The sequence below is a fragment of the Oceanimonas sp. CAM02 genome (genome assembly GCF_032842915.1).
GTDB classification, from domain to species: Bacteria; Pseudomonadota; Gammaproteobacteria; order Enterobacterales; family Aeromonadaceae; genus Oceanimonas; species Oceanimonas smirnovii.
Window position 1 is genome coordinate 1 of record NZ_JAWJBK010000006.1, and the last position, 57,671, is coordinate 57,671.

Below are 57,671 nucleotides of genomic sequence, written 5' to 3' on the forward strand. Positions count from 1 at the left end.
GGCCCGAAGGTCCCCTGCTTTCCCCCGTAGGGCGTATGCGGTATTAGCCGTCGTTTCCAACGGTTATCCCCCTCGACCGGGCAGATCCCCAAGCATTACTCACCCGTCCGCCGCTCGTCAGCAAAAGTAGCAAGCTACTCTCCTGTTACCGCTCGACTTGCATGTGTTAGGCCTGCCGCCAGCGTTCAATCTGAGCCATGATCAAACTCTTCAATTAAAGATTTGATGCTCAATGAATATCTGAATTGCTGCTATTGCTAGTGCACTTCACAAATCATTGAAAAACAATATTTTTTGTTTCTCAATCGACTGCGAGTGCCCACACAGTTTGCTTGATAAATTGTTAAAGAGCGTTGACCGCTTTCGCTGGTCAGGGCTGCGTATTCTACGCAACTCTTGGTGTTCGTCAAGCGTTGATTTGAACTTTGTTTTGTTCGTTTTCAACGTTTGTGACCGTAGGCCGCTTGCCCCGTGTCAGTGGATGCGCATTATAGGGAGCCGCGATTTTTGCGCAAGGGCTTTTTTGACAAAAATATGGCTTTTAGCGCCGAACGCTCAAACCTTGAACAAAGCGTTTATATTTACAACTTTTCCTGCTCTTCTACCGCATCGGAGTGTCCTAAACGAGTCACTAACAGCTGATCTATCTTATAGCTGTCAATGTCCACCACTTCGAACTTGTAGCCTGCATGCAGTACAAAGTCGGTACGCTTGGGAATTTTACGCAACATATACATCATAAAGCCGGCAATGGTTTCGTAGTTTTCATCTTCCGGGAACTCATCAATATTCAGTACTCGCATCACATCTTCCAGTGGTGTCAGCCCTTCCACCAGCCAGGAGCTGGCATCACGGGACACTATCTGCTCTTCCTGATGTTGTACCAATTCCCCCATTACTATGCTCATTACGTCTTTAAGGGTAATGATGCCCACCACCAGCGCATATTCGTTCATAATGATGGCAAAGTCCTCGCCCGCCGTCTTGAAGTGCTCCAGCACCTCATACATGGACAGCGTATCGGGAATGATCAGCGGGATACGCAGTATTCCTTCCTTTTGCAGAGAAATAGGCTGCTGGTGTAATACCTGCATCAGAATGTCACGAGAGTCCACGTAACCCACGACCCTGTCCAGGGTATCTTCGCATACCAGAAACTTGGCGTGAGGATGCTCAGCAATCTTGGCCTTGATGTCTTCCTGATCTTCGTGAAGGTTGAAATAGATAAGGCTTTCCCGGGTAGTCATGGCCGAGGTGACAGTACGCGACTCCATTTCAAATACGTTTTCGATGAGATGATGCTCCTGCTCCTGCAGCACGCCGGCCTGTGCGCCGGCATCCATCATGGCAATGATGTCCTCGGGGGTAATTTCATCCTTACGCATGGTAGGTACATGAAACAGCCGGAACAACAGATTGGCCAGACCGTTGAACAGCCATACCAGCGGCCGGAACAGCACTATCATAAACCCCATGGGACGCACGACTGCCACTGCAATTTTCTCGGGAGCAATCATGGCCAGCCGCTTGGGTATCAGGTCCGCAAACAAAATGAACAAGGAAGTGACCATAAAGAAGGACCCGAAGAAAGCGGCCTTATCTACCCAGGAGCCGTCAAAAAACAGACCGAACAGACCTTTGGTGAAGGGAGTGAAGGCCGATTCTCCGATTATGCCACCCAGGATGGCTACAGCATTGAGCCCTATCTGTACTATGGTGAAAAAATTTCCGGGCTGCTCCTGTAATAACAGTACCTTTTCAGCATTGAGGTTACCGTCGCTGGCCATCAGCCGCAGTTTCATTTTACGTGCCGCCGCCAGGGCGATTTCGGAAACGGAAAAAAATGAGCTGATCGCTACCAGCAGCAGAATAATCAGCACTTGCTCAAAGGTTGTCATGGTCAGGTATTACCGTCTGGAGGAGTGTTCTGCCAACAAAAGACTGACAGAAGAAATAAAACGCATGAAATTTAACCCAATAACGATTTTTTTTCCATTAATCCTGCTATGCAAACCTGGTTCACACTCAGCCTGAGGAACTTTTTCAGCCTGGCGTGATTGTGCAGCTAAAAGGTACAAGAATGAAAGGGCAGCCCCAGACTATGGGCAAGACAACATAGTGTCGCAGTTGAGAGAAAGCGTGTAGAGCATCGTCACCGGCGATATGATATGTCATACAGGCTACAGAAAACGTATGGAGGGTTATGACTCTGTCAAGACTATCACTGTTCACCAGCTTACTGTTTGTATTGACGGTTTCCTGTTATGTAAAAGCCGAAAGCAAAGAATATTGGACCTATCAGGAATATATGAATGCCTTTCCTGAGCAACAACAGCGTGAGCAAACCTTTGCAGAGCGCGTGCGACAACCGGTTACAGAAAAATCCTCAAAGATAGCCACTCCCCTGAACATTGCCATGCTTACACCCGATGTGCAGGCATCAGACTACTGGTGGCGCAACCGTATCAGCATGGCACGCCGCCTGCAGGAGATGGGCATCCCTTTTTCACTGACCAGCTACTCATTCCAGCCGGCTACCACCATGCGCCAGCAGGAACAGTTGCTCGCTGATGCGCTGAAGAGCAATCCCGACTACCTGATTTTTACACTTAATGCACTGCGCCATAGAGTACTGGTAGAAAAGATTCTTGCCCGTGGTCATCCTAAGCTTATCCTGATGAACATCACCACCCCCCTTAAACACTGGCAGCATAATCAACCTTTCTTCTATGTTGGCTTTGATCACCGGGAGGGAACCCGACAGTTAAAGGAAGCCATAAAAAAAATGCTTGGGTCCGAGGCTAACTACCTGATGCTTTACGGAACACGGGGCTATATCAGTGAAGTAAGGGGTGATGAGTTTATTCGTCTTACTGCCACCAATCCCGGTTACCAGCTGCGTAATGCATTCTATACCGATGTAAAACCGGACATCGCCAGACAAGCAGTGTTACAGGCACTGAATGATGATAAAGACATTAACCTGATTTATGCCTGCACAACTGACATCGCCTTGGGGGCCGCCGATGCTGTAAAACAACTGGGCCTTCAGAACAGGGTTATTCTTAATGGCTGGGGTGGCGGTATAGCGGAGCTGGATGCGATTGCCAAAGGGGATCTCGATATCACTGTCATGCGCATGAACGACGATAATGGTATCGCCATGGCAGAAGCCATCCGCCTTGATCAGGAAAATAAACCCGAGCAAATTCCCTTAATCTACAGCGGTGACTTTGCCATTGTGGATCGACACACGCCAGCCGCAGAAATGGAGCAGCTAAAAGCGCATGCCTTCCGTTACTCTCAATAAAAAACCTGTTACTCCCTTGCTCAGAGTACTGTTAGGAGCACTGCTGCCGGCTTTTATGCTACTGGCTGCCGCCTTGCTGCTGCTGACCTATCGCAGCACCTCAACCATGGTCAATAACAGTATTCAGCAGCAACTGGAAAGTGCCAGTGCTCGCCTGCAGATCCTGATGAGCAGCTACCTCAACAGCCTGGATGGCGTTCTTTCGGCAACAGCAGAGCAACCGGAAATAGCGCAGGCATTAAAAACTGACAACACACAACTGGCACAAAAAAGGTTGCAAGATACACTGTATCACCGCAATGGAGAGCTGCTTGATTTACTGATGATCAGTAAAGGAGGACAGCACTGGATCAATATGAGCTCACCACTGTATATAACCCGCCACAGACTACATCAGTTAATTACTTCCCCACCACTGTACAACCAGTGGATCAGCGCCGAGCTGAAAGCTCCTTTAAATACATTATTTACACTAACGCAACGTTATCCTGTGATATCTCCTGACTCGGGCCGAGTAATAGGCAGCTTGCTGGGAGGTATTGTGCTTAACGATAACCTTACGCTACTGCGACAGCTCGGGCAGGGAGCTGAAAATCTCAGCATACAACTCATTCTGAACAACAAACCGGCGGGGTATGCTTATGTGAACAACAATAATATTGAGACGGATATAATAACAAAAATCCTCTCGCTCCAGCAGTCTTACGGGCAATATCAGGGGCACTATTTTAGTCTGCAACCAATTGAAATAAATGGTGAAGTCAATGAACTAAAATTGCTGTTAGTCACAGACAATACCATTGCCCAGCAACTGCAGGAGGCCTATGGCCATCACACACTGCTGGCCCTTATGCTGGTGTTAATTACTGCATTGCTGCTGTCTTTATATACCCTCAGACTGATCTCACTGCCTCTTGCTGACTTGACCCGCTTTGCTGAAAAAATACGCAGAGGCCAGCACGCTACCTTCTCACCGGATCGTATTCAGGAATTTAATTTCCTGGGTAACAGCCTGGAAAGTATGGTGTCAGCGCTGCAGCAAAAAGAGCAGCGACTCACTCATCTGTTTGACGCAGCCAACTCCGCGGCCATTATTATTGGCAACAACAATGAAATTCAGGCGATAAACCATGCCGCCGCAGCCTTGTTCAAAAGAAGCCGGGAGCAGCTCGCCGGTACCATGCTCTCTCATTATTTCACTCCTGAGCAACTGGCTCCCCTGCTACAAGCCATTCATCAGGCCAGAAAGGGTAACAAAGTAGATGGAGTTGAAACCCGGATGGGCTCTCTGCCTCACCGGCCCAGTTACCAGCTATGGACACTGGCACCCGTGTTTAATAACGGTCTGGTAACGGCTGTGCAGTTACAGGGGCAGGATATTACGCGCATTAAACAGGTAGAAGCTTCATTACAGCTGAACAATCTGGTAATGGCCAATATGCTGGAAGCGGTGATGATCTTTGATCAGCAACGCCGGCTGGTGTATGCCAATCCAGCCTATCATCACATTACCGGATATACCCTGGATGATAAGCTGGGGCAGCCTCCCCATCTGGCACTGCCGCTGGCAGCCACAAAAAGTGTCGATCCGTGGCAACATATTGATGAGCAAGGCCACTGGCAGGGGGAAATAAAATGTGAGCTGACTCCGGGTCACATCAGCGCCATCTGGCTGTCTATTCGAGGACTGAATAATGAACACGGAAACATCAGTCATTATGTAGTAGTGTTTTCTGAGCGATAAAAAAACCCGGGAAATCCCGGGTTTTCTGTTATTCAACCGTAACGCTTTTGGCTAAATTTCTGGGTTGATCCACATCGGTTCCTTTTATCAAGGCCACATAATAAGACAGCAGCTGCAGCGGCACAGTGTAAACAATGGGCGCAATCACTTCGTCTACGTGCTCCAATGACATTACCCGCATGGTGGCATCTCCTTTAAAGCCGGCCTGTTTGTCGGCAAATACATAGAGAATGCCGCCCCGGGCACGCACTTCTTCCACGTTGGATTTCAGTTTCTCCAGCAGCTCGTTGTTGGGTGCTACCACGATAATCGGCATATCAGCGTCGATCAGCGCCAGCGGGCCGTGCTTGAGCTCGCCGGCGGCATAGGCCTCGGCGTGAATATAGGAGATTTCCTTGAGCTTGAGCGCCCCTTCCATGGCGATGGGGTACTGCTCGCCCCGGCCCAGGAACAGGCTGTGGTACTTGTCGGCAAACTCTTCCGCCAGCAGCTCGATGTCGCCGGCCAGGGCCAGGGTACTGACAATGTGCGCCGGCAGCGAACGCAACGAGCGCACCAGCTCGGCCTCGGTCTGCTCGGTCATGTTGCCCCGGCAACGGCCCACCGCCGCCACCAGCATCAGCAGCGCCACCAGCTGGGTGGTAAAGGCCTTGGTAGAAGCCACGCCAATCTCGGCACCGGCCCGGGTCATAAAGGCCAGATCCGACTCCCGCACCAGAGAGGAGCCGGGCACGTTGCAGATGGTCAGGCTGCTCATGTAGCCGGACTCCTTGGCCAGCCGCAGCGCCGCCAGGGTGTCGGCGGTCTCGCCGCTCTGGGACAGGGTGATCAGCAGGCTGTTGGGGCGCACCACCGACTTGCGGTAGCGAAACTCGGAGGCGATTTCGATATCACAGGGCACGCCAGCCAGCGCTTCGAACCAGTAACGGGCCACCATGCCCGCATGGTAGGAAGTGCCGCAGGCGATCAGCTGAATGTGCTCCACTCGTTCAAAGATATCCCTGGCACCATTGCCAAAGGACTCCACCACCACGCCCTGCTCACTCAGCCGACTTTCAAGCGTGTCGGTAATGGCCTTGGGCTGCTCAAAGATTTCCTTCAGCATATGGTGACGGTATTCACCCTTATCGCCGGCGTCGTGGGTGACGTCCGACTCCTGCTCGGCCCGGGTCACCGGCTGGCCGTCGCTGTTGAAAATATGAATGTCACGGCGGGTCACCTCGGCTACGTCTCCTTCCTCCAGAAACAGGAAGCGGCGGGTCACCGGCAGCAGTGCCAGCTGATCGGAAGCGATAAAGTTCTCGCCTAACCCTAAGCCAATTACCAGGGGGGAACCGGAGCGGGCCACCACCAGGCGGGAAGGATCGTTCACGTCCATCAGCACGGTGCCGTAGGCACCGCGCAGTTCCTTGACCGTAACCTGCAGTGCCGCCAACAGGCTGTCGGTATGCTGACGATGCCAGTGCACCAGATGAGCGATCACCTCGGTGTCGGTATCGGACGCAAACTCGTAGCCTCTCTGCTGCAACTCGGCGCGCAGCTCTTCGTGGTTTTCGATGATGCCGTTATGCACCACGGCAATATTGCCGGACACATGAGGATGGGCGTTGCGTTCCGACGGCTCACCATGGGTGGCCCAGCGGGTGTGAGCAATGCCGGTGCCACCGGCCAGCGGCTGCTGCTCGAGCGCATCGGCCAGCGCCTGCACCTTACCCAGACGGCGCATTCGGCCCAGCTGGTTGTCGTGAATAATGGCCACCCCGGCAGAGTCGTAACCCCGGTATTCCAGACGGCGCAGGCCTTCCACCAGAATTTCTGCCACATCACGCTGGGCCACCGCCCCTACAATTCCACACATGCTCTACATCCTCGTTATTCGGGTGCTATCACCAAAGTGATGCCCTTTTGCTGTAACTGTTGTTGATCTGTCTCGCTGATGCCGCTGTCGGTAACCAGGGTATGAATACGGCTCCAGGGCAGCTCCAGATTGGGTATTCTGCGGCCCAGCTTGTCCGACTCCACCATCACCACCACTTCCCGGGCCACCTCGGCCATCACTCGCGACAGGCCGGTGAGTTCGTTAAAGGTGGTGGTGCCCCGTTCCAGATCGATGCCGTCGGCACCGATAAACAGCTGATCAAAGTCGTAGGAGCGCAGCACCTGTTCGGCCACCTGGCCCTGAAATGACTCGGAGGATGGATCCCAGGTGCCGCCGGTCATCAGCAAGGTCGGCTCGGGCTCCAGCTCGCGCACCGCGTTGGCAATAGCCAGGGAGTTGGTCATCACCACCAGGCCGTGTTTGTGGCCCAGCTCGCCCAGCAGTGCCGCCGTGGTGCTGCCGCTGTCGATAATGATACGGTTGTGATCGCGAATGCGCGCCGCCGCCGCCCGGGCCAGTGATTGCTTTCGTTTCGAAACCGGCTCGGCAGGGTTTTCCGCCACCATCTCGCTCGGCACCGGCACGGCCCCGCCATAACGCCGCAGCAGCAGGCCGTTTTTCTCAAGGGCCGTGAGATCCTTGCGAATGGTGACTTCCGATGTGTCGAAACGCCGGGCCAGCTCATCCACGGTCACTTCCCCCTGCTCGGCCAGCAGAGAGACGATGGTATGGCGGCGTTGTTGCGTATTACGTTTCGACATAATGGCTTAAGTTTCGGTTTGAAAGCAGAATGCTAACAGAACAAAACAAAACCGATCAACCAAAAGAAAGCTGTCAGCCGTAAGCTGTAAGTGATCAGCAGCCCGAGTTGCCGGATGAATACGGTGGAGAGATAACATTTTCAGGCGAATGCAGGATCAAAAAAAGCGCCTGTGAAATCACAGACGCGCTTATTTGTTTATCTTAAAGCTGACAGCTTATAGCTTCTTTTTAACGGGACGAGGCCAGTTTTTGATATGGCGCTGAGCCACACGGGTGATCACCAGCTCGGCTTCGGCCACGTCTTTGGTCACGGTACTGCCGGCCCCCAGAGTAGCATTCTTGCCGATGCGCACCGGGGCCACCAATTGGGTATCGGAGCCGACAAAGACGCCGTCTTCAATGATGGTCTGGAACTTGTTGACGCCGTCATAGTTGCAGGTGATGGTGCCGGCACCGATGTTCACCCCCGCACCTATCTCGGCATCGCCCAGATAGGTCAGGTGGCCCGCCTTGGAGCCCTTGCCCAGCCGGGCCTTTTTCATTTCCACAAAGTTGCCGACATGGGCGTCTTCACCCAGCACGGCACCAGGGCGCAGACGGGCAAAGGGGCCGGCGCTGCTGGCGCTGCCCAGCTCGGCGTTTTCGACGATGGAGTAGGGTTTCACCTCGGCATCGTCACCGATCACGCAGTTTTTGAGAATGACACCGGCGCCAATTTTGACTCTGTTGCCCAGGCGCACGTCACCCTCGATGATCACATTCACGTCGATCACCACTTCCTCGCCGGCAGTCAGACTGCCGCGCAGATCAAACCGGGCCGGATCCAGCAGGCTGACACCCTCACGCATCAGCCGCTCGGCCTGCATGTTCTGATAGGCCCGTTCCAGGCCCGCCAGCTGCACGCGATCGTTGGCACCTTCCACTTCAGCTGTGCTGGCCGGTTGTACGGTAGCAATATCACAGCCATCGCGGTGAGCCATGGCGAAAATGTCGGTGAGGTAATACTCCCCCTGAGCGTTATCGTTGTTAAGCTCGCCCAGCCAGGCCCTGAGCCGGCCGGCCTCGGCCACCAGCACGCCTGTGTTCACCTCGGTAATAGCCAGCTGTTCAGGGCTGGCGTCCTTCTGCTCAACAATACCGGTAACCTTGCCGTTTTCCCGCACGATGCGGCCATAACCGGTGGGGTTGGCAAGGCTCACAGTGAGCAGGCCCACGCCACCATTGGGCTGGGCGGCAATCAGCCGCTGCAGGGTCTCCGCCTGCAGCAGCGGTGTGTCGCCGTAGAGCACCAACACCTTGGCATCGTCGGCAATATCGGGCAGCGCCACCGCCACTGCATGGCCGGTGCCCAGTTGCTCGGCCTGATGGGTCCAGTGCAGCTCCGGCGCCTGAATGCGTGCTTTCAGCTGGTCGGCACCATGGCCGTAGACCAGATGAATGCCGTCCACCTCGCAGGCACGGGCGGCATCAATCACATGGGCCACCATGGGTTTGCCGGCCACTGAGTGCAGCACCTTGGGAAGAGAAGAGCGCATGCGGGTGCCCTTGCCCGCCGCCAGAATTACCGCCTGAATCGTCATGAACCTATATCCCGTTTGAAATGACCGTGAGGAGTGAGGAGGTAGAGGTAAGGAGTAAAACCCCGTTTGCAGAACGGTTGTTTCTCCTCACCCTTCACTCCTGACACCTCTCCGTTAATGCCGGTATTGTGATTTTTTTGCAAAAAAAAAGCGACCCTGAGGCCGCTTTTTCGAACGTTAGGCTTAACGAACGTTTTTCTTAACCAACTGCAGCACGCGCAGTTTCGCCATGGCCCGGGCCAGTTCGGCAGCTGCTTCTGCATAGTCCACATCATGTGAGGAGTTCTGCAGCTTGGCTTCTGCCGAGCGTTTGGCTTCTTCGGCCTTGGCTTTATCCAGATCTTCGGCGCGAATTGCAGTGTCGGCCAATACCATGACACTGCTGTTCTGCACTTCCAGCATGCCGCCGGAAACATACAGAACTTCCTGCTCACCAGCCTTGGTAACGTATTGCACCAGACCGGGACGGATTGCCGTCAGCAGGGGGGCGTGTCCGTAACGAACGCCCAATTCACCCTCAGAGCCGGAAACAGTCACCGCGGTCACAGAGCCGGAAAACAGACGCTTCTCGGCACTGACGATGTCCAGATGAAAGTTATACTCAGCCATCAGGCCCTCCTTAGAGGCTTACAGTTTCTTGGCTTTTTCGACCGCTTCGTCGATGGAGCCAACCATGTAGAACGCCTGCTCGGGCAGTGTGTCGTAGTCACCGTTCAGAATGCCCTGGAAGCCGGCAATGGTGTCTTTCAGAGACACATACTTGCCGGGGGCACCGGTGAATACTTCGGCCACGAAGAACGGCTGAGACAGGAAACGCTCAATTTTACGGGCGCGGGCCACAGTCAGCTTGTCATCTTCAGACAGTTCATCCATACCCAGAATGGCGATGATGTCCTTCAGCTCTTTATAGCGCTGCAGTACAGTCTGTACACCACGGGCAACAGAATAGTGCTCTTCACCAACTACCTGCGGATCCAGCTGACGGCTGGTGGAGTCCAGCGGGTCAACGGCCGGGTAGATACCCAGAGCAGCAATCTGACGGCTCAGTACCACGGTCGCATCCAGGTGAGCGAAGGTGGTGGCCGGAGACGGATCGGTCAAGTCATCCGCAGGCACGTATACGGCCTGTACAGAGGTGATGGAGCCGGTCTTGGTAGAGGTGATACGCTCCTGCAGAACGCCCATCTCTTCGGCCAGAGTCGGCTGGTAACCTACTGCAGAAGGCATACGGCCCAGCAGTGCGGATACTTCGGTACCGGCCAGGGTGTAACGGTAGATGTTGTCCACGAACAACAGTACGTCACGACCTTCTTCACGGAACTTCTCAGCCATGGTCAGACCGGTCAGGGCCACGCGCAGACGGTTGCCGGGCGGCTCGTTCATCTGACCGTATACCAGAGATACCTTGTCCAGTACGTTGGAGTCGGTCATTTCATGGTAGAAGTCGTTACCTTCACGGGTACGCTCACCTACACCGGCAAATACGGAGTAACCGCTGTGCTCGATGGCGATGTTACGGATCAGTTCCATCATGTTTACGGTTTTGCCTACACCGGCACCACCGAACAGACCAACCTTACCACCCTTGGCGAAGGGGCATACCAGGTCGATTACCTTGATGCCGGTTTCCAGCAGCTCGGCAGAGCTGGACTGCTCTTCGTAGCTGGGGGCTTCACGGTGAATGGACCAGCGCTCTTCTTCGCCGATGTCGCCTTTCTCATCAATGGGGTTACCCAGAACGTCCATGATGCGACCCAGGGTCTGTACACCTACCGGCACCTGAATGGGCTTGTTGGTGTTTTCGATTTCCAGACCACGGCGCAGGCCGTCGGAAGAACCCATGGCGATACAACGAACAACGCCGCCGCCGATTTGCTGCTGCACTTCCAGAACCAGACCCTGGCCCTGGCCTTCCGTCGTAATCTTCAGCGCATCGTAAACGTGGGGAACCGCATCTTGCGGGAATTCCACGTCAACAACGGCGCCGATGATTTGGACTATGATACCCTTACTCATGTCAAATCCTCTAAACCTTTGAATACCTTTGCCTTATACGGCACCGGCCCCGGCAACAATCTCACTCAGCTCCTGGGTAATGGCGGCCTGACGGGCCTTGTTATACACCAGTTGCAGATCGTTGATGAGGTTACCGGCGTTATCGGTGGCGGCTTTCATCGCTACCATCCGGGCCGCCTGTTCGCTGGCCAGGTTCTCGACTACACCCTGATAAACCTGGGATTCCACAAAACGTACCAGCAACGTGTCCAGCAGCGATTTGGGATCCGGTTCATAGAGGTAGTCCCAGCTGTGGCTGGCCACTTCTTCATCCGATGCAGGCAAAGGCAACAGTTGATCGACTGTCGGCTTTTGCACCATGGTGTTTTCAAACTTGTTGTACACCAGGTACAGCTTATCTATCTCGCCCTTGTCGTACGCTTCCAGCATGACGCTGACAGAGCCAATCAGGCTATCCAGTGAGGGGTTGTCGCCCAGACCAGAAGTCTGTGCCAGTACCTTGCCACCATAGCGGTTGAAAAAACTCACCGCTTTGCTGCCAACCAGGCACATGTCAACGCCCACACCCTTGTCGGTGTATGCTTTCATTTCGTTCATGGCGGCTTTGAACACGTTGATGTTCAGACCACCACAAAGGCCACGATCGGTGGAGACGATAATAAAGCCTACGCGCTTGACCTCACGGTCTTCCAGATAGGGGTGCTTGTATTCCAGGTTCCCCTGCGCGATGTGGCCGATCACCTTGCGTATGGTTTCAGCGTATGGGCGGCTGTGGTCCATGCGATCCTGCGCTTTGCGCATTTTCGAGGCGGCCACCATCTCCATAGCGCTGGTGATCTTCTGAGTGTTTTTCACACTCCCGATCTTGCTACGTATTTCTTTTGCGCCGGCCATGTCGCTTCTCCAATTCAGGTGGCAGCAATAAACGCTGCCACATGGTTACCAGGACTGGGTAGCCTTGAAGCTATCCAGCAACGCAGTCAGCTGAGCCACAACATCTTTGTTGTAGTCGGCTTTCTCGTTGATCTCCGCCATCAGGGCGGCATGTTCTGAATTGGCGTAAGCGATCAGGGCCTCTTCGAACGTAGTGATGAGCTTCAGCTCAACATCGTCCAGGTAGCCGTTTTCAGCAGCGAACAGAGACAGCGCCTGCTCAGCAACGGACATGGGGCGATATTGCTTCTGCTTCATCAGCTCGGTCACTTTCTGGCCGTGATTCAGCTGCTTGCGGGTCGCATCGTCCAGATCGGAGGAGAACTGGGCAAAGGCCGCCAGTTCACGATACTGAGCCAGGGCGGTACGGATACCACCAGACAGCTTCTTGATGATCTTGGTCTGGGCTGCACCACCTACCCGGGATACGGAGATACCCGGATCAACCGCCGGACGAATACCGGAGTTGAACAGTTCGGTGGTCAGGAAGATCTGACCGTCGGTGATGGAGATCACGTTGGTCGGTACGAACGCAGACACGTCACCGGCCTGAGTTTCAATGATCGGCAGCGCAGTCAGTGAGCCAGTCTGACCTTTCACTTCGCCATTGGTGAACTTCTCAACGTAGTCGGCAGACACACGAGAAGCACGCTCCAGCAGACGGGAGTGCAGGTAGAAAACGTCACCCGGGTAGGCTTCACGGCCCGGCGGACGACGCAGCAGCAGAGAGATCTGACGGTAAGCAACGGCCTGCTTGGACAGGTCATCGTACACGATCAGGGCATCTTCACCGCGGTCACGGAAGTATTCACCCATGGCACAACCAGCGTAAGGCGCCAGGTACTGCAGGGCAGCAGACTCGGACGCAGAAGCCACCACGACGATGGTGTTCTTCAGCGCGTCATGCTCTTCCAGCTTGCGAACCACGTTGGCAATGGTGGACGCTTTCTGGCCGATGGCCACGTACACACACTTAATGCCGGAGTCTTTCTGGTTGATGATGGCGTCAACAGCCAGAGCGGTTTTACCCACCTGACGGTCACCGATGATCAGCTCACGCTGACCACGGCCGATCGGAATCATGGCGTCAACAGCCTTGTAACCGGTCTGTACCGGCTGGTCTACTGACTGACGATCGATTACGCCGGGAGCGATCACTTCTACCGGAGAAGTAGTATCGGTCTCGATGGCGCCCTTACCGTCAATCGGCTCACCCAGAGTGTTAACCACACGACCCAGCAGGCTGCGGCCTACCGGAACTTCCAGGATACGACCAGTAGACTGAACCTTGGTGCCTTCGGCCAGGTCGGCGTAAGGACCCATCACCACGGCACCCACGGAGTCACGCTCCAGGTTCAGTGCCAGGGCATAACGTTTGCCCGGCAGTTCAATCATTTCACCTTGCATGATGTCAGCAAGGCCGTGAATACGAATGATGCCATCGCTTACAGAAACGATGGTACCTTCGTTTCGTGCTTCACTGACAACATTGAATTGCTCGATGCGCTGTTTGATCAGCTCGGCAATTTCAGTTGAATTCAGTTGCATGCTCTATTCCCCAATCAAGATTGCAGCGTTTCGGCCAAGCGGGACAGACGGCCCCGCACACTTCCGTCGATTACCATATCACCGGCGGTAATGATGATGCCGGCCATCAGGCTCTTGTCGACGCTGCAATTCAGGTTCACCTTGCGTCCCAGACGCTGTTCCAGTGAGGCCTGAATCTTGGCCACTTGTTGCTTGGTCAATTTGGCGGCCGATACCACATTGGCGTCAATCACCCGGTCCAGTTCCGCCTTCAATGCGGCGAACTCCTGTACCACTGCCGGCAACACACTCAAGCGTCCGTTTACGGCCATTACCCGAATCAGGTTCTGGCCTTGCTCGTCAAGCTGTTCGCCACAGACAGCCAAAAACACGTCGGCCATCTTTTCCGCGTTCAGATCGCTGCCAAGCACCTGGGCCATGCTGTCGTTTTGTGCCACTTCGGCAGCAAACGTCAGCATGGACAACCAGTTCTCGACCGCTTTTTTCTCAACGGCAAAATCGAAAGCTGCTTTGGCATAGGGGCGAGCAATGGTTTTCATTTCCATGGCTCTAGTTCCCTTACAGTTCAGCTACTACTTTCTCTACAATGTCGCTGTTGGCAGCGGCATCAATCTGACGCTCGAGGATTCTCTCTGCACCCACCAGGGCAAGAGCAGCAACCTGCTTACGCAGTTCCTCTTTGACACGATTGCGTTCGGCTTCAACTTCAGCCTGGGCTTGTGCCAGAATCTTTTCACGCTCGGCCTGGGCCTCACGCGTTGCATCCTCGATGATCTGGGCCTTACGCTTGTTAGCCAGCTCAATAATTTGAGCAGACTCCAGCTTGGCTTCCTTCAGCTGTTCGGTTGCATTAGTCTGCGCCAGGGCCAGGTCTTTCTTGGCACGCTCGGCCGAAGACAGACCGTCAGCAATTTCTTTCTGACGCTTTTCGATGGCATCCATAATAGGAGGCCATACATACTTCATGCAGAACCAAACGAAGATGATAAACGCGATCGTTTGACCGAGGATTGTTGCGTTCATGTTCATCGCAACTCTCCTTTAAAGTTGGTTAGCAGACTGATTAACGTACCGGGCCATTAAGCGGCAACGGCGAAGATCAGGTACAGAGCCATACCAACGGTGATCATCGGGATGGCGTCAACCAGACCTACCACGATGAAGAAGTTGCCGCGCAGGGCAGGCAGCATGTCAGGCTGGCGAGCAGCACTTTCCAGGAACTTGCCACCCAGCATAGAGATACCGATAGCACCACCGATAGAAGCCAGACCCAGCATGAGAGAGGCAGCGATGAAAATCATTTCCATTTTATTTCTCCAATTGTTAGCGGTTAGAACGACAGCTTGTTAAATTTTTGTTATCTTAAATTAATGTTCTTCATAGGCCATCGACAGATAGACGACGGTCAGGATCATGAAGATGAAAGCCTGCAGGGTGATAATCAGAATGTGGAATATCGCCCACGGCACATTAAGGACCCATTGAGACCACCACGGCAGCAGGCCAGCGATAAGGATGAAAATCATCTCACCGGCATACATGTTACCGAACAGTCGCAGACCCAGGGAGATGGGTTTAGCGATCAGGGCAACGGTCTCAAGCACCAGGTTAACGGGAATCATGGACCAGTGGTTCAGCGGTTGCATGGTCAGCTCTTTTACAAAGCCGGACACGCCTTTCATCTTGATGCTGTAGAAAATGATCAAGAAGAAAACACCAAACGCCATGGACATGGTGATGTTAACATCGGCGGAAGGAACAACCCTCAGGTAAGGAACGCCCAGCAATTGAGCACCGTAGGGCAGATAGTCGACCGGGAGAAGATCCATCAGGTTCATCAGGAATACCCAGACAAAAATAGTCAGCGCCAATGGGGCAACCAACGCACTTTTGCCATGGAAGACGTCCTTGACGGATTTATCCACGAATTCAACCAGCAGCTCAACGGCACATTGCCACTTGCCCGGAACTCCGGAAGTTGCACGGGATGCAACCTTGTTGAAGCTCCACAAGAACAGCGCACCCAGGACAACGGAAACAAGCAAAGAATCGATATTCAACGCCCAGAATCCCGAACCAACCTGCAGATGAGCCAGGTGGTGAGAGATATAACCCTGGGAAGTTAGGACATCTCCTGTTGCAGCCATGTGTTTTCCTAGTAACGGTTGTTGAGAGTGAATGAAAGAATCCACTGCATCAGCAATGCCAGGGCGTAAGCCGTGTACAGGGGCAAGATACTTACCTCCATGTACTTGAACACCACAATGAATAACAAAATGGTGCTGGCCAGCTTAATCCCTGCCCCGCTGTAAAAGCTCGCCACAATGCTTTGCGGCGTGGCGTCGCTGGTACTTTTGATCAGCACCACCACACTGAAAAGGCATTGGGGAACCCAGTAGATTCCGCCCCCCAAGAGAGCGGAACGAGCGGCGGCCTCGTTTTGTCCTAAACCGAACAAAGCGGTGACTGCCACCACCAGAAGTAACTGATAACTCAGAATTACCAGCGCCACTTGTCTGTCACTGAGGTGCCGGGTTTTCTGCTTCACAACCACTCCTGATACAGTTAGGGGCCTTCCCGATGCACTTCCACCGGTTAAGCCCCAAAAAAGCAGGTCAAATTATACCCGTGAACGCCACAAATGCAATTACACTAAATCCTTATTTTTCGCGGATTTCAGTGCTTTTTTTATGCATTTTCAGCACACTTGTGTTGACTGAAGGTTTACTACAATTTTTGCACAAACCTACTTGTCAGCGTCATCGCCAATGCCAAAGAAATGGCCAATTTTATCCAGCTCATTCAACGAGTTATAGGAAATAACCAGCTTACCTTTATCTTTACCCGATGACTTTATTTCTACTTTTATCCCTAATTTTTCACCAAACTCCTGCTCAAGCTGGGTCATGAACAGAGAACGAGGCTGCTCATTTTTCGGCTTTTGCGGCGAAAGTACCTGTTTCACCAATTTTTCGGTTTCGCGTACCGTCAGTCCTTTTTGCACCACGATATGAGCGGTTTGAGACTGAAGTTCAGCTTCCAGAGCCAGTAATGCACGAGCATGGCCCATTTCCAGTGAGCCGTGCTCAACCAGCTGCTTGACGTCATCGTTGAGCTGATTAAGACGCAGCAGGTTACTTACCGCACTGCGGCTTTTGCCCACGGCATCGGCCACCGTCTGGTGAGTGAATGCAAACTCTTCAATCAGCCGGGTCAGGGCACGGGCTTCTTCCATCACGTTGAGATCTTCGCGCTGAATGTTTTCAATCAGGCCAATGGCCAGCGCCTGCTTGTCAGACACCGGCTTGATCAGCACAGGCACCTTGCCAAGACCGGCCATACGTGCCGCCCGCCAGCGCCGCTCGCCCGCCAGAATTTCATAACCGCCGGCTTCAAGTGGCCGCACTACGATGGGCTGAATGATACCCTGCTGACGAATGGACTCGGCCAGTTCTTCCAGTGCCTGCTGTGACATGTCCCGGCGAGGCTGGTATTTACCCGGCTGCAGGGTATTGATGGCCAGATTTTGTAATTCGCCGCCGGCTCCTGCTTCAGAATGAGTATCGGCCTGTTCCCGGCGCAGATTGGCAGCTGAGCTGGTGCTGAGCAGAGCGTCCAGGCCTTTACCCAGTCCGCGACGTTTCATGTTCATGCTGTCTGTTCTACCTGTTCGGAGTTGGACTGTTCATCTTCAGCCCGGCGAAGAATTTCACCGGCCAGCGCCAGATAGGATTTGGCACCTACCGACGACTTGTCGTAATACATGGCGGGAGTGCCGTGGCTGGGGGCCTCGGCCAGACGGACATTACGCGGAATGACGGTACGATACACCTTGTCGCCGAAATAGCTTTTCAGCTGATCGGACACCTCATTGGACAGGCGGTTGCGGTGATCGTACATGGTGCGCAATATACCCTCGATTTTAAGCTCCGGATTCACCACCGCCGCCAGCTTACTGATGGTATCCACCAGCGCAGTCAGACCTTCCAGTGCAAAATATTCACACTGCATGGGTACCAGCACCGAATCGGCCGCCGACATGGCGTTCACCGTCAGCAGGTTAAGGGATGGCGGGCAATCGATGAAAATGTAGTCATAGTGCTCTCGCACCGGTGCCAGCGCATTACGCAGCCGCACTTCCCGGGCAAAAAATTCCATCAATTTAATCTCGGCGGCGGTCACGTCACCGTTGCCGGCGATCAGGTCATAGCCTCCGCTGGTATCGGTGACCACCACATCGGCTACCGGCAGCTCGTCAACCAACAGCTCATAAGCGGTATTGGCCACCTGGTATTTGTCGACACCGCTGGCCATGGTGGCGTTGCCCTGGGGATCGAGATCGATCACCAGCACATTGCGTTTGGTGGCCGCCATGGATGCGGCCAGATTCACACAAGTAGTAGTTTTACCTACCCCACCTTTCTGATTGGCAATAGCAATGACTTTTCCCACCGAAAACCTCTACTGGCTGGCTTGCGAAATGACCACCAGATGGCGGTCGCCTTCCTGCCCGGGAACGTGCAGCGGATAAACACCGGAGCAGCTCAGGTGGGCGGGCAGGGTTGTTAACTCCTGCGCCGGAATTTGTCCCTTAAGGGCAAGAAAACAACCGTCCGGTGCAGGCAAATGAGCGCACCAGCTTAGCATGTCGTCAAGGGAAGCAAAGGCCCGGCTCAGCACACCGTCGAACTTTTGCTCAGGCTGAAAGGCTTCCACCCGGCTCTGTACCGCTTCCACATTGGTCAGACCGAGCTGATGCACTACGGTGCGAATAAAGCGAATACGTTTACCCAGACTGTCGAGCAGCACAAACTGTTTATCCGGGTTAATAATGGCCAGAGGAAGGCCTGGCAGCCCCGGGCCTGTGCCCACATCGATAAAACGCTTGCCTTCAAGGTAAGGGCTCACTACCAGGCTGTCCATGATATGGCGCACCAGCATGGCTTGCGGATCCCGAACCGAGGTGAGGTTATAGGCTTTGTTCCACTTGTGCAGCAAACTCACCAGTGCGATCAGCTGCTCGGCCTGTGATTCACTTACGTCAAGACTGGTCTCGGCCAGCAGCGAGTTCAGTTGTTGCAGCATCATAAACCTCAGGCCGACTTACGCAGCAAACCGCGTTTTTTTAAGTGAACCAGCAAAATGGAAATGGCCGCCGGGGTCACACCGGAAATACGCGATGCCTGCCCCAGGGTTTCCGGGTGAGCCTGGTTGAGCTTGGCGATCACCTCGTTGGACAGGCCGGAGACCTCGGCATAGTCCAGATCCAACGGCAGTTTAGTGTGTTCGTTGCGCAGCTGCTTTTGAATTTCGTCCTTCTGGCGTTCAATGTAACCGGCGTATTTGGTCTGAATTTCTACCTGCTCGGCGGCCTGCTCATGGTCAATGCCAGGGCCGATGCCTTCAATGGCCATCAGGGTAGGGTAATCCAGCTCTGGGCGGCGCAGCAGCTCCTCCAGATTGTGTTCCCGGCTGAGGGGCGTTTTCAGTTTTTCATTCAGCGCCGGAGCGGCGGTGTGATTAGGGTTGATCCAGGTGCTGCGCAGACGCTGACCTTCCTGCTCGATGCGCTCCACCTTGTCGCAGAACAAGGCCCAGCGATGATCGTCCACCAGACCCAGTTTGCGGCCTTCCTCGGTCAGGCGCAGATCGGCATTATCTTCCCGCAGCAGCAGGCGATATTCCGCCCGGCTGGTAAACATGCGGTAGGGCTCCTGTGTACCCAGAGTGGACAGGTCGTCCATCATCACACCCAGATAGGCCTGATCCCGGCGCGGTGACCAGGCATCACGATCAGCGGCACGCAACGCAGCGTTGGTACCGGCCAACAACCCCTGAGCCCCCGCTTCTTCATAACCAGTGGTGCCATTAATCTGGCCGGCAAAGAACAGATTGTGAAGACACTTGTTTTCCATGTTGGATCGCAGATCCCGGGGATCGAAGTAATCGTACTCGATGGCGTAACCCGGTCGCATAATATGAGCCTGCTCAAAACCGCGGATCGAGCGCACTATCTGCAGCTGAACATCAAAGGGCAGACTGGTGGAAATGCCGTTGGGGTAGAGCTCAGTGCTGGTCAGGCCTTCCGGCTCTACAAAGATCTGGTGAGCATTCTTATCGGCAAAGCGCATGATCTTGTCTTCGATCGACGGACAGTAACGAGGCCCGATCCCTTCGATCACGCCGGCATACATGGGGCTGCGATCCAGGTTCTGGCGGATTACCTCATGGGTACGCTCATTGGTGTGGGTGATGTAGCAGGGCACCTGTTGTGGATGATCTGCCCGGCTGCCGATGAAGGAGAATACCGGAGTAGGATTGTCGCCGGGCTGAGCCTGCATTACCGAAAAATTCACGCTATTGGCGTCAATACGGGGCGGAGTGCCGGTTTTCAGGCGGTCGATACGCAGCGGCAGTTCCCGCAAGCGGCTGGCCAGAGCAATGGACGGCGGATCACCGGCACGACCGCCCTGATAGTTATCCATACCGATATGGATGCGGCCATTAAGAAAAGTCCCTACGGTCAACACCACGGTTTTGCCATGAAACCTGAGGCCGGTCTGAGTGATCACGCCGGTAACCGTATCGCCATCGAGGATCAGATCGTCACAGGCCTGCTGAAAGATCTTCAGGTTGGGCTGGTTTTCCAGCCGGGTTCTGACGGCCTGGCGATAAAGCTGACGATCTGCCTGAGCGCGAGTAGCACGAACTGCAGGGCCTTTTGAGGCATTCAGGGTACGAAACTGAATGCCTGCACTGTCTGCAGCCTGAGCCATGATGCCACCCAGGGCATCAATTTCTTTTACCAGATGTCCTTTGCCAATACCGCCGATGGCTGGATTACAGGACATTTGTCCGAGTGTATCGATATTGTGGGTCAGCAGCAGGGTATTGGCTCCCATACGGGCAGCGGCGGCGGCTGCCTCCGTTCCGGCATGACCACCACCTACAACGATGACATCAAATGACTCTTCATATTGCATATCGAACACTCTTGAAACACTCAGCTGAAAGGATCTTTCCCCTCTGTGCCGGCGTGTCGTTGCTACCGGTTTACTCAAGGGGTGCACATTTTAGCTGTTTTACCGAAGGGATGGAAACCGGATCTGGGCGATCCTGCCATCACTTAATAGATCTTAGATCTTTAGATCGATCTTCTGTTGGATCTATTATTAGTGCCGTCAGGATCTGTGAATAAGTGTTATTTGATCAGTCAGATCATTTACTTAAGTGAGATCATTCACTGTGGAAAACGTATCCTGAACCTCAGTATGGATGGTGGTTAACTTGGTGTTTTATCCACATATGCTGACGGGATGAAATTTAATTTATAGGATAACTATAGGTTTAACACCGGTTTGCAGCATACTTATCAACATCTGTGGTTTTTGTCTTGTAAAAAAGATGAATGATCCAATGGCCTGGATCTGTTGATAACTTGGTGGAAGAAAATGCAGATCGCTTTCTGCATTTATGTTAATGATGATCCCGGTCAGCGTGGTATCAGCTGATCCCTGCTTCATTCAGGCACTGATCAAGCCAGATCTGTGCCTTCTGTTCCAAAAGATCTTCCGTTCTTACGTCTATTTCAAGTCGATCGCCGATCCGTGTTCCGCCCAGCTGCGCCAGTTGTTGATCCAGTTTCTGTATGGCGTGGCAAAAGGTATCGTAGCTGCTGTCACCCAGGCCTACTGCGAGATAGTTCAGCTGCTGTAAATCTGGCTGCTGATGCTGCAGAACATCAAGCAAAGGCTGAATATTGTCGGGTAAATCCCCTGCACCATGAGTGGAGCACACCAGCAACAGATAATTATCGGGGGTGATCAAGATGTGATCAAGCTGGGGAGAAGTGTGGATAACCGTTGTATGATCGGCAGACTGCAGATGATCAGCCAGGTCATCTGCCAGATCTTCGGCATTACCAAGGGTGGATCCCACCAGCAGAGTAAAGTGACTCATTTGTGCTCCTGTTATCGTAAAAAGGCTATTCTAGTGCTTATGTTTTCTGCAGGCATAGATTTCGCTGATGGTTTGAAGGCTATGTTACCTGTTCGATTATTGTGCTATTGCTGATTAAGTTACTGTTAATAAAAAGTAAAAAATGTTGTTAAAGTGAACAGGAACTTCTTTTTTTGTTCTAAGAAAGCATAAATATTCTGCTTTTTAGTATATATATTTGGAAATTAGTCATTGACCCGAGAACGGTGCCATATTTCAATAGTATGGGGTCTCGTAAGGTGTATCCCCGATGAGGTTTAGAAACAATAACAAGGAAGACATCGTGACGTATATTCATGACACCATTGTCAAACTGCAGAAGACCAGTCCGGCACAAGCAGAATTTTACCAAGCCGTAGAGGAAGTGCTCGACTCCCTGCAGCCCATTCTCGAAACCAATGAGAAGTACCAGAAACACGCCATCATTGAGCGCATGGTTGAGCCAGAGCGCCAGATCATGTTCCGGGTTCCCTGGGTTGACGATCAGGGCAACGTGCAGGTTAACAAAGGTTACCGCATCGAGTTCAACTCGGCGCTTGGCCCGTACAAGGGCGGTCTGCGTTTCCACCCCAGCGTAAACGCCGGCATTATCAAGTTCCTGGGCTTTGAACAGATTTTCAAAAATGCCCTTACCGGCCTGCCTATCGGTGGTGGTAAAGGTGGTGCCAACTTTGATCCCAAGGGCAAATCCGACGGCGAAATCATGCGCTTCTGCCAGTCCTTCATCAATGAACTGTACCGCCACATCGGCCCGACCACTGACGTGCCCGCCGGCGATATCGGCGTGGGTGCCCGTGAAATTGGCTATATGTTCGGCCAGTACAAGCGCCTGACCGGCAACTACGACGGCGTGTTCACCGGCAAGAGCCTGCTGTGGGGCGGTTCTCTGGTGCGTAAGGAAGCCACCGGTTACGGTTGTGTGTACTTCGCTCAGTATATGCTCGAAGCCAAAGGCGACACTCTGGCCGGCAAGCGCTGTCTGGTGTCCGGTGCCGGTAACGTAGCCATTTACACCATTGAGAAGCTGTATCAGCTGGGTGCTGTTCCGGTGACTTGTTCAGACTCCAGTGGTACCGTATATCACGAAACCGGTATCAACCTGGATACGCTGAAAGAACTGAAGGAAGTACGCAAGGTTCGTCTGAACGAATACGTTGCTGCTCATCCGGAAGCCAAGTTCATTCCTGCCGCCGACTATCCGGCCGATGGTAATGCAGTATGGCGTATACCGGCTCAGCTGGCCTTCCCCTGTGCCACCCAGAACGAGCTGTCTGAAGCCGACGCCAAGGCACTGGTTGCCAACGGTGTGATTGGAGTATCTGAAGGCGCTAATATGCCATCCACTCAGGATGCGGTAGAAGTGTTCCTGGATGCTAAAATCAGCTACGGCCCGGGCAAAGCTGCCAACGCTGGTGGTGTGGCCACCAGTCAGCTGGAAATGGCGCAGAACGCCAGCATGCAGCGCTGGAGCTTTGAAGAAGTGGACGAGAAGCTGAAAGTGATCATGAAGAACATCTTCCTGAACGCCAGCGAAACGGCTGCTGAATTCGGTGAGCCCCACAACCTGGTGCTGGGTGCCAACATTGCCGGTTTCCGCAAGGTAGCCGATGCCATGATTGAGCAGGGCGTGGTGTAACACGACCCCCCTCACCAGCGTAACGTCTAAAGGCCCGGCAGACCGGGCTTTTATTTTTTCTAAGCTTACGACTCAGATTTCGGTAGCCACTACCGATATTTCCACCAGCAGCTCGGGGCGGGCCATGGCGGCTTCCACGCAGGCCCGGGCAGGTGCATGACCTTCCGGCACCCAGGCATCCCACACTGCGTTCATGCCGGCAAAGTCGGCCATGGTTTTTACATAAATAGTGGCAGAGAGCATATGTTCGCGGTCGGATCCGGCTTCTTTCAGCAGCTCGTCCACTTTTTCCAGCATGGTGGTTGTCTGGCCGGTAATATCCTGAGTGGCATCCTTGCATACCTGGCCGCACAGATAGATGATGCCGTTATGCTTAACGATGCGGCTCATGCGCTGGCCAACCTGCTGACGTTCAATAGTCATTTATACTTCCTTTCCAGTTCAGCTGAGTGTTAAAAACCAGACATTACCGTCTGTCTTGATTTTGTAAACCGCTTATTTTTGTTATTCCGAAATAATCCGGGCCGGATCACTCAGGTTTTTGCTACAACTGGCTTCGTCCACCAGATAGAGAATGGACTCGTAGTGAATGCCACTGTGATGGCTGAGGCCCAGCTCGCAGGTGCGGCTGTTGCTCACGCCCCGGCGGCAATCGGCGGGCACCTGGGCACGCAGCGGCTTCAGTGCCGCTGCGTTGAGATCGGGGGTGGTGAAGCCCTTGTCGCCGGCAAAGCCGCAGCATTCGATGTGCTCCGGCACCACCACCCGGGCGGCGCAGCGGTTGGCCAGGGTCAGCATGGCGTCGGCCAGTCCCATGCGCCGGCTGCTGCAGGTGATATGCAGCATCACGGTTTCTTCCACCGGAGTCATCGTCAGTCGCTCCAGGGCATGCTCCAGCACGAACTGTACCGGTTCAAACACCTTGAGCGGCAGGCGCTGAGTCTCCAGGCTGCGTTTGGCGCAGGGGCTGGTGTCCATCAGTACCGGCCAGCGGCCTTGTTCGCTGGCCTGCCACAACCGGGCCTCCAGATCGGCGGCCTTGTCGTTGGCCAGGGCCAGCATGCCCTTGCTCTGATAGGGCATGCCGCAGCACAGGTTGTTCAGATCACCCGGCAGCACAACCTCAAAGCCGGCTTTTTCCAGCACTGCCAGGGTGACTTCGGTAAGGGAGCGGGTGTCTTTCGCGCCCGGTGACTGCCCCAGCGTGCGGCTGGCGCAGGACGGAAAATACACCACCTTGTCCGGACCTGTGCCGCCGGCCCTGGGCCGGTGCGGGTTGGCGGCCGGGGTTTCCGGCAGCCACAGTGGCACCCGGTTTTTGCTCGCCTTGCGTAATCCGCTGTTCAGCCGGGTCAGGGTGTTTGCACCCAGCAGTTTGCGGCCCAGGCTGGCGGCGTTCAGCCCCAATGCCACGGCCTTGGTGGTAGCGGTGAAGTGATCCGCAGTCCAGCGGGCGATGGGCTCGAATCTTTGATAACGAACGGTGCGTAACTGACGCACCAGATCGCCGGTATTGATGCCCACCGGGCAGCGCTGGGCGCACAGGCCGGTGGCGGCGCAGGTGTCGGTGCCCTGTTTATCGAACACGGTTTGCAGGGTGTCGTCGGTGTGCTCGCCGGTGGCGGCCCGACGGCTCAGCTCGCGAAACAGCACGATGCGCTGGCGCGGGGTCAGGCTGAGATCCCGGGACGGACACACCGCCTCGCAAAAGCCGCATTCGATGCATTTGTCGACCAGCTCGTCGGCGGCGGGCAGCGGCTTGAGGTCTTTCAGGTGGGCCTGATGATCGTCGTTGAGGATAACGCCGGGATTGAGCAGTCCCTCCGGGTCGAACAGGGCCTTGATGCGTTGCATCAGGGCGTAGCCGTCGCGACCCCACTCCAGCTCCACGTAGGGGGCCATGTTGCGGCCGGTGCCGTGCTCGGCCTTGAGCGAGCCGCCATAGTCCACCGCCACCAGCTGGGCCACGGCATCCATAAAGCCGCCGTAACGATCCAGCTCGGCCTGGGAATCAAACCCCTGAGTGAACACAAAGTGCAGGTTGCCGGCCAGGGCATGGCCGAAAATAATGGCCTCATGGTAGCCGAAACGGTCGAACAGGGCGGTCAGCTTGCGCACCGCCGGCGCCAGCTCGGCCACCGGAAAGGCCACGTCCTCGATGATGACGGTGGTGCCGGTTTCGCGCACCGCGCCCACCGCCGGAAACATGCCCTTGCGCATGCCCCAGAGGGTGGCACAGGTGACCTTGTCCTGGGTGAAGGCGACTTCGTTGCAGCGTGCAAAGGGGGTGACCGCGGCCATGGCCTGCTCGCATTTGTCCAGCAGCTCCGCCTCGCTGGCGCCGTGCACCTCCACCAGCAGGGCGGCAGCTTCCCCATCCAGCTCGGCCACAAACCCGGGCATGCCCGGCTTGTCGGCGATGGAGGCCAGGGCCCGGCCGTCCATCAGCTCCACCGCCGCCACCTGGGTCTCGGCCAGGGCGGTCACCGCCCGGCAGGTGGTTTCGATGTCCGCATACACCAGCAGGCAGGAGGCTTTGAAGGGGTGATCGGGCACGGTGTGATAGCTGACCTCGGCCATAAAGCCGAGGGTGCCTTCCGAGCCAATCATCAGGTGGGCCAGCATGTCGAACGGGTCGTCAAAGTCGGTCAGGGCGTTCAGGCTGTAGCCGGTGGTGTTTTTCAGCCGGTACTTGTGGCGAATGCGCTCGCTCAGCTCAGGGTTGGCCTTCACCTCCTCGCTCAGCTGCTTGAGGCCGGCCAGCAGCTCGGGTTTCTGCTCGGCAAAGCGGGCCCGGCTGTCGGCGTTCACGGTATCCAGTTGCGTGCCGTCGGCCAGTATCAGCTTAAGGCCGTGCAGGGTGCGGTAGGAGTTCTGGGCGGTACCGCAGCACATGCCGGAGGCATTGTTGGCGGCGATGCCGCCGATCTTGCAGCTGTTGATGGAGGCCGGATCCGGGCCGATTTTACGGCCGTAGGGCGTCAGGTAGCGGTTGGCGTCGGCGCCGATCACTCCGGGCTGCAGGGCAATGCGCCCGCCCTCGTCCTCGATGCGGTGGCCGCGCCAGTCGTCGGTGAGGGTGATCAGCACCGAATCGGACACCGCCTGGCCCGACAGACTGGTGCCGGCGGCGCGAAAAGTGCAGTGAAGGCGGTGTTGCCGGCAGGCCGCCAGCACGCGCACCACTTCGTCTTGGCTTGCCAGCCGCAGCACCAGTTTGGGCAGCAGCCGGTAAAAGCTGGCGTCGGTGCCATAGGCCAGGCACAGGGACGGATCGCTGATGATGCGCTCACTGGGCAGAAAGGTGGCCAGCTCGTCAGCCAGCCGCTGGTAGCGGGCCTCCATCAAGCATCCTCCAGAATAAGTACCGTCAGGGCGCTGGGCCCATGGGCACCGTAGGCCAGGGTTTGCTGAATGTCGGCGGTTTTGGACGGTCCCGAGACCAGCAGCAGGTTGGTGGGCATTCCCTGATTCCAGCCTTCGCTGGCCATCATGGCCGGCAGGTTGGTGTGCAGGGTGGAAGCCTTCAGGATGGCGACATGATGAGGCGGCACCAGCGACAGGGTACGCGGCTCCTCCGGGCCCGGCCACAGCACCAGGCTGCCGGTGGCGGCAATGGCGCCATGGCAGCCGGTGATGCCGGCATCCACCTGATTGAACAGCTCATCCTTCCACTCTTCCAGCGGGCGGTCAAAGCACACCCGTTCGGCGGTGCCGTTCAATGCTAGCGTGATCTCGTCAAAAAATTCGCCGCCGGTGCCGGTGGCCACCCGTTTAACGCCGGCCTGCGCCAGCCGCTCCCGCAGGGTGGTCACCAGGGCGGTACGGGGCAGGCGTAGCACCTCGGCATGGTTTTGTTCCAGCAGGCCGGTCAGCCGGGCCAGCATGGTGTCGGCATCGGTCTCGTTCCAGATGGGGTAGTCAGGCTCCGGGGCGTTGAGTGGCAGCGCATTGACCCGGCGCAGCCGGTCGAGAATGGCGGTACGGGCGGTCGACATTATTTGTTCCTCTCGGCCATGAGTTCACGCAGGGTTTTGGCGGCGGGTCTGGGCGCGGTGCGGCAGCGGGTCCAGGGGCCCAGTTTGCTTGGGATCAGCCGGCGCAACCGGGTCGCACACCAGGTCATGGTGCGGTACAGGGCCGGCTGGCGGGTAGCCAGGGCGAAGCTGCGCCAGATAAAGGCTTCGGTGTTGCTGGCTGCCGCTTTCTGACCGCGCAGCGGTAAAGCACCCGGGTTGGGCTCCTGCTTGGCCTCATGGCGCAGCCGTTGTAACAGTTCGGGGATCGGAATGCGTACCGGACAGACTTCGCCGCAGGCACCGCACAGGCTGGAGGCGGTGGGCAAGTCCTGAGTCGCATCCAGGCCCATCAGATGGGGTGAGATGATTTTGCCGATGGGGCCGGGGTAGACGGTACCGTAGGCATGGCCGCCAATGCGGGTATACACAGGGCAGTGGTTCATGCAGGCGCCGCAGCGAATGCATTGCAGGGTCTTGCGCAGTTCCTCGTCGGCATAGGCCTGGCTGCGGCCGTTGTCGAGCAGCACCAGGTGCACTTCCTTGGGGCCGTCCAGCTCGTCGTCCTTGCGCGGGCCGCTGATCATGTTGAAGTAGGTGGTGATCAGCTGGCCGGTGGCAGAGCGGGTGAGGGCGCTGAACAGCGGCGGTACATCGGCCAGGTATTCCACCACCTTTTCAATGCCGGTAATGGCGATATGCACCTCGGGCACGGTAGTGCACATGCGGCCGTTGCCTTCGTTTTCCACCAGGCAAAGGGTGCCGGTTTCGGCTACCGCGAAGTTGACCCCGGACACGCCCACATCGGCGGTGCGGTACTTTTCTCGCAGCACCCGGCGGCCGGTCTGGATCAGGGTGTCCACGTCCAGGGTGTGCTCAAAGCCGGGCACGTGTTCGGCGAACAGGTCGGCTACCTGCCGCTTGTTCTTGTGAATGGCGGGCATGATGATGTGCGACGGCGTTTCCCGGCCGAGCTGGACGATATATTCGCCCATGTCGCTTTCCAGGCAGGTAATGCCTTCTTTGGCCATGGCGGCGTTGAGCTCAATTTCCTCGCTCACCATCGATTTTCCCTTTACAGCCAGGGTGCCGCCGTGGGACTGAATGATGTCGGTGAAGATGGCATTGGCCTGTTCGGCGTTTTCCGCCCAGTGCACGCGAATACCGTTGGCAATGCAGTTGGTTTCAAGCTGTTCCAGCAACTCGGGCAGCTTGCTCAGGCAGCGTTGGCGAATGGCCTCGGACCGATCGCGAATGGCGCTTTCCTCGTCGGCATCGTCAAAAGCGGTTTTACGCTTGTCGCGCAGGTAATCCATGGCACCGCGAAAGTTGGCGCGCAGCTCCTGGTCGGCCAGGGCTGCTTCGGCCTGGGGGTGAAAGTATTGGGGTTGGTTATGCATGGCGTTCCTCCAGCCGGTTCAGCAGAAAGCTGGCCAGGTGAATGCCCTGAAGGGGGCGACCCTGGTATTCCAGAGCACCGTTGATATTGAGCAGGCAGCCCCAGTCGGCACTTATCAGCTGCTCTGCCTGAGTGTCACTCAGATGCTGGGTTTTGTCTTGCACCATGGCCTCGCTGATGGCCGGGTGACGCACCGCAAAGGTGCCGCCAAAACCACAGCACTCGCTTTCGTAGGCCTGCTCGCGCAGCTCAACATGGTCCAGCTGGCCGAGCAGCTGGCGGGCGGTGACATGCACCTTCATCTCCCGGCGGGCGGCGCAGGAGGTGTGCAGCACCACTGAGGTGTCGGGGCCCTTGTCTTCCAGCCGGATGCGGCAGACATGCACCAGAAATTCGGTGAGTTCAAATACCCGATCACAGAATTCATTGGCTTTGTCCTCGTGTTCACTGCCGGCGAACAGGCGACGGTAGTGATGATGCATCATGCCACCACAGGATCCAGACAGTACCACCACCGGCCAGGGCTCGGGAAACAGCGCCATCTGGCTCAGCGCTGTGGTGCGGGCATCGTCGTTGTAGCCGGAGGAGTAGGCGGGCTGGCCGCAGCAACTCTGCTTGGGCACATAGACAACCTCGACCCCGGCCAGCTCCAGCAGACGAATGGCATCCAGCCCGCTTTGGGGCGAAAACAAATCCACCAGGCAGGTGGCGTAGACATAGACCTTTTCGGGTCTGGACGGATAGAGGCGAATAGCGGATGACATAAGCAATTCCTGTCAGGGTTACAACAAGGCCGCCGGCGAGTACCGGCGGCGGCAGAGCATCAGGACAGCGGCAGCAGCGGATCCGAGATACCCATTCCGTAGATGGCGATCATACCAATCACGCCGATGGCCACCAGGTAGTAAAGGGTGGGCAGGGCGGTCTTGCGCAGCGTGGTGCCTTCCCGGCCCATCAGGCCGACGGTGGCCGAGGCCGCCACCACGTTGTGAATAGCGATCATGTTGCCGGCGGCAGCCCCCACCGCCTGCAGCGCCACCACCATGGCGGTGGACACCCCAAGAGTCTGGGCCACCTCGAACTGGAACTGGGAAAACATCATGTTGGACACGGTGTTGGAGCCGGCAATAAAGGCGCCCAGGGCACCGATCACGCCGCTGATGGCCGGGAAAAAGTCACCCACCTGATCTGCGGCCACCCGGGCCGCCATCACTGGCATGCTGGCCAGATCCGCTTCGTTGACGCCGGAGTTGATAAAGATCCGTACCATGGGCACGGTGAACATCAACACAAAACCGGCGCCGATCAGGGTCTTGCTCGACTCGTGAATGGCCGGGCCCAGATCCTTGAGCGAACGGGTCTGGCTCAGTACTGCCACCAGCGACACGAACACCAGAATGCCGCCGGGCAGGTACAGGGGCTGAATGCCGGCGCTGATCCCTGCCTCGCCCAGCAGGTTGTTGAAGGCAATGTTCCAGCCGGTGAGCAGGCCCTTGAAGCTGTCGCTGGTGCGGCTCAGTACCAGCAGTACCGGCAGCAGCAGATAGGGGAACCAGGCCAGGGCCAGGCTGATGGGCTTTTTCTGCAGGTCTTCCTTGTGAATGGCCAGGGTGCCCAGCCACTCCGCCGGCCAGTCTTTTTCCTCGGGGAAGTCAAAGGTGTGTTTGGGCACCAGAAAGCCCTTGCGGGCGGCGGTGACCACCACGGCCAGCCCCACCAGGCCGCCGATCAGGGACGGAAATTCGGGGCCGAGAAACACACCGGTGAAGGCATAGGGAATGGTAAAGGCGAGGCCCGCGAAAATGGCAAAGGGCAGAATTTCCAGGCCCTGCTTCCAGCTTTTTTCCTTGCCGAAAAAGCGGGTCAGCATCATGCACATGAACAGCGGCATCAGAATGCCGACAATGGCGTGGGTAATGGCCACGTTGCTGGTGACCGTTTGCAGGTAAGCCGGCCAGCCGGAGCCGGCTGCGGTCAGGGTGGTGTTGATGGCGGCATTGTCGAGGCCGGTGGTCACGCCCACGATAATGGGGGTGCCCACGGCGCCGAAGGACACCGGTGTGCTCTGGATCATCATGCCCATCAGCACCGCGCCCAGAGCCGGAAAGCCCAGCGCCACCATCAGGGGGGCCGCCACGGCGGCGGGAGTGCCGAAGCCGGAGGCACCTTCAATAAAGCAGCCAAAGCACCAGGCCACGATAATGGCCTGAATGCGCCGGTCCGGGCTGATGGCGGTAAAGCCGTTGCGTATGGTGGTAATGGCACCGGTGTGCTTGAGGGTGTTGAGCAGCAAAATGGCACCAAAGATAATCCACAGCAGCGAGACGGAAATCACCAGTCCTTGCAGGGTGGACGCCAGCACCCGGGTGCCGGTCATGTCCCAGACCAGCAGGGCGATGACCACGGTCAGAATAAAGGCTAGTGGCATGGCGCGTTTGGCCGGCCATTGCAGGCCCACCAGCAGCACGGCGGCGAGCAGTATGGGAGAAAATGCCAGTAATGCCAGCAAAGTATCAGTCATAATGTGTGTATCCTTGTCACCTTGTTCATGGGTGGCAACCACTCCACCCGTATCCTTAATAATGTAGAGTACGATGGCACTCGCGGTGTTAAATGGATGTAAACTTTAATAATCTGTTTTTTGTTGATATATAGATTTAATGAAACTCATTGTTTCCAAAACTGGTTAAATAATGCCGAGAACCGACGATCTCATTCTGTTTTCCCAGGTCATTGAGCTGGGCTCTTTCAGTAAGGCCGCTGATACCAATGGTCTGACCAATTCGGTAGTGAGCAAACGCATTGCCCGGCTGGAGCAGGAACTGGGCAGCACCCTGATCCACCGCACCACGCGCCGGCTGACGCTGACCGAGGCGGGCCGGGTGTTGTTTGAGCACGCTCAGGCAGTGGCGCAAACAGCCCAGGAGGCTTTTGATGCGGTGACGGGCTACAGCGAATCCTTGCAGGGGCACATTCGCATGTCGGTACCTACCATTTCCGGGGAGTTGCTGCTGGCGGAGGCGGTGGCGCAATTTTGTGAACTGCATCCGGCTATCAGCGTCGACATGTCCCTGGACAACCGCTTTGTGGATCTGGTGGGTGAGGGTTATGACCTGGTGATCCGCACCGGTCATCTGGAAGACTCCAGCCTGATCGCCCGCCATATTCTGGACTCGCGCTGGACCATCTGTGCCGCCCCTGCCTACCTCAGCCGCCACGGCAAGCCTCAGGTGCCGGAAGATCTGCTGCAACATAACTGCCTGATTTACAGCTATCAGGAAAGCGGGGCCCGGGACTGGCTGTTCAGTCGCCATGGTGAGACCTATTCGCTGCGGGTGAGCGGCAACTTTTCCACCGACAACGCCGCCGCCCTGCGCAAGGCGGCCCTGGCCGGCCATGGCCTGGCCTATGTGCCCCGTTGCCTGGTGTATCCGGATCTGCAGGCGGGGCGGCTGGTGGAGCTGCTGCCCAGCCGGGTGGGCAAGGTATTGGGCATTTATGCTGTATATCCCTACAACCGCCAGCCGCCCCGCAAGATAAAGCTGCTGATTGAACATATTCGCGCCCGTTATATGGAGATCAGGCATTATTTCTGAGTATGTCTTCAGTCAGCCGAAAGTGAATGTTCCCGTGACATAGCCTTGACCCACCAACATAAGCTGTGGTTTGTTGTATGGCTAAATGTTTGATTATCTGGCCGGTGTGCAATGTGTTCATTGGTTCGGGATGAGGTTTATCATGATCAAAACCGCCGTAATCGGCTATGGCCCAACGGCCAGTATTTATCATCTGCCCTTTATCGACAGCCTGCCGGAGTTCGAGCTGGTGGCTATCAGTACCTCGCGGCCGGAGCGGGTGGAGCGGGACTGGCCTGAGGTGAAGGTGTATACCGATGTGGATGAAATGCTCAAGGAGTCCGGTGCCCGACTGGTAGTGATCACGGCACCCAACGAGGTGCATTATGAGCTGGGCCGTAAGGCACTGAGTATGGGACTGCATGTAGTGATGGAAAATCCGGCGGTCACTCAGCTGCACCAGGGCAGTGAGCTGATGCGCCTGGCGGAAGCCAGCCGGCTGTGTCTGATACCTTTTCACAATCGCCGTTGGGACAGTGATTTTCTTACCATCAAGCGCTTGCTGGCCGATGGCAAGGTGGGCCCGGTGCATGCTTTTGAATCGCACTTCGATCGCTTTCGGCCCACTCCCAAAGGGCAGCAAGACAAACCCGGTGTAGCCGCAGGCTCCTGGTTTGATCTGGGCGGCCATCTGGTAGACCAGGCGCTGGAGCTGTTTGGCAAGCCTCTGGCGGTGACCGGCCGCTGTTTGTCTCAGCGCCCGGGCTCTGATGTAACCGATTACTTTCATGTTCAGCTGCATTACGCCAGCAAGGAAGTGGTGCTGCATTCCAGCTCTTATCATCCCGGACCCACCTTGCGCTTTAAGTTGCAGGGCGAGCGGGGCTGCTATATCAAGCTGGGTTTTGATCCACAGGAAGAGCGCCTGCGGGACGGTATAGTGCCCGACTCGCCTTACCTGGCCAAGGAAGCAGAAAGTGATTATGGCATTTTCTATTCCGAGGACGATCCGGAAGTGATCGTGTCAGAGGTGGGAGGCTACCGGCATTTTTATGAAGAAACCGCCAGAGCCATTCGCGGTGAAGGCCCGTTGCCGGTCACCATTCGTGATGCGCTCAACGGGCTGAATATTATCATGCTGGCGGAAAAGAGCAGCCGGGAGGGAAAAACCCTGCCGGTGCCCGATGTGAATTACTGAGCCGGCTGCCGTGTTGGTGTGAGCAAACGGCTCAGCAGGGTGAGGTGCATAACATAGCGCAGGGCTACATAGGCCACCACCAGGGTGGCCACTACCAGCTCGAACTGAGCCAAGTGGCGCAGGCTGTTAAGGTCCGCCCCCTGCAGACCCAGTGTACCCAGCAGGTCAGACACTTTGAACAGGGCGGTAGCACCTATTACCAACGGAAAGGTAAAGGCGGCATAGCCCGGGCTGAACGGTAGCCGGAGCAGATGAAAAAAAGCCACGTAAATTAATGCGGTCATCAGCACTGCTATGCCCAGCAGAATGGCCACAAGCAGCAAATCAGGCTGTGGCATCACTGTCAGGTAACCGGCCAGGCTCAGGCTGGCCGGGGCCGCCATAATGGCAATGGTCGGCTTGGCAGCATCGGGCACTACAGGGCAAAAAATCAACCGGTACAGCATCAGCGGCAGCAGCAGACCATAGCAGCTGAGACCAAACCACATCAGACCCTGCGCCAGCGGATCAAACACACCACCCGGGCTGGCGACGGCAGCCACAATAATACCTACCGGCGGCACAAACCAGCTGGGCACCATATGGTGCAGGCGAAATTCCTTTACCCGGTGGCAAATAAACACCAGTAAGAACGCCAGATGCAAACCGGTGGCCAGCAGCCACAACAGGTGGCGGGCCGGCTCAGGCAGCGCAGCAGACACCACCATGGTAGCCATGGCATAGGTAGGTAACACACTGCCCACCACAGGGTGAGCCAGATCTTGCGCCAGCAGGCGTGGGTGTAGCAAAAACTTGGCGGTCAGAATAATCAGCAGCAGGGCAGCGATGGCGGCTCCCAGGTTCTGAGCCTGTCCGTTGAACAGGCCGGTGTTTTCCCAGCTCCAGCCCAGACTGGCAACGCCCAGGGCCAGTCCGGCTATGGGAGTGGGGGCGGCAGCCAGACGATGACGGGTGTTGTGCAGCATAACGGCTCTCCTCAGTGACTGCCGTCATGATAAAAACAACTTTTCATTTATAATATCCAAATGATTTAAAGCTATTGTTTGGAAAAACTAAATGATAACCCTGAAGCAACTACGAGTGTTCACCAGCATTGCCCGCCATGGCAATCTGGGCGGAGCCGCCGATGAAGTCTGCCTGAGCCGGGGGGCTGTGTCGCAGTCGTTAAGCCAGCTGGAGCAGCAGCTGGGCAGCCCGCTGTTTGACCGGGTTCATCCCAGGCTGCAGCTGAACGATCAGGGCCGGCGGCTGCAGCCTGTGGCGGAAGACATTCTTGGCCGGGTGGCAGACATAGAACAGCAGTTTGAACAAGGCTCTCAAGGTGAGATGCTGGCAGGCAGCCTGCATATTGGAGCCAGTCAGACCATTGGCAACTATCTTTTACCCGCCTTGCTGGCGCGTCAGCCCTGGCTGCAGGCGGCAGTGACCATCACCAATACCCGCAATCTGTGCGATATGGTGGCCCGTTTTGAGCTGGATATGGCACTGATAGAAGGAGAGAACCGTCACGCTGATCTTGAGGCTCAGGCCTGGCTGACCGATGAAATGTGCATTGTGGCAGCCAGAGATCATCCTCTGGCGGGGCAGGGCCGGTTAACTCCAGCCAGCCTTGCCGGTTGTAACTGGGTGTTACGTGAGCCTCGCTCCGGCAGCCGTGAGCAGTTTGATCACCAGCTGGCCCCTTATCTTAATGGCATGGGACGCACACTGGAGCTGAGCACACCCGAAGCCGTGATGCAGGCGGTGGAGCAGGGCCTGGGGCTGGCGCTGATTTCCCGGCTGGCGGTGGCTGACCGGCTGGAATTAAGGCGGCTGGCGGTACTGGATGTGGGGTTAACGCTGTCTCGTACCCTGCAGCTGGTATGGCATCGCAAAAAATATCACTCTGCGCTGTTGCGCCGGTTTGTGGATGTATGTCGGGAAGCAGCACCAGGCTAGATTTTTATTGAAAATAGTTATCATTTATTTATTGTGTGAAATGAATCATACAGAGGGTCCTATCATAATAAAAAAGGAGGTGGCGATGATGTATGCAGGCAGGAGAAGACACGGTACAAATGGTGTTGTGCTGGCGGCATTACTGGTACTGACAGCGCTTCCGGCAAGTGCCGGGAACAAATTCAAGGCGATCACCACCTTTACTATCATTGCTGATATGGCCCGCAATGTGGCGGGTGAGGCTGCTGTGGTGGAGTCCATTACCAGACCCGGTGCCGAGATCCATGAATATCAGCCTACACCCGGTGATATTATTCGCGCTCATGATGCTCAGCTGATCCTTGCCAATGGCCTTAATCTGGAACTCTGGTTTGAAAAGTTCTATCAGAATCTGAAAGGTGTACCCGAAGTAGTGGTGAGCAATGGCATAGAGCCCATGGGTATCAATGATGGCCCCTATAAAGGCAAACCCAACCCCCATGCCTGGATGTCGCCGGAAAATGCTTATATTTACGTCGATAATATTGTGGCCGCTTTTGAAAAGTACGATCCGGACAATGCCGAGGTGTACCGGGTCAACGCTGCTGCCTACAAGCAGCAAATTGCCGAAGCAACCGCGCCTGTTCGCAAAGCATTTGAGCAAATTCCAGAACAGCAGCGCTGGCTGGTGACCAGTGAAGGTGCTTTTTCTTACCTTGCCCGGGATTATGGCCTGAACGAGTTGTACTTATGGCCGATCAACGCCGATCAGCAGGGTACGCCCCAGCAGGTGCGTCATGTGATCGATACGGTGCGCCGGCATGATATTCCGGTGGTATTCAGTGAAAGCACCGTCTCCGACAAGCCGGCCCGGCAGGTGGCCCGTGAAACCGGAGCTGATTATGGCGGTGTGCTGTATGTAGATTCACTGAGCGAGGCCGGCGGCCCGGTACCCACTTACCTGGAATTGCTTAAGGTCACGTCCAGCACCATTGTTAATGGCCTGACAAACGCTGCCAGCAAGGACGCTGACAAATGATTGCCTGCAGAGATATCAACACACTGGCGGCTTCCCCGGAAGGAGCTGGCATGGCAGTTGCTGGCGTAACCGTTACCTATCGTAATGGCCACACTGCATTGCGCGATGCCAGCTTTCATCTGCCGGTGGGAACCATAGCTGCGCTGGTAGGCGTGAACGGCTCCGGCAAGTCTACGTTGTTCAAGGCCATTATGGGCTTTTTACAGCCCGATGCCGGCAATATCCGGTTGCTGGGCATGCCGGTGAGCCGGGCGCTGAAGCAAAATCTGGTGGCTTATGTACCTCAGGCTGAAGAAGTGGACTGGAATTTTCCGGTACTGGTAGAAGATGTGGTCATGATGGGCCGCTATGGCCATATGGGATGGCTGCGCCGTCCCGGGGCTGCCGATCATGAAGCGGTGGAGCAAGCCCTGGTGCGGGTCAATATGACCGATTTTCGCCGTCGTCAGATTGGCGAGCTCTCTGGCGGCCAGAAAAAACGGGTGTTTCTGGCCCGGGCGCTGGCCCAGAACTGCCGGGTTATTTTGCTCGACGAGCCTTTTACCGGTGTGGATGTGAATACCGAAGAGCAGATAATTGCCTTGCTGCAGGAGCTGCGAAACGAAGGCCGGGTCATGCTGGTGTCCACTCACAACCTGGGGTCTGTGCCCGAGTTCTGCGACCGTACCATTATGATCAAGGGCACGGTTCTGGCTCACGGCACAACAGAAGAGACCTTTAATCAGGCCAATCTGGAGCTGGCCTTCGGTGGTGTGCTGCGTCACTTTATGCTGAACGGCGGCGTACTACCGATTGGAGTGATCAGTGACGATGAACGACCGCTGATCATCGAAGGCGGCCGGATACAAAGCCGTGACAGTTATGCCAGAGGTAAAGACGAGGGGAACGATGACACTTCTCCTTGAGCCCTTTACCTATGGCTATATGGTGAATGCCATCTGGGTATCGGCACTGGTGGGCAGCGTGTGTGCGTTTTTATCCTGTTATCTGATGCTCAAAGGCTGGTCGCTGATTGGCGATGCCCTTTCTCATTCCATTGTGCCCGGCGTAGTCGGTGCCTATATGCTGGGGCTGCCGTTTTCTCTCGGTGCCTTTCTGGCCGGTGGCCTGGCCGCCGGTGCCATGATGCTGCTGAACCAGCGCAGCAAGCTGAAAGAAGACGTGATTATCGGCCTGATTTTCTCGGCTTTTTTTGCTCTGGGGTTATTTATGGTGTCATTGCAGCCCATGGCAGTGAATATTCGCACCATAGTGCTGGGCAATATTCTGGCCATCGATCCTGCCGACATCCTGCAGCTGGTTATTATCAGCCTGGTGTCGCTGGCGGTGCTGCTGTGCAAATGGAAAGATCTGCTGGTGGTATTTTTTGATGAAAACCATGCTCATACCCTGGGGCTGAGTCCTGGTCTGCTGAAGCTGGTTTTTTTTACTTTGCTGGCGGCCTGCACAGTGGCCGCCATGCAAACAGTGGGTGCCTTTCTGGTGATCTGCATGGTGGTCACGCCCGGAGCCACTGCTTATCTGCTCAGTGATCGCTTTCCGGTACTGCTGGTGATTGCCGTTGCGCTGGGGGCCGTTACCAGCGCCCTGGGAGCTTATATCAGCTATTTTCTCAACGGGGCCACCGGAGCCCTGATAGTGGTGATGCAGACCCTGGTATTTTTGCTGGCCTTTGTATTTGCGCCCAAGCATGGCTATCTGTCCGCCCGCCGGCGCGCAGCCGAAGCCCGGGAGGCGCAGCCATGACAGATGCCTTGCTGTTGCCTTTTCAGTTCGACTTTATGGTGCGCGCCCTGATCATGGCCGTGGTGATTTCGGTGCCGGCGGCGCTGCTGTCCTGTTTTTTGGTGCTTAAAGGCTGGGCGCTGATGGGGGATGCCATGAGTCATGCGGTGTTTCCCGGTGTGGTGCTGGCTTATATGGCAGGCATACCGCTGGCGCTGGGAGCCTTTGGTGCCGGCATGGCCTGTGCGCTCAGCATTGGCTTTCTCGCCACCAACAGCCGTATCAAGCAGGACACCGTGATGGGCATAGTGTTTTCCGGCATGTTTGGCTTTGGTTTGCTGATTTATGTGCAGATTAGCGCTGAGGTGCACCTGGATCATATTCTGTTTGGCGATTTGCTGGGGGTAAGCCCAAGAGATATTCTGGAAACCGCTGCCGTGGCCCTGCTGACGGTGCTGGTGCTGGGCACCAAGTGGAAAGACTTTTTGCTGCACGCCTTTGATCCGGTACAGGCCCGGGCGGTAGGGCTCAAGGTGGGCTGGCTGCACTATGGCCTGCTGTGTTTGATCACCCTCAGTATAGTGGCGGCGCTCACTTCTGTGGGCCTGCTGCTGGCCATTGCCCTGCTGATTGCCCCCGGGGCCACCGCCTTTCTGCTGACCCGGCGCTTTATTCATATGCTGCTGCTGTCGGTGGCCATTGGCATTACCGGCGGCTTTTTTGGGGTGTATATCGCTTTTTACCTCGACAGCGCTCCGGCACCTACCATAGTGCTGCTGATGACGGTGTTTTTTGTCATCGCCTTTGTGCTGGCGCACCGTAAAAAAAACATACTCACTGAGTAACTCAGGCCTTGGGGCAGCCAAGGCTGCCCCAAGGTATGTCAGTTCAGCTCGTCATTTCCAACGCGCACCACCAGTTTGCCGAAGTTGCGGCCTTGCAGCAGGCCGATAAAGGCCTCTGGTGCGTGTTCCAGCTCTTCCACTATCTGCTCGCGATAGTGAATTTTGCCTTCCCTCAGCCACTGGCTCATGTCTTGTACAAATTCATCATAACGGTGAGCATAGTCATCAAAGATGATAAAGCCCTTTACCGTCATGCGTTTGATCAAAATGGTAGCCATCAGCTGACCCAGGCGATCCGGCCCGTCCGGCAGCGTGGTGGCGTTATATTGCGAGATAAGGCCGCACACCGGAATACGGGCACCGGTGTTGAGCAAGGGCAGCACAGCGTCCAGCACTTTGCCGCCCACATTCTCGTAGTAGATATCGATGCCATCGGGGCAGGCACCGGCCAGTTGTTCGGCAAAGTCACCGGCCTTGTGATCAAGGCAGACGTCCACGCCCAGGGTTTCCAGCGCATAGCGGCATTTCTCTTCACCACCGGCCACGGCCACCACCCGGCAGCCCTTGAGTTTGCCGATTTGCGCCACCATGGAGCCCACGGCACCGGTGGCGGCAGCGACGACTAGGGTTTCACCGGCTTTCGGCTTGCCGATATCCAGCAGGCCCATATAGGCGGTGAAGCCGGGCATGCCGAGCACACCCAGTGCCCAGGAAGGAGACATGTGGGCAGGATCCAGTTTTATCAGTCCTTCACCGTCAGACAGCGCATAGTCCTGCCAGCCGCTGTAGCTCAGCACCCAGTCACCGGGCTGATAACCTGAGTGCCGGCTGGCATGCACCCGGCTGACGGTGCCGCCGACCATAGGATCACCAATGGCCACCGGCTCGGCGTAAGATTTGGCATCGCTCATGCGGCCCCGCATATAAGGATCTAGGCTCAGATAAAGGGTACGCAGCAGCAGCTGGCCCTCGGCAGGCTCGGGAATGGCGGTTTCCTTCAGGGCAAAGTTTTCACGGGTGGGTGCCCCCACCGGGCGTGATGCCAGCGTGATCTGACGGTTGCGGTTGGCTGTTTGCTTCATGGTGTGCTCCTTAAATCGTGAGTTAACGCTTACATACTGGCCAGCAGTATCTGGCGGCAGTGCTCGGGAGTGACATCGCCGTGTTCGCCCAGAGCCACCATGCCGTGCTGTTCCAGGCTGTTGATAATGCCGTCGATATGTTCAGCCCCCAGACCGTACTCGCCAAGGCGGGTTTTTACCCCCATGGTTTCAAAGAAATCACGAGTATGCTCGATGGCGGCTTCGGCCTTGTCGTCATCGCTGCCTTGATGAATATTCCAGACCCGCTCGGCATACTGCACCAGCTTGCCGAGTTTGCTGGCCTTGCGCTGGCGCAGCATCTCCGGCAGCACCACCGCCAGGGTCTGGGCATGATCCAGGTTGTGCAGGGCGGTCAGCTCATGGCCCAGCATATGAGTGGCCCAGTCTTGCGGCACGCCGGCACCAATCAGACCGTTCAGCGCCAGGGTGGCGGTCCACATCAGGCTGGCGCGGGTTGAGTAATCCTGCGGCTCGGCCAGTGCCTTGGGACCCAGTTCAATCAGGGTTTGCAGCAGGCCTTCGGCAAAGCGATCTTGTACCGGTGCCTGCGCGGGGTAAGTGAGGTATTGCTCCATTACGTGCACAAAGGCGTCTACCACGCCATTGGCCACTTGCCGGGTGGGCAGAGTGTAGGTTTTGACCGGATCCAGTACTGAAAACTGCGGATAGACCAGTTCACTCTTGAAGGGCAGCTTGGCCTGCAGTGACTTACGGGTGATCACCGAGCCCTGGTTCATCTCGGAGCCGGTAGCCGGCAGAGTCAGTACGGTGCCAAAGGGCAGGGCTCTCTCTATGTTCTGTCCCATGCTGGTCAGGATTTCCCAGGCATCACCTTCAAACAGGGCGGCAGCAGCCACGAATTTGGTGCCATCGATCACGGATCCGCCGCCAACGGCCAGCAGAAAGTCGATCTGATGGAAGCGCACAAGATCTACCGCCTCCATCAGGGTTTCAAAGCTGGGGTTGGGCTCTATGCCACCAAACAACTGCAGCTGGCGGTTGCCTAGGGCCGCGGTCACTTCATCCAGGGTGCCAGTGCGGCGGGCGCTTTCGCCACCAAACAACACCAGCACATGAGCATTGGCCGGCACCAGCTGATCCAGGCTGGCAATTTTGCCGGCACCAAATTCGATGCGGGTGGGATTGTAAAAGCTGAAATCCTGCATGGTTTTCCTCGTTTACTTGCAATAAAAAATACCTGAGTAGACCAGTCGTCTAGTGAGTTGGTCTGAAAAAGCCCGCTGTTATGGCGGGCTGAATGAGCCAGTATCAGTGATGCATCAGCAGCTGCCGGGTCATGGCCATGGCCTGGTTCATGTGCTGTTCGTCTCTGTGCAGCTTGGTCAGCAGGCTGGCACCCAGCCACAGCTGATAAAGGCTGGTGGCCAGCAGGGCCGGCTTGCTCTCTGCCGGCAGCGAGCCATCGGCCATGCCGACGCCAATGCAATCCTGAATGCGGCCTATGATCTTGTCGGTGCCGGCTTTCAGGGTCAGACGCATGGCTTCAGACAGGTCAGCCACCTCGGCACTCAGCTTGACCACCAGACAGTCGCTGCGCCCCTGCGGGCTGCAATAGCGATGCTGCCACTCATTCCAGTAGCTCATCAGTCGTTCGCGACCATTCAGCTGCGGCTGGCCGAACAGCGCATTCAGCTCGATCAGGTACTGGCTGAAATAGTCTTCCAGCAGCGCCTGGCCAAACTGCTCCTTGGACTTGAAGTAGTGATAAAAGGAGCCCTTGGGCACGCCGGCCTGTTGCAGCAGGGTACTGAGCCCCACCGAGCTGAAGCCCCGGGCGGCGAGGATCTCGCGGCCGGTATTCAGCAGATGCTGGCGAGTATCTTGATGTTTAGTGTTCATGGAGTGAATACTACTCCATGACTAGACCGATCGTCTAGTCATGGTTTGGGGCTGATACTACGCTTGGCCCAGACTGAACTTTCGCACCAGTTGATGCAGGCTGTCTGCCAGACGCTCCAGATCCTGCGAAGCTGATGAGGTATGACGGGCACTGCCGGCCACTTCATCCGACATACGGTCAATGCCGGCCAGGCTGCCGTTAAGCTCCGCCGCCACCGCACTTTGCTGCTCGGTGGCGGTGGCGATCTGCAGGTTCATTTCCGTCATGCTGGCTACCGCCGTGCTGATATGTTGCAGGGAGTCGGCCGCGTGGCGGGCTTCTTTAGCACCCCCCTCGATGATCTGCTGGCTGTTATCCATGGCCTGGGTCACCGCTTCTGCCTGTTGTTGTAGACTGGCGATGGTCTGGTTGATTTCTTCAATGGACTGCTGGGTCCGTTGCGCCAGGTTGCGTACTTCCTCGGCCACCACCGCAAAGCCCCGCCCCGAATCACCGGCGCGCGCCGCTTCAATGGCGGCATTGAGTGCCAGCAGGTTAGTCTGCTCGGCAATGTCGCTGATGACCCGGGACACCACGCCGATGCGGGCGCTGTCTTCCTTAAGAGCCAGAGCCAGTGCGCCGGCCTGCCCAATTTCTCTGGCTGCCATTTCCACCTGGCGGCTGGAGTTTATTACTACCCGGTTGCTTTGTTCAGTTTGCTCTGCCGCCTCACGGGCGGCACCGGCAGCGTTTTGGGTATTAAGTGCCACATCGCGGAAGGTGGCTTCGAGCTGATGCATGGCACTGGCAATACGGGCGATTTCCTGCTGTTGGCTATCCAGCGCCGTGGATGACTGTGCCGACATTTGCCGTAGTTTTATGGTGGCTCCTCCCACTCCGTCCAGGCTGGCGGAGATCTCCTGCACCAGATTGCGAATGCCGGCCTGCATGGAAATAAAGCTATCGGCCGCCTTTCCCAGTTCATCCTGAGAGAAATAACGACGATCGAGATCCTGGTCGAGCATGCCGTTCCTCACTCTGTCCATCTGAGCGTTGAGCCGGGCAAGAGGCAGACGTATACGGCGGTTGATAATGATGCCCATGATCAGCATAAAGCCAGCCAGCAGCAGGCACAGAATAATGACCAGTGTGCTGATGTTATCGATCACCGCTGATTCCTGATCCTTGATGGCTTTTGCTTCTGCGGCGATCTGCTGCTGAGTTTCGCCCAGCAGGGCAACGATGGCATCAAAGGGGGCCAGCATATCGGTGAGCATTTTTACCCGGGCCGCGTCTATGTTGCCCGCGTCGATCAGCCGCAGGTAATCGCCCTGCATGCCCTTGTAGGCGGTGATGCGGCGGCGGAAGTCGTTGATAAAGGCACGCACCTCGGGGCTGTTTGCCTGGCGCTGCATGGCCTCCAGGTAACGTTCCACCTGCTGGTCGTTGTGGTTGATCTTGGCCAGGATGTCGGCGTGCTCGCGCCGGTCGGTGGTGAGACCGTAGTCAAGGGCGAAACGGCGGTAGGTGACGGTGCTGTAACGCAGGTTGGAAATAGTCTGCAGCAGGCTGATATTGCGTTCCACTATGCTTTCCACTTGCCGCTGTATGCCCTGCATGGACAGGTAGATATACAGGCTGAAGGCCAATACCGCCAGCAGCATGGCACCAAACGAGGCGGTAAGCAGTGTCTGGATGGATAAACGAGCGAGCATGTCCTTGACTCCCGAAGTGGTGGTTTCGGGAGTATAAGTAAAGGTTATTTAAAGCTAAAACTCATATAACCTTTGGAATTGATTGCTTATAACGATGAGTCCCGCCGATGCTTTCTGCAGGCTTATTTGCCGATACAAAACGAAGAGAAAATCCTGCCCAACAAGTCGTCAGAGGTGAATTCGCCGGTGATCTGGCTGAGCTGCTCCTGGGCCAGGCGCAGCTCTTCCGCCACCAGTTCGCCGGCCATGTACACCTCCAGCTGTTCCCTGGCCATGATCAGATGCTGGTTGGCGTGGTGCAGAGCGTCCAGGTGGCGCTGGCGGGCGCTGAAGCCGCCTTCGCCGCCGCCCTGAAAGCCCATGCAGGCCTTGAGGTGCTCTTTGAGCGCTTCTACTCCTTCGCCGGTGCGGGCGGAGATGGGATACACAGGGTGTTCGCCGTCGCTGCTCACGGTGAGCGGCTCACCGGTTAAATCCGCCTTGTTACGCACCACAGTGAGGCCAATATGGGCCGGCAGCCGGTCGACAAAGTCGGGCCAGATGTCTTTTGGGTGCTGGGCCGAGGTGGTGGTGCCGTCCACCATAAACAGAATGCGATCGGCCTGTTCAATTTCGGCCCAGGCCCGCTCAATGCCAATGCGTTCCACCGCATCGCTGGCCTCGCGCAGGCCGGCAGTGTCGATGATGTGCAGCGGCATGCCGTCCAGATGAATGTATTCCCGCAGCACGTCCCGAGTGGTGCCGGCAATGTCGGTGACAATGGCGGATTCCTTGCCGGCCAGGGCGTTAAGCAGGCTGGACTTGCCGGCGTTGGGGCGGCCGGCGATCACCACCTTCATGCCCTCGCGCATAATGGCACCCTGGCGGGCTTCGCGCTGCACCTCGGTGAGCCGGTCCATAATGCCGTAGAGCTCGCCGGCGATTTTGCCGTCGGAGAGAAAGTCCACTTCCTCGTCGGGAAAATCGATGGCTGCTTCCACGTAAATGCGCAGGTGAGTGAGTGCTTCCACCAGACCGTGTACACGGGTAGAAAACTCTCCCTGCAGCGACTGCAGCGCCGAGCGGGCGGCCTGCTCGCTGGACGCTTCAATCAGGTCAGCAATGGCCTCGGCCTGGGCCAGATCCAGCTTGTCGTTGAGAAAGGCGCGTTCGCTGAATTCGCCGGCCCGCGCCGGACGCAGGCCGGGCAGAGCCAGTATGCGGCGTACCAGCATGTCCAGCACCACGGGGCCGCCGTGGCCCTGCAGCTCGAGCACGTCTTCGCCGGTAAAGCTGTTGGGGCCCTTGAACAGCAGGGCAATGCCCTGATCCAGAATCATGCCCTGTTCGTCTTTAAACGGCAGGTAGTCGGCATAGCGCACTCTGGGCACTTTGCCCAGCACGGCCTGAGCCACGGCCTCGGCCCGGGGGCCTGAGACGCGAATAATGCCGACGCCGCCGCGTCCGGGGGCGGTGGCCTGAGCGACGATGGTGTCGTTGGACATGGGTTCTGTTACTCCGGAGTTAGCGGTTCAGTATGACGGAGATATCCGCCAATAAAAAAGGCGGCCCTCAGGCCGCCCAGTGTATTGCGTTATTGCTGCTCAGGCCAGAGGCCTTATGAGGCAGCCTTGCCGTGCAGGCCTTTCTTCTCCAGCTGGCGGAAAATGTACCACTGCTGGGAGATGGTGACCACGTTGCTCACCAGCCAGTACAGGGTCAGACCGGCAGGGAACCACAGGAAGAAGAAGGTAAAAATGATGGGCATAAACTGCATTACCTTCTGCTGCATCGGATCGGTGACCGTGGTCGGACTCATTTTCTGAATCACATACATGCTGGCACCCATCAGAATGGGCAGCACAAAGTAAGGATCCCGCACCGACAGATCGTCAATCCACAGCATAAAGGGCGCATGACGCAGCTCTACCGACTCCATCAGTACCCAATACAGGGAGATAAAAATAGGCATCTGGATCAGGATGGGCAGGCAGCCGCCGAGCGGGTTGACCTTCTCTTTCTTGTACAGCTCCATCATGCCCTGAGACATCTTCTGGCGATCGTCGCCATAGCGCTCACGCAGTGCCATCAGCTTGGGCTGCAGCATGCGCATCTTGGCCATGGAGGTGTATTGAGCCTTGGTCAGCGGATACATGATGCCGCGTACCACAAAGGTGGTCAGAATAATGGCCAGACCCCAGTTAACCGCAAAGCTTTGCAGGAATTGCAGCAGCTTGAACAGCGGCTGGGCAATAAACCACAGCCAGCCGTAATCCACAGTCAGATCCAGGTTAGGAGCCACTTCGGCCATTTCATCCTGCAGCTTGGGACCCAGCCACAGCTTGGCGGAGATGCTTTGCTCTGAGCCTGCAGGCACTGTGGTAACCGGCGCTTTAAAACCAATAATGCCCTGACCCTGATTGTTCAGGAAGCGGGTATAAAGCTGATTCTCACCATTTTCCGGTGCGACCCAGGCAGACACAAAGTAGTGCTGCAGCATACCAACCCAGCCGCCTTCGGTAGTACGGTTAAGGTTGGCTTCACGCACATCCTTGAAATCGTACTTGCTGTAGCGGGTTTCGCTGGTGGAATAGGCCGGACCGCGATAGGCAGAAGCCATCAGCATGCTGCCGCCGTCGTCACCGGGCTTGCTTTCGCTTTGCTTGAGCTGGGCGTAGAGCTGGGCCTGTACCGGCTGGCTGCTTGGGTTGTTGATGTCGTAGTTAACACCCACTACGTAGCGGCCACGCTCCAGGGTAAAGGTTTTGGTAAAGGTGACACCGGCTTCGTTGGTAAACGTCAGCGGCACGCTCAGGCTGCTTTCGCCTTCGGCCAGCTGATAGCGCTTTTGTTCAGCCTGATACAGAGGCCGGCCATTGGCGCTGGCGTCCGGACCGTCACGGCCAATCAGACCGCTCTGAGCCACGTTGACGAAGTTGGCACCCTGGCTCAGCAGTACGAACTTGTCGTCGGAATTGAGCTCGTCGTTGTGCTCCAGCAGCTCGGCGCGCACTATGTCGCCACCCTGGGTGTCGATAGTCAGCTCAAGGGTGTCGGAAGTAATGGTGACCAGCTGACGGCTGGCGGTAGTGGGAGCATCGGCAGGCACTTCGCCACCGGCCTGGTCCGACTCGGGAACAAAACTGTCGTCGCCTGTGCTGGTTTGAGTGCTCTGTTGCGCCGTTTCTGGCTGTGGCGCTTTATCCGTTTGCCACTGTTGCCAGATGAGAAAACTCACCAGCAGCAGCGCAATAACAAGTATGTTGCGTTGGGATTCCATAGTGTCAGTTTCTTCGCTTTGTCGGGACCGGATCGTGGCCGCTTGGACCTAAAGGATGGCATTTTAATAGACGTTTGATAGTTAACCAACCGCCTTTTACAAAACCGTGGAGTCGAATGGCTTCAATCGCGTATTGGGAGCAGGTGGGAGTGAAGCGGCACCTGGGGCCGAGCAGAGGGCTGATAACCAGCTGATAAAGCCGGATCAGGCCTATGCCGAGCTTTTGCAGCGGCGAGAGAGAGTGCGCCATAGCTTTTCCATCAGCTCGAACAGTTCGTCGTTGGGCACGTCTCCGATGCCTTTTTTGGCGATGACCACAATATCGACCGCAGGCAGTTTGTGCTGTTTAAGCCGGAATGACTCCCGCGCTACTCGCTTGACTCTGTTACGCCACACAGCGCGCTTGAGTGCTTTTTTGGGCACGGCAAGGCCAAGTCTCGGGTGTTCCAGACCATTGTGTTTGGCAAGCAAAGTGATATGAGGGGAGGCGGCTCTGACGGGGTTGTCGAAGACGTTTTTGAATTGAGCGGGAGTTAACAGACGTAACTCCCGTGAAAAGGCATGCCTGGCCATTAGGCGCTCAGACGGGCACGACCTTTGGCGCGACGAGCACGCAGTACCTTGCGACCACCAACAGTGGCCTTGCGAGCACGGAAACCGTGGCTGCGCTTGCGCTTCAGATTTGAAGGTTGAAAAGTGCGTTTCATTGTTATTACCGCTTCAGTTAACTGTACAGTTTGACCGCCATGGCATAAATGCCGTGCATCTGCCGAGACGACCCATAAAAGAGGGCGAATTCTAAACAGTTACGCGCACGGCGTCAATCACATGGCATTGAATACCGACCCGGTGCCGTTGCATGCATGGCAGACCGGATCGATTCCGGATCCTAAAGGATCGCGGGGCTGGCATTATACGCATACCAGTGTACTTGGCAACTATATCGAGAGCTGTAAATTAGCCGGCAGGCAACACCTTGCGCAAAAAGGTGCGGGTGCGCGGATCCTGTGGTCTGGTGAGCAGCTCGCCGGGCGGCCCCTGTTCCACAATGCGGCCGCCATCCATAAAGATAACGCGGTCGGCCACGTCCCGGGCAAAGCCGATTTCGTGGGTCACCACCACCATGGTCTGGTGCGCCAGCGCCAGTTTTTTCATCAGCCCCAGCACTTCGTCTACCCATTCCGGATCCAGTGCCGAGGTGGGCTCGTCAAACAGCATGACGTTGGCGTGGCTGGCCATGGCCCGGCCAATGCCCACCCGCTGCTGCTGACCGCCGGACAGCGACGAGGGATAGGCGTTGGCTTTATCTTCCAGACCAATGTCGCCAAGAATACGCAGAGCTTCGGCCTGAGCCTCGGCCTTCGGCTTTTTCCAGACGGTGATCAGGCCTTCGGCGATGTTGTCCCGGGCGGTCTTGTTGGCGAACAGGGCATAGTTCTGAAACACAAAGGAGGTGCGCTTGCGCAGCGCTATGGCCTGTTTGCCACTGTGTTTAGCCAGATCAATGGTAAAGCCGTCAATCTCCAGACTGCCCGCTTCCGGCGTTTCCAGCAGGTTTAGGCAGCGCAGCAGGGTGGATTTTCCGGTGCCCGACGGCCCCAGAATCACCACAATTTCACCTTTGCCAATATCCAGGCTGATGTCGTTCAGTACTGTCTGGCCGTCATAGACCTTGGTCAGATTGCGTAACTTGATCATGCTGCCTCTGGTTAATAAGCCGCGTTCAGGCGGCGTTCCAGCCGGCCCTGCAGATAAGTAAAGAACACCACCACTGCCCAGTAGATCAGCGCCACGGCAATAAAGGACTCAAAAAACTTGAAGCTGCTTGAGGCTTCTTTCTGGGCCGTGGCCATGATCTCCGCCACCCCCAGGGTAAAGGCCAGTGAGGTGCTTTTGATCATGTCGATAAAGTAGTTCATCAGCGAGGGCGTAGCGATACGCGCCGCCTGAGGCAGAATAATGCGCTTCATCGCCTGACCCCGGGTCATGCCGATGCTCATGGCCGCTTCCATCTGGCTTTTGTGAATACCCAGAATGGCGGCGCGAATCGACTCGGCCATATAGGCAGAAAAGTGCAGGGTCAGGCCAATGACCGCAGCGGTAAAGGCATTCATGCCAATAAAAACAGGAAAAATCTGGGGCAGGCCGTAATACAGCAAAAACAGCTGCACCAGCAGCGGCGTGCCGCGGAAAAACGAAATAAACAGCCGGGCCAGGGCGTTCAGCCCCGGCAGCGCAAAGGTTCTGATCACCGCCAGGGTGCCGGCGATGATCAGCGCGAGAACAAAGCCCAGCAGCGCCATTTCCATGGTGGTTCCCAGATATTTAAACAGGATAGGAAACAGCGCCAGGGTGTAGTCGAGATCGAACTGCATGCTTAATTACTGGTAATGTCGGCGTTCAGCCATTTCTCGGAAATCGCTTTCAGGGTACCGTCGGCACGCATGTCGGCCAGCGCCTGGTTCACCTCGGCCAGCAGCGCCTGCTGCTCGGGGCTTTTCACAAAGGGAAAGGCGTTTTCCATGGTTTCAAAGGGCTTGCCCGCCAGCTGCAGTGGCAGGCCGGCTTCGTTGATCAGCTGCACCGAACCCACTCTGTCCATTACAAAGGCGTCAATCCGGCCCAGGGCCACGTCCTGCTCCAGATTGGTCTCGTAGGTGATGATATTGATCTCGTTGTTGGTGTCGTGCTTGCGCATCAGCTGCTCAAAGTTGGAGCCCAGGTTGACCGCCACCTTCTTGCCCTTGAGATCGTCCAGGCCCTGAATGCTGTCATTACCTTTACGCACCACTATCTGCACGCCGTCATAGACATAGGGATCGGCAAAATCGTATTTTTCCAGTCGTTCGGGGGTTACCGTGATCTGGTTGGAAATGGTGTCGATGCGGCCGGTATCGAGCATGCCGAACAGACCGGAGAAGTTGGTGGTGACAAACTCCACATCCCGGCCGATGCGCTTGCCAATTTCATTCCATACGTCTACTTCAAAACCCTGCAGCTCATCCTGTTTGACGAAGGTAAAGGGGAAGTAGCGGCCGGACATACCCACCTTGACCGGATCGGCCGCCATGGCCGGGGTAATGAGGGCTGCTGACAGGGCCAGAGCAGCACCTGCACGGCGAAGGGATGCAAACATATAACTCTCCTTATTATGAACCTGGGCGGAAATCATTGTACCCGGCATCATTACAGCATAAATGACGGAGACCTTTTTATACCAGCCGGGCCATGAAGCCAAACAGATCCGCCAGCCAGACGGCAATAAAAATGCCGGCAACAGCCGGCATGGGTAACACTGTGTTGTAGCGCTGAGCTTACTCGGTAATAACGAACTTGCCTTTCATCATGCCGATGTGGCCGGGGAAGGAGCAGAAGTAGCTGTAGTCACCACCGGCAGTCATGCCTTCGGTGCTGAAGGTCACGGAGCTGCTTTCGCCACCGCCGATCAGATCAGTGTGAGCAATAATACGTTCGTCGCTGGTATCGAGATAGTCGTTATCGGCGCCGGCACTGATAGCGCCGTTGGCGATTTCCTGCATATCGGCGGTTTCACTCAGTACCCAGTTATGGCCCATGACGTTTTTAGCCAGGCTACCGGTGTGATTCAGTGTCAGCGTTACTTCCTTGCAGCTGGCAGGTACGCTCAGCTCCTGCTGATTAAATTGCATGGCATCGTTGCCTTCAATGGTCAGGGAGCAATCGTCTGCCATGGCGGGCAGGGCCGCAGACAGCAATACCAGGCCGGCCAGAGACTTTACTACTTTCATATCAAGAACTCCTCGGTTTGGGGAAGTACCAATAGTGCCCACATAAGGGTGCACAAGATATAACCATGACACAAGACAGTCATTATCATCAATACATTACATCAAGGATCCAGACACAAATCCGGATCATTGGTATCGGTGAGTGAACACAATATGTGTGTAGCTTGTTTATAACGTTGAGGATCCTGTGATTAAGGTGTGGTTTATTCACAGATGTCAAGGATCATATTTTTCAGGATCGGCCTGATCCGGCTAGAGATCCTGAAGGCGCACAAGTAGAATGACTGCCCCCTTGATTGATCCCTTACTTCAGGAGTTCCAATGAGCGCTATGCTTTGGCAGCAGTGTCTTGCCCGGCTACAGGACGAATTGCCTTCCGCGGAATTCAGCATGTGGATCCGGCCGCTGCAGGCAGAGCAGGGCGATGAGACCCTGACCCTGTTTGCGCCCAACCGCTTTGTGCTGGACTGGGTGCGTGACAAATATCTGATCCGTATTAATGGTTTGCTGAGTGAGTTCTGCGGCAACCAGTGCCCGCAGCTCAAGTTTGAGGTGGGTAACAAGCGCGCTCAGGTGAATCTGATGGCCGGCAGCAGCAGCCAAGCGCAACGCAACAGCAAGCCTCAGCCCCAGCCTCAGGTATTACCCTCCTGGAGCGAGCAGGAAGCACAGCAGCCGCGGATCAATCACAAGAGCAACATGAATACCAACTATACCTTTGACAACTTTGTTGAAGGTAAGTCGAACCAGCTGGCCCGGGCTGCCGCCCGCCAGGTGGCCGACAATCCGGGCGGTGCCTATAATCCGTTGTTTCTCTATGGCGGCACCGGTCTCGGCAAAACCCACCTGCTGCATGCGGTGGGCAACGGCATTCGTGAGCGCAAGGCCGACGCCCGGGTCATTTACATGCACTCCGAACGCTTTGTGCAGGACATGGTAAAGGCGCTGCAGAACAATGCCATTGAAGAGTTCAAGCGCTACTACCGCAGTGTGGACGCTTTGCTGATCGACGATATTCAGTTCTTCGCCAACAAAGAGCGTTCTCAGGAAGAGTTTTTCCATACCTTTAATGCGCTGCTGGAAGGCAACCAGCAGATCATTCTGACCTCGGATCGTTATCCGAAAGAAATAGACGGCGTGGAAGACAGGCTCAAATCCCGATTTGGCTGGGGTCTGACGGTGGCGATCGAACCACCCGAGCTGGAAACCCGGGTGGCCATTCTGATGCGCAAAGCGGCTGAAAACAAAATTCATCTGCCTGATGAAGTCGCTTTCTTTATTGCCAAGCGGCTGCGCTCGAATGTGCGTGAACTGGAAGGTGCGCTGAACCGGGTGATTGCCAACGCCAACTTTACCGGCCGCTCCATCAATATCGACTTTGTGCGCGAAGCGTTGCGGGATTTGCTGGCACTGCAGGAAAAGCTGGTGACCATCGACAACATTCAGAAGACGGTGGCCGAGTACTACAAGATCAAGGTGGCAGATCTCTTGTCCAAGCGGCGCTCCCGCTCCGTAGCCCGGCCCCGCCAGCTGGCCATGGCGCTGGCTAAGGAGCTGACCAACCATTCGCTGCCGGAAATCGGAGACGCCTTTGGTGGCCGGGATCACACTACCGTGCTGCATGCCTGCCGTAAAATTGGCCAGCTGCGGGAAGAGAGTCATGATATAAAGGAAGATTATTCCAACCTGATTCGAACCCTGTCTTCCTGATCGGAGAGTCCCATGCAGTTTACCATCAGCCGCGAAGCCCTGTTGCGCCCCCTGCAACTGGTATCCAGTGCCCTGGGAGGCCGGCCCAACCTGCCCATTCTCAACAATATTCTGCTGAGTGTGGATAACGATGCCCTGTCGATGACCGGCACCGATACCGAAGTGGAAATGGTAGCCCGGGTGCCCCTGGAAGGCAGCGTCACCGCTGGTCGCACGACTGTTCCGGCACGCAAAATGCTCGATATTTGCCGGGGCCTGCCTGACGGTGCCGAGCTGAGCTTCAGTCAGCAGGACGACCGTCTGCTGCTGCGCTCCGGTCGCAGCCGTTTTAACCTGTCTACCCTGCCGGCGGAAGACTTTCCCAATATTGAGGAATGGTCTTCCGAGCTGGAGTTCGACATCAATCAGCTGGCACTGAAAAAGCTGATAGAAGCCACCCAGTTTTCCATGGCCATTCAGGATGTTCGTTATTACCTGAACGGCATGCTGTTTGAAACCGACGGTAACAGCCTGCGTACCGTGGCCACCGATGGTCACCGTCTGGCCACCTGTCAGCGTGAGCTGGAGCAGGCGCTGCCGGCTCAGCAGGTGATAGTGCCGCGCAAAGGGGTGCTGGAGCTGGCCAAGCTGCTGGAACACGAGGATCAGGATGTGCGGCTGCAGGTGGGCAAAAACAACCTGCGCGCCGTGACACAAGGGTTTACCTTTACTTCCAAGCTGGTAGACGGGCGCTTCCCCGATTACCGCCGGGTACTGCCCCGGGAAAGCGACAAAACCCTGATCTGCGATCGGGAAGGGCTCAAGCAGGCCTTTACCCGGGCGGCCATTCTGTCTAACGAAAAATTCCGCGGTGTGCGTCTGAATGTGCAGGGGCAGACGCTGAAGATCACTGCCAATAATCCGGAGCAGGAAGAGGCCGAGGAAGTGCTGGATGTGCATTTTGAAGGCAGTGATCTGGAAATTGGCTTTAATGTTTCCTATGTCCTGGATGTGCTGGGTACTCTTAAGTCGGAACAGGTGAAAATCAGCCTGAAAGACGCCAGCAGCAGCGGCCTGATTGAAGCCGAAGATAATAGCGACGCCCTCTACGTGGTGATGCCCATGCGGCTGTAATATGGCCCTGCTTAACCTTCAGTTAAAAGACTTTCGCAATATTCCTCATGCCCGGCTGGTGCCGGCATCGGGTATCAATGTGCTGGTTGGGCCCAATGGCAGTGGCAAAACCAGCATTCTGGAAGCCATTCATTATCTTGGCGTGGGCCGCTCCTTTCGTACTCACCTTACCGGCAGAGTAATACAGCAGGGGGAGCAGGCTTTTACTTTGTTTGCCCGGGTGCAGCAAAGCGAAGGCGAAGGACTGCCGGTAGGTCTGTCCAAAACCCGTAGTGGTGACACCCGGCTCAAGGTAGCAGGTCGGGCTGCAGAGCGGCTGGCTGATCTCGCTCACATTCTGCCCATTCAGTTGATCCACCCGGAAGGGTATAATCTGCTGACTGGCGGCCCTAAGTTGCGGCGGGCTTATCTGGACTGGGGGTTGTTTTATTCCCGGCCTGAGTTTTTTTCCGCCTGGGGTCGCTACCGGCGTTTGCTCAAACAGCGTAATGCGTTGCTTCGGCAACAGCGGCCCTGGCGTGAGCTGAGCTATTGGGATCCGCAACTGGTGGCGGCAGGTGAGGCGTTAAGTGCCTACCGGCAGGATTATGCCGATGCCATCGCCCCGGTTATTGCCGCCATTGCCGCCGATTTTCTGCCGGAATTTGAATTCAGCCTTGATTTTTTTCGTGGCTGGGACCGGCAGACCGAGCTGGCACAAGTACTGCAGCAGGGCATTGAGCGGGATGCCAGCCTGGGCTACACCCAGTCGGGCCCGCACAAGGCCGAGATAAGAATAAAAGCTCAGGGCATGCCGGTGCAGGACTTGTTGTCCCGTGGCCAGCTCAAGCTGCTGGTGTGTGCCATGCGGCTGGCCCAGGGGCTGTATTTAAAGCAGCAGTCCGGACAGGACTGTATATTTTTGATCGACGACTTTGCGTCCGAGCTGGACCAACACAAGCGGGAGTTACTGGCTGCGCGGCTGAACGAGCTGCAGGCTCAGGTATTTATTTCTGCTATCGACACAAACCAGCTCGGTAACATGATCACACGGGATAACAGTAAGCTGTTCCACGTGAAACAGGGTGAAATCACCGAAACCCAGGAGTGCAAGCAAGCCAATGAGTGAACACACTTACGACTCTTCGAGTATCAAGGTATTGAAAGGTCTGGATGCGGTCCGCAAGCGTCCGGGCATGTATATCGGCGACACGGACGACGGCACTGGCCTGCACCATATGGTGTTTGAGGTGGTGGACAACTCAATCGATGAAGCCCTGGCCGGTCACTGTAAAGACATTATTGTCACCATTCATGCCGATGGCTCTGTATCTGTGTCTGATGACGGCCGTGGTATTCCCACCGATATTCACGAAGAAGAAGGCCGTTCAGCGGCGGAAGTGATTCTGACCGTGCTGCACGCCGGCGGTAAATTTGATGATAACTCCTACAAGGTCTCCGGCGGTCTGCACGGCGTAGGGGTGTCGGTGGTGAACGCCCTGTCGGAAAAGCTGCAGCTGACCATCTGGCGCAAGAACAAGGTGCATGAGCAAACCTATCATCATGGTGAGCCTCAGGCACCGCTGACTGCCGTGGGCGATACCACCCGCACTGGCACCCAAATTCGGTTCTGGCCCAGCCATGAAACCTTTACTGATACCAACTTCCATTACGACATTCTGGCCAAGCGCCTGCGTGAGCTGTCGTTTCTGAACTCTGGCGTGTCCATCAAGCTGCTGGACGAGCGCGACGGCAAGGAAGTGCACTTTGAGTATGAGGGCGGTATTCAGGCCTTTGTGGAATACCTGAACCGCAACAAAACGCCCATTCATCCCAAGGCGTTTCATTTCACCACTGAGCGGGAAGACGGCATTTCGGTGGAAGTCTCCATGCAGTGGAACGACTCCTATCAGGAAAACATCTTCTGTTTTACCAACAATATTCCTCAGCGTGATGGTGGTACTCACCTGGCCGGCTTCCGTGCCGCCCTGACCCGTACCCTGAACGGCTATATGGACAAGGAAGGTTTCAGCAAAAAGGCCAAGACCTCCGCCTCCGGTGATGATGCCCGGGAAGGTCTGACGGCGGTGATTTCAGTCAAGGTGCCAGACCCCAAGTTCTCCTCCCAGACCAAAGACAAGCTGGTATCCTCCGAGGTGAAAACCGCAGTGGAGCAGGCCATGGCCGAGCGTCTGCAGGAGTTTCTGCTGGAAAACCCCAACGACGCCAAGATAGTGGTGAACAAGATTATCGACGCCGCCCGGGCCCGGGAAGCAGCGCGCAAGGCGCGGGAAATGACCAGGCGCAAGGGGGCGCTGGATCTGGCCGGACTGCCCGGCAAGCTGGCCGACTGTCAGGAAAAAGATCCCGCCATGTCCGAACTCTACATAGTGGAGGGTGACTCGGCGGGGGGCTCTGCCAAGCAGGGGCGCAACCGTAAATATCAGGCCATACTGCCGCTCAAGGGTAAAATCCTGAACGTGGAAAAAGCCCGTTTCGACAAGATGCTGTCGTCTCAGGAAGTGGCCACCCTGATCACGGCGCTGGGTTGCGGCATTGGCCGGGACGAATATAACCCTGACAAGATGCGCTACCACTACATCATCATCATGACCGATGCGGACGTGGACGGTGCTCACATTCGTACTTTGCTGCTGACCTTCTTCTACCGGCAGATGCCGGAGATTATCGAGCGCGGCTATGTCTATATTGCTCAGCCGCCCCTGTATAAAGTGAAAAAGGGCAAGCAGGAGCAATACCTGAAAGACGAGCCCGCCATGCTGCAGTATCAGACCAGCCTGGCGCTGGATAACGCCACCCTGCATGTCAACGAGTCGGCACCCGCCATTGGCGGTGAGCAGCTGGAAAAACTGGTGAATGATTACCGCAAGGTACAGGAGCTGATTGAGCGGCTGTCACGCCGGGCACCGGAAATTGTACTGAACGAGCTGATCTATCAGCCCGAGCTGAGCCTGGACGATCTGACCGATGAAGCCAAAGTGAATGCCTGGCTGGCGGCCATTAACGAATCCCTGCAGGACAATAACACCAACGGCACCGAATACGTGCTGGATGCGGTTTACTCGGAAGAGCGCAACTGCCATCTGCCCCGGGTCAAGGTACGTCAGCACGGCATTGAGCGTGAATTTCCGATCAGCTACGACTTTTTTGCCTCCGGTGAATATCGCAGCATAGTGGCCCTGGGCAAGGGTATAGCCAACCTGATTGAAGAGGGTGGTTATGTGAAGCGCGGCGAGAAGACCAAGGCGGTTTCCAGTTTTTCTGAGGCCCTGGACTGGCTGATGAATGAAAGCAAGCGTGGCCTGTCGGTGCAGCGTTATAAAGGGCTGGGCGAGATGAACCCGGAACAGTTGTGGGAAACCACCATGGATCCGGAAACCCGCCGCATGCTGCAGGTGACCATTGAAGACGCCGTGGCCGCCGATCAGCTGTTCTCCACCCTGATGGGCGACCATGTAGAGCCGCGCCGCGACTTTATCGAGACCAACGCTCTGCGGGTAGCCAACCTGGATATCTGATCTTCGGTTTATCCGGTGAACTCAAAGGCAGCCTGCAGGCTGCCTTTTTTATGGCTGCTCGCTGGTTTCATTGCTTCCATCGGTACACTGATAAGCAGACTAGACTGGAAGAGACGTTGGTCATTCATCAAGGGGAGCATAATGAGTAACAACAGTCGCAAATATTCCAGCCAAATAGTAGATGGTATATCCAGAGCACCGGCCCGGGCCATGCTGCGAGGTACTGGCTTTAACGACGATGATTTTTATAAGCCTCAGGTCGGTATTGTATCTACCTGGAGCAACCTTACCCCCTGCAACATGCATATTAATGCGTTAGCACAGGAAGCTGCCTGGGGTACGGATGGTGCCGGTGGCAAAAGCATTATCTTTAATACCATCACCATTTCCGACGGCATTGCCAATGGCACCGAGGGCATGAAATATTCGCTGGTATCACGGGAGATTATTGCTGACTCCATTGAGGCTGTTGCTGGCTGCGAAGGCTTTGATGGTCTGGTGGCTATTGGCGGCTGTGACAAAAATA

General features: G+C 56.2%; 53 protein-coding genes and 1 rRNA gene (1 of these 54 running past the window's edge). 15 read left to right on the forward strand and 39 right to left on the reverse strand.

What is annotated here, in order from left to right:
* Positions 1–217: ribosomal RNA gene (locus tag R0I78_RS01845) — 16S ribosomal RNA — on the reverse strand; the annotation flags it as partial.
* A 364-nt stretch (positions 218–581) separates the two neighbouring features.
* Positions 582–1,898 carry a hemolysin family protein gene (locus tag R0I78_RS01850; protein ID WP_019935699.1) on the reverse strand — a complete coding sequence of 439 codons (1,317 nt, stop codon included), beginning with the start codon at positions 1,896–1,898 and terminating at the stop codon, positions 582–584.
* Positions 1,899–2,203: 305 nt separating this feature from the next.
* Between R0I78_RS01850 and R0I78_RS01855 the strand changes: the two genes are divergently transcribed.
* Both R0I78_RS01855 and R0I78_RS01860 read left to right on the forward strand, forming a co-directional pair.
* Positions 2,204–3,310: a substrate-binding domain-containing protein gene (locus R0I78_RS01855; protein ID WP_317074099.1), complete on the forward strand. Its 1,107-nt coding sequence runs from the start codon at positions 2,204–2,206 to the stop codon at positions 3,308–3,310.
* Positions 3,288–5,054, forward strand: coding sequence for a LuxQ periplasmic sensor domain-containing protein (locus R0I78_RS01860; protein ID WP_317074100.1), 1,767 nt, complete (start codon positions 3,288–3,290; stop codon positions 5,052–5,054). The genes R0I78_RS01855 and R0I78_RS01860 overlap by 23 nt, the downstream gene beginning before the upstream one ends.
* A 28-nt stretch (positions 5,055–5,082) precedes the next feature.
* Here R0I78_RS01860 and glmS read toward each other — a convergent pair whose 3' ends face one another.
* The 17 genes from glmS to mioC form a co-directional block, all read right to left on the reverse strand.
* Entirely contained in the window at positions 5,083–6,912 is a 1,830-nt protein-coding gene (gene glmS, locus R0I78_RS01865) for a glutamine--fructose-6-phosphate transaminase (isomerizing) (protein WP_019935696.1), read from the reverse strand.
* Between the two features lie 14 nt (positions 6,913–6,926).
* The gene (locus R0I78_RS01870) at positions 6,927–7,694 is read right to left on the reverse strand and encodes a DeoR/GlpR family DNA-binding transcription regulator (RefSeq protein ID WP_019935695.1); all 768 of its coding nucleotides are present in this window, start codon (positions 7,692–7,694) and stop codon (positions 6,927–6,929) included.
* Between the two features lie 216 nt (positions 7,695–7,910).
* Positions 7,911–9,275, reverse strand: coding sequence for a bifunctional UDP-N-acetylglucosamine diphosphorylase/glucosamine-1-phosphate N-acetyltransferase GlmU (glmU, locus tag R0I78_RS01875; RefSeq protein ID WP_317074101.1), 1,365 nt, complete (start codon positions 9,273–9,275; stop codon positions 7,911–7,913).
* Positions 9,276–9,458: 183 nt separating this feature from the next.
* Positions 9,459–9,884 (reverse strand): F0F1 ATP synthase subunit epsilon, encoded by a 426-nt coding sequence (locus tag R0I78_RS01880; RefSeq protein ID WP_019935693.1) that lies wholly within the window; start codon positions 9,882–9,884, stop codon positions 9,459–9,461.
* 18 nt (positions 9,885–9,902) lie between these two features.
* Positions 9,903–11,291, reverse strand: coding sequence for a F0F1 ATP synthase subunit beta (atpD, locus tag R0I78_RS01885; protein ID WP_019935692.1), 1,389 nt, complete (start codon positions 11,289–11,291; stop codon positions 9,903–9,905).
* A gap of 33 nt (positions 11,292–11,324) precedes the next feature.
* Positions 11,325–12,185 carry a F0F1 ATP synthase subunit gamma gene (gene atpG, locus R0I78_RS01890; RefSeq protein WP_019935691.1) on the reverse strand — a complete coding sequence of 287 codons (861 nt, stop codon included), beginning with the start codon at positions 12,183–12,185 and terminating at the stop codon, positions 11,325–11,327.
* Positions 12,186–12,230: 45 nt separating this feature from the next.
* Positions 12,231–13,772 (reverse strand): F0F1 ATP synthase subunit alpha, encoded by a 1,542-nt coding sequence (gene atpA / locus R0I78_RS01895; RefSeq protein ID WP_019935690.1) that lies wholly within the window; start codon positions 13,770–13,772, stop codon positions 12,231–12,233.
* A 14-nt stretch (positions 13,773–13,786) separates the two neighbouring features.
* A complete protein-coding gene (gene atpH / locus R0I78_RS01900) occupies positions 13,787–14,317 on the reverse strand; it encodes a F0F1 ATP synthase subunit delta (RefSeq protein WP_019935689.1) in 531 nt (176 codons plus the stop codon).
* A 13-nt stretch (positions 14,318–14,330) separates the two neighbouring features.
* Positions 14,331–14,801 (reverse strand): F0F1 ATP synthase subunit B, encoded by a 471-nt coding sequence (atpF, locus tag R0I78_RS01905; protein WP_026344916.1) that lies wholly within the window; start codon positions 14,799–14,801, stop codon positions 14,331–14,333.
* 50 nt (positions 14,802–14,851) lie between these two features.
* Positions 14,852–15,079, reverse strand: coding sequence for a F0F1 ATP synthase subunit C (gene atpE, locus R0I78_RS01910; protein WP_317074103.1), 228 nt, complete (start codon positions 15,077–15,079; stop codon positions 14,852–14,854).
* 60 nt (positions 15,080–15,139) lie between these two features.
* Entirely contained in the window at positions 15,140–15,919 is a 780-nt protein-coding gene (atpB, locus tag R0I78_RS01915) for a F0F1 ATP synthase subunit A (RefSeq protein WP_317074104.1), read from the reverse strand.
* 8 nt (positions 15,920–15,927) lie between these two features.
* Positions 15,928–16,320: an ATP synthase subunit I gene (locus R0I78_RS01920; RefSeq protein ID WP_317074105.1), complete on the reverse strand. Its 393-nt coding sequence runs from the start codon at positions 16,318–16,320 to the stop codon at positions 15,928–15,930.
* Between the two features lie 198 nt (positions 16,321–16,518).
* Positions 16,519–17,424 (reverse strand): ParB/RepB/Spo0J family partition protein, encoded by a 906-nt coding sequence (locus tag R0I78_RS01925; protein ID WP_019935684.1) that lies wholly within the window; start codon positions 17,422–17,424, stop codon positions 16,519–16,521.
* Complete coding sequence (locus R0I78_RS01930; RefSeq protein ID WP_026344915.1) at positions 17,421–18,224, reverse strand: ParA family protein; 804 nt, start codon at positions 18,222–18,224, stop codon at positions 17,421–17,423. Before R0I78_RS01930 ends, R0I78_RS01925 begins: the two co-directional genes overlap by 4 nt.
* Before the next feature lie 9 nt (positions 18,225–18,233).
* Positions 18,234–18,857, reverse strand: a complete 624-nt coding sequence (rsmG, locus tag R0I78_RS01935) for a 16S rRNA (guanine(527)-N(7))-methyltransferase RsmG (RefSeq protein ID WP_317074141.1) — start codon at positions 18,855–18,857, stop codon at positions 18,234–18,236.
* Positions 18,858–18,865: 8 nt separating this feature from the next.
* Positions 18,866–20,755, reverse strand: coding sequence for a tRNA uridine-5-carboxymethylaminomethyl(34) synthesis enzyme MnmG (mnmG, locus tag R0I78_RS01940; RefSeq protein ID WP_019935681.1), 1,890 nt, complete (start codon positions 20,753–20,755; stop codon positions 18,866–18,868).
* Between the two features lie 520 nt (positions 20,756–21,275).
* On the reverse strand, positions 21,276–21,731 hold the full coding sequence (gene mioC / locus R0I78_RS01945) for an FMN-binding protein MioC (RefSeq protein WP_317074106.1): 456 nt from the start codon (positions 21,729–21,731) through the stop codon (positions 21,276–21,278).
* Positions 21,732–22,053: 322 nt separating this feature from the next.
* Between mioC and gdhA the strand changes: the two genes are divergently transcribed.
* Entirely contained in the window at positions 22,054–23,406 is a 1,353-nt protein-coding gene (gene gdhA, locus R0I78_RS01950; RefSeq protein WP_317074107.1) for an NADP-specific glutamate dehydrogenase, read from the forward strand.
* Positions 23,407–23,478: 72 nt separating this feature from the next.
* Here gdhA and R0I78_RS01955 read toward each other — a convergent pair whose 3' ends face one another.
* From R0I78_RS01955 to R0I78_RS01980, 6 genes are all read right to left on the reverse strand, one after another.
* A complete protein-coding gene (locus R0I78_RS01955) occupies positions 23,479–23,829 on the reverse strand; it encodes a RidA family protein (RefSeq protein WP_019935660.1) in 351 nt (116 codons plus the stop codon).
* An 81-nt stretch (positions 23,830–23,910) separates the two neighbouring features.
* Positions 23,911–26,751 (reverse strand): FAD-binding and (Fe-S)-binding domain-containing protein, encoded by a 2,841-nt coding sequence (locus R0I78_RS01960; RefSeq protein ID WP_317074108.1) that lies wholly within the window; start codon positions 26,749–26,751, stop codon positions 23,911–23,913.
* On the reverse strand, positions 26,751–27,404 hold the full coding sequence (locus R0I78_RS01965) for a lactate utilization protein C (RefSeq protein ID WP_317074109.1): 654 nt from the start codon (positions 27,402–27,404) through the stop codon (positions 26,751–26,753). The genes R0I78_RS01960 and R0I78_RS01965 overlap by 1 nt, the downstream gene beginning before the upstream one ends.
* Complete coding sequence (locus tag R0I78_RS01970; protein ID WP_317074110.1) at positions 27,404–28,822, reverse strand: LutB/LldF family L-lactate oxidation iron-sulfur protein; 1,419 nt, start codon at positions 28,820–28,822, stop codon at positions 27,404–27,406. The genes R0I78_RS01965 and R0I78_RS01970 overlap by 1 nt, the downstream gene beginning before the upstream one ends.
* The gene (locus R0I78_RS01975; protein WP_317074111.1) at positions 28,815–29,585 is read right to left on the reverse strand and encodes a (Fe-S)-binding protein; all 771 of its coding nucleotides are present in this window, start codon (positions 29,583–29,585) and stop codon (positions 28,815–28,817) included. Before R0I78_RS01975 ends, R0I78_RS01970 begins: the two co-directional genes overlap by 8 nt.
* A 59-nt stretch (positions 29,586–29,644) precedes the next feature.
* The gene (locus R0I78_RS01980) at positions 29,645–31,342 is read right to left on the reverse strand and encodes an L-lactate permease (protein ID WP_317074112.1); all 1,698 of its coding nucleotides are present in this window, start codon (positions 31,340–31,342) and stop codon (positions 29,645–29,647) included.
* 172 nt (positions 31,343–31,514) lie between these two features.
* Between R0I78_RS01980 and R0I78_RS01985 the strand changes: the two genes are divergently transcribed.
* The gene (locus tag R0I78_RS01985; protein WP_317074113.1) at positions 31,515–32,417 is read left to right on the forward strand and encodes a LysR family transcriptional regulator; all 903 of its coding nucleotides are present in this window, start codon (positions 31,515–31,517) and stop codon (positions 32,415–32,417) included.
* Positions 32,418–32,559: 142 nt separating this feature from the next.
* Positions 32,560–33,594, forward strand: coding sequence for a Gfo/Idh/MocA family oxidoreductase (locus R0I78_RS01990; RefSeq protein WP_019935653.1), 1,035 nt, complete (start codon positions 32,560–32,562; stop codon positions 33,592–33,594).
* Here the strand turns inward: R0I78_RS01990 and R0I78_RS01995 are convergent.
* Positions 33,588–34,559, reverse strand: a complete 972-nt coding sequence (locus tag R0I78_RS01995) for a TDT family transporter (protein WP_317074114.1) — start codon at positions 34,557–34,559, stop codon at positions 33,588–33,590. The two genes, R0I78_RS01990 and R0I78_RS01995, sit on opposite strands and share 7 nt — an antisense overlap.
* A 91-nt stretch (positions 34,560–34,650) precedes the next feature.
* On the opposite strand from R0I78_RS01995, the gene R0I78_RS02000 reads away from it, so the two are divergent.
* The 5 genes from R0I78_RS02000 (at position 34,651) to R0I78_RS02020 (ending at position 39,120) form a co-directional block, all read left to right on the forward strand.
* On the forward strand, positions 34,651–35,532 hold the full coding sequence (locus R0I78_RS02000; protein ID WP_026344909.1) for a LysR substrate-binding domain-containing protein: 882 nt from the start codon (positions 34,651–34,653) through the stop codon (positions 35,530–35,532).
* 85 nt (positions 35,533–35,617) lie between these two features.
* Positions 35,618–36,550 carry a metal ABC transporter substrate-binding protein gene (locus R0I78_RS02005; RefSeq protein ID WP_317074115.1) on the forward strand — a complete coding sequence of 311 codons (933 nt, stop codon included), beginning with the start codon at positions 35,618–35,620 and terminating at the stop codon, positions 36,548–36,550.
* Positions 36,551–36,600: 50 nt separating this feature from the next.
* Positions 36,601–37,455 (forward strand): manganese/iron ABC transporter ATP-binding protein, encoded by an 855-nt coding sequence (locus R0I78_RS02010; RefSeq protein ID WP_410506564.1) that lies wholly within the window; start codon positions 36,601–36,603, stop codon positions 37,453–37,455.
* Complete coding sequence (locus R0I78_RS02015; RefSeq protein ID WP_317074117.1) at positions 37,439–38,296, forward strand: metal ABC transporter permease; 858 nt, start codon at positions 37,439–37,441, stop codon at positions 38,294–38,296. The genes R0I78_RS02010 and R0I78_RS02015 overlap by 17 nt, the downstream gene beginning before the upstream one ends.
* A complete protein-coding gene (locus tag R0I78_RS02020; protein WP_317074118.1) occupies positions 38,293–39,120 on the forward strand; it encodes a metal ABC transporter permease in 828 nt (275 codons plus the stop codon). The genes R0I78_RS02015 and R0I78_RS02020 overlap by 4 nt, the downstream gene beginning before the upstream one ends.
* A 38-nt stretch (positions 39,121–39,158) precedes the next feature.
* On the opposite strand, the gene R0I78_RS02025 is transcribed toward R0I78_RS02020, so the two are convergent.
* The 13 genes from R0I78_RS02025 to azu form a co-directional block, all read right to left on the reverse strand.
* Positions 39,159–40,202: an NADP-dependent oxidoreductase gene (locus R0I78_RS02025; RefSeq protein ID WP_317074119.1), complete on the reverse strand. Its 1,044-nt coding sequence runs from the start codon at positions 40,200–40,202 to the stop codon at positions 39,159–39,161.
* A 29-nt stretch (positions 40,203–40,231) separates the two neighbouring features.
* Positions 40,232–41,389, reverse strand: a complete 1,158-nt coding sequence (locus R0I78_RS02030; RefSeq protein ID WP_317074120.1) for an iron-containing alcohol dehydrogenase — start codon at positions 41,387–41,389, stop codon at positions 40,232–40,234.
* Positions 41,390–41,492: 103 nt separating this feature from the next.
* Positions 41,493–42,083 (reverse strand): TetR/AcrR family transcriptional regulator, encoded by a 591-nt coding sequence (locus tag R0I78_RS02035; RefSeq protein WP_317074121.1) that lies wholly within the window; start codon positions 42,081–42,083, stop codon positions 41,493–41,495.
* 57 nt (positions 42,084–42,140) lie between these two features.
* Positions 42,141–43,778 (reverse strand): methyl-accepting chemotaxis protein, encoded by a 1,638-nt coding sequence (locus R0I78_RS02040; protein WP_317074122.1) that lies wholly within the window; start codon positions 43,776–43,778, stop codon positions 42,141–42,143.
* A gap of 122 nt (positions 43,779–43,900) precedes the next feature.
* Positions 43,901–45,262: a tRNA uridine-5-carboxymethylaminomethyl(34) synthesis GTPase MnmE gene (gene mnmE / locus R0I78_RS02045; RefSeq protein WP_019935642.1), complete on the reverse strand. Its 1,362-nt coding sequence runs from the start codon at positions 45,260–45,262 to the stop codon at positions 43,901–43,903.
* A 113-nt stretch (positions 45,263–45,375) separates the two neighbouring features.
* Positions 45,376–47,037 (reverse strand): membrane protein insertase YidC, encoded by a 1,662-nt coding sequence (yidC, locus tag R0I78_RS02050; protein WP_317074123.1) that lies wholly within the window; start codon positions 47,035–47,037, stop codon positions 45,376–45,378.
* Between the two features lie 4 nt (positions 47,038–47,041).
* Complete coding sequence (gene yidD / locus R0I78_RS02055; protein ID WP_083928722.1) at positions 47,042–47,287, reverse strand: membrane protein insertion efficiency factor YidD; 246 nt, start codon at positions 47,285–47,287, stop codon at positions 47,042–47,044.
* Complete coding sequence (rnpA, locus tag R0I78_RS02060) at positions 47,248–47,610, reverse strand: ribonuclease P protein component (protein ID WP_317074124.1); 363 nt, start codon at positions 47,608–47,610, stop codon at positions 47,248–47,250. Before rnpA ends, yidD begins: the two co-directional genes overlap by 40 nt.
* On the reverse strand, positions 47,610–47,744 hold the full coding sequence (gene rpmH / locus R0I78_RS02065; protein WP_019935639.1) for a 50S ribosomal protein L34: 135 nt from the start codon (positions 47,742–47,744) through the stop codon (positions 47,610–47,612). The genes rnpA and rpmH overlap by 1 nt, the downstream gene beginning before the upstream one ends.
* A 250-nt stretch (positions 47,745–47,994) precedes the next feature.
* The gene (locus R0I78_RS02070; protein WP_317074125.1) at positions 47,995–48,735 is read right to left on the reverse strand and encodes an amino acid ABC transporter ATP-binding protein; all 741 of its coding nucleotides are present in this window, start codon (positions 48,733–48,735) and stop codon (positions 47,995–47,997) included.
* 11 nt (positions 48,736–48,746) lie between these two features.
* Positions 48,747–49,412 carry an amino acid ABC transporter permease gene (locus R0I78_RS02075; RefSeq protein ID WP_019935637.1) on the reverse strand — a complete coding sequence of 222 codons (666 nt, stop codon included), beginning with the start codon at positions 49,410–49,412 and terminating at the stop codon, positions 48,747–48,749.
* A 2-nt stretch (positions 49,413–49,414) separates the two neighbouring features.
* The gene (locus R0I78_RS02080; protein ID WP_019935636.1) at positions 49,415–50,173 is read right to left on the reverse strand and encodes an amino acid ABC transporter substrate-binding protein; all 759 of its coding nucleotides are present in this window, start codon (positions 50,171–50,173) and stop codon (positions 49,415–49,417) included.
* A 178-nt stretch (positions 50,174–50,351) separates the two neighbouring features.
* Positions 50,352–50,804, reverse strand: coding sequence for an azurin (azu, locus tag R0I78_RS02085; protein WP_019935634.1), 453 nt, complete (start codon positions 50,802–50,804; stop codon positions 50,352–50,354).
* 321 nt (positions 50,805–51,125) lie between these two features.
* Between azu and dnaA the strand changes: the two genes are divergently transcribed.
* The 5 genes from dnaA to ilvD form a co-directional block, all read left to right on the forward strand.
* Positions 51,126–52,514 (forward strand): chromosomal replication initiator protein DnaA, encoded by a 1,389-nt coding sequence (dnaA, locus tag R0I78_RS02090; RefSeq protein ID WP_317074126.1) that lies wholly within the window; start codon positions 51,126–51,128, stop codon positions 52,512–52,514.
* A gap of 12 nt (positions 52,515–52,526) precedes the next feature.
* Positions 52,527–53,627 (forward strand): DNA polymerase III subunit beta, encoded by a 1,101-nt coding sequence (gene dnaN / locus R0I78_RS02095; protein WP_317074127.1) that lies wholly within the window; start codon positions 52,527–52,529, stop codon positions 53,625–53,627.
* Between the two features lies 1 nt (position 53,628).
* Entirely contained in the window at positions 53,629–54,735 is a 1,107-nt protein-coding gene (gene recF, locus R0I78_RS02100) for a DNA replication/repair protein RecF (RefSeq protein ID WP_317074128.1), read from the forward strand.
* Positions 54,728–57,145 (forward strand): DNA topoisomerase (ATP-hydrolyzing) subunit B, encoded by a 2,418-nt coding sequence (gyrB, locus tag R0I78_RS02105; protein WP_317074129.1) that lies wholly within the window; start codon positions 54,728–54,730, stop codon positions 57,143–57,145. Before recF ends, gyrB begins: the two co-directional genes overlap by 8 nt.
* A 141-nt stretch (positions 57,146–57,286) precedes the next feature.
* A protein-coding gene (ilvD, locus tag R0I78_RS02110; RefSeq protein WP_317074130.1) for a dihydroxy-acid dehydratase crosses the window boundary here: on the forward strand, positions 57,287–57,671 show its start. Its footprint extends 1,310 nt past the window's final position; only the first 385 of its 1,695 coding nucleotides appear in the window; the start codon lies at positions 57,287–57,289; its stop codon lies off the right edge, out of view.

Coding starts and splice junctions, on each gene's coding strand:
- R0I78_RS01850 (WP_019935699.1), bottom strand. CDS start 1,898: ATGACAACCTTTGAGCAAGTGCTGATTATTCTGCTGCTGGTAGCGATC.
- R0I78_RS01855 (WP_317074099.1), top strand. CDS start 2,204: ATGACTCTGTCAAGACTATCACTGTTCACCAGCTTACTGTTTGTATTG.
- R0I78_RS01860 (WP_317074100.1), top strand. CDS start 3,288: ATGCCTTCCGTTACTCTCAATAAAAAACCTGTTACTCCCTTGCTCAGA.
- glmS (WP_019935696.1), bottom strand. CDS start 6,912: ATGTGTGGAATTGTAGGGGCGGTGGCCCAGCGTGATGTGGCAGAAATT.
- R0I78_RS01870 (WP_019935695.1), bottom strand. CDS start 7,694: ATGTCGAAACGTAATACGCAACAACGCCGCCATACCATCGTCTCTCTG.
- glmU (WP_317074101.1), bottom strand. CDS start 9,275: ATGACGATTCAGGCGGTAATTCTGGCGGCGGGCAAGGGCACCCGCATG.
- R0I78_RS01880 (WP_019935693.1), bottom strand. CDS start 9,884: ATGGCTGAGTATAACTTTCATCTGGACATCGTCAGTGCCGAGAAGCGT.
- atpD (WP_019935692.1), bottom strand. CDS start 11,291: ATGAGTAAGGGTATCATAGTCCAAATCATCGGCGCCGTTGTTGACGTG.
- atpG (WP_019935691.1), bottom strand. CDS start 12,185: ATGGCCGGCGCAAAAGAAATACGTAGCAAGATCGGGAGTGTGAAAAAC.
- atpA (WP_019935690.1), bottom strand. CDS start 13,772: ATGCAACTGAATTCAACTGAAATTGCCGAGCTGATCAAACAGCGCATC.
- atpH (WP_019935689.1), bottom strand. CDS start 14,317: ATGGAAATGAAAACCATTGCTCGCCCCTATGCCAAAGCAGCTTTCGAT.
- atpF (WP_026344916.1), bottom strand. CDS start 14,801: ATGAACATGAACGCAACAATCCTCGGTCAAACGATCGCGTTTATCATC.
- atpE (WP_317074103.1), bottom strand. CDS start 15,079: ATGGAAATGATTTTCATCGCTGCCTCTCTCATGCTGGGTCTGGCTTCT.
- atpB (WP_317074104.1), bottom strand. CDS start 15,919: ATGGCTGCAACAGGAGATGTCCTAACTTCCCAGGGTTATATCTCTCAC.
- R0I78_RS01925 (WP_019935684.1), bottom strand. CDS start 17,424: ATGAACATGAAACGTCGCGGACTGGGTAAAGGCCTGGACGCTCTGCTC.
- rsmG (WP_317074141.1), bottom strand. CDS start 18,857: ATGCTGCAACAACTGAACTCGCTGCTGGCCGAGACCAGTCTTGACGTA.
- mnmG (WP_019935681.1), bottom strand. CDS start 20,755: ATGCAATATGAAGAGTCATTTGATGTCATCGTTGTAGGTGGTGGTCAT.
- mioC (WP_317074106.1), bottom strand. CDS start 21,731: ATGAGTCACTTTACTCTGCTGGTGGGATCCACCCTTGGTAATGCCGAA.
- R0I78_RS01955 (WP_019935660.1), bottom strand. CDS start 23,829: ATGACTATTGAACGTCAGCAGGTTGGCCAGCGCATGAGCCGCATCGTT.
- R0I78_RS01960 (WP_317074108.1), bottom strand. CDS start 26,751: ATGGAGGCCCGCTACCAGCGGCTGGCTGACGAGCTGGCCACCTTTCTG.
- R0I78_RS01965 (WP_317074109.1), bottom strand. CDS start 27,404: ATGTCGACCGCCCGTACCGCCATTCTCGACCGGCTGCGCCGGGTCAAT.
- R0I78_RS01970 (WP_317074110.1), bottom strand. CDS start 28,822: ATGCATAACCAACCCCAATACTTTCACCCCCAGGCCGAAGCAGCCCTG.
- R0I78_RS01975 (WP_317074111.1), bottom strand. CDS start 29,585: ATGTCATCCGCTATTCGCCTCTATCCGTCCAGACCCGAAAAGGTCTAT.
- R0I78_RS01980 (WP_317074112.1), bottom strand. CDS start 31,342: ATGACTGATACTTTGCTGGCATTACTGGCATTTTCTCCCATACTGCTC.
- R0I78_RS01985 (WP_317074113.1), top strand. CDS start 31,515: ATGCCGAGAACCGACGATCTCATTCTGTTTTCCCAGGTCATTGAGCTG.
- R0I78_RS01990 (WP_019935653.1), top strand. CDS start 32,560: ATGATCAAAACCGCCGTAATCGGCTATGGCCCAACGGCCAGTATTTAT.
- R0I78_RS01995 (WP_317074114.1), bottom strand. CDS start 34,559: ATGCTGCACAACACCCGTCATCGTCTGGCTGCCGCCCCCACTCCCATA.
- R0I78_RS02000 (WP_026344909.1), top strand. CDS start 34,651: ATGATAACCCTGAAGCAACTACGAGTGTTCACCAGCATTGCCCGCCAT.
- R0I78_RS02005 (WP_317074115.1), top strand. CDS start 35,618: ATGATGTATGCAGGCAGGAGAAGACACGGTACAAATGGTGTTGTGCTG.
- R0I78_RS02010 (WP_410506564.1), top strand. CDS start 36,601: ATGGCAGTTGCTGGCGTAACCGTTACCTATCGTAATGGCCACACTGCA.
- R0I78_RS02015 (WP_317074117.1), top strand. CDS start 37,439: ATGACACTTCTCCTTGAGCCCTTTACCTATGGCTATATGGTGAATGCC.
- R0I78_RS02020 (WP_317074118.1), top strand. CDS start 38,293: ATGACAGATGCCTTGCTGTTGCCTTTTCAGTTCGACTTTATGGTGCGC.
- R0I78_RS02025 (WP_317074119.1), bottom strand. CDS start 40,202: ATGAAGCAAACAGCCAACCGCAACCGTCAGATCACGCTGGCATCACGC.
- R0I78_RS02030 (WP_317074120.1), bottom strand. CDS start 41,389: ATGCAGGATTTCAGCTTTTACAATCCCACCCGCATCGAATTTGGTGCC.
- R0I78_RS02035 (WP_317074121.1), bottom strand. CDS start 42,083: ATGAACACTAAACATCAAGATACTCGCCAGCATCTGCTGAATACCGGC.
- R0I78_RS02040 (WP_317074122.1), bottom strand. CDS start 43,778: ATGCTCGCTCGTTTATCCATCCAGACACTGCTTACCGCCTCGTTTGGT.
- mnmE (WP_019935642.1), bottom strand. CDS start 45,262: ATGTCCAACGACACCATCGTCGCTCAGGCCACCGCCCCCGGACGCGGC.
- yidC (WP_317074123.1), bottom strand. CDS start 47,037: ATGGAATCCCAACGCAACATACTTGTTATTGCGCTGCTGCTGGTGAGT.
- yidD (WP_083928722.1), bottom strand. CDS start 47,287: ATGGCGCACTCTCTCTCGCCGCTGCAAAAGCTCGGCATAGGCCTGATC.
- rnpA (WP_317074124.1), bottom strand. CDS start 47,610: ATGGCCAGGCATGCCTTTTCACGGGAGTTACGTCTGTTAACTCCCGCT.
- rpmH (WP_019935639.1), bottom strand. CDS start 47,744: ATGAAACGCACTTTTCAACCTTCAAATCTGAAGCGCAAGCGCAGCCAC.
- R0I78_RS02070 (WP_317074125.1), bottom strand. CDS start 48,735: ATGATCAAGTTACGCAATCTGACCAAGGTCTATGACGGCCAGACAGTA.
- R0I78_RS02075 (WP_019935637.1), bottom strand. CDS start 49,412: ATGCAGTTCGATCTCGACTACACCCTGGCGCTGTTTCCTATCCTGTTT.
- R0I78_RS02080 (WP_019935636.1), bottom strand. CDS start 50,173: ATGTTTGCATCCCTTCGCCGTGCAGGTGCTGCTCTGGCCCTGTCAGCA.
- azu (WP_019935634.1), bottom strand. CDS start 50,804: ATGAAAGTAGTAAAGTCTCTGGCCGGCCTGGTATTGCTGTCTGCGGCC.
- dnaA (WP_317074126.1), top strand. CDS start 51,126: ATGAGCGCTATGCTTTGGCAGCAGTGTCTTGCCCGGCTACAGGACGAA.
- dnaN (WP_317074127.1), top strand. CDS start 52,527: ATGCAGTTTACCATCAGCCGCGAAGCCCTGTTGCGCCCCCTGCAACTG.
- recF (WP_317074128.1), top strand. CDS start 53,629: ATGGCCCTGCTTAACCTTCAGTTAAAAGACTTTCGCAATATTCCTCAT.
- gyrB (WP_317074129.1), top strand. CDS start 54,728: ATGAGTGAACACACTTACGACTCTTCGAGTATCAAGGTATTGAAAGGT.